At 64.9% G+C, this 57,671-nt stretch carries 47 protein-coding genes (1 of these 47 running past the window's edge); 22 read left to right on the top strand and 25 right to left on the bottom strand.

All coding sequences use genetic code 11. The annotated features are described in order from the left end of the window. A partial coding sequence (locus tag M2427_RS28400; protein ID WP_280710183.1) for a DUF1522 domain-containing protein occupies positions 1-683 on the bottom strand: 683 nt, incomplete at its 3' end. Between the two features lie 320 nt (positions 684-1,003). Between M2427_RS28400 and flbT the strand changes: the two genes are divergently transcribed. Further along, positions 1,004-1,444: a flagellar biosynthesis repressor FlbT gene (gene flbT / locus M2427_RS28405; RefSeq protein ID WP_280710184.1), complete on the top strand. Its 441-nt coding sequence runs from the start codon at positions 1,004-1,006 to the stop codon at positions 1,442-1,444. A gap of 73 nt (positions 1,445-1,517) precedes the next feature. Here the strand turns inward: flbT and M2427_RS28410 are convergent, their stop codons facing one another. From M2427_RS28410 to M2427_RS28450, 9 genes are all read right to left on the bottom strand, one after another. Beyond that, a complete protein-coding gene (locus tag M2427_RS28410; RefSeq protein ID WP_280710185.1) occupies positions 1,518-3,014 on the bottom strand; it encodes an aspartate aminotransferase family protein in 1,497 nt (498 codons plus the stop codon). Beyond that, positions 3,011-4,258 carry a hypothetical protein gene (locus M2427_RS28415; protein WP_280710186.1) on the bottom strand — a complete coding sequence of 416 codons (1,248 nt, stop codon included), beginning with the start codon at positions 4,256-4,258 and terminating at the stop codon, positions 3,011-3,013. Before M2427_RS28415 ends, M2427_RS28410 begins: the two co-directional genes overlap by 4 nt. Before the next feature lie 16 nt (positions 4,259-4,274). Next, complete coding sequence (locus tag M2427_RS28420; protein WP_280710187.1) at positions 4,275-5,879, bottom strand: hypothetical protein; 1,605 nt, start codon at positions 5,877-5,879, stop codon at positions 4,275-4,277. A gap of 10 nt (positions 5,880-5,889) precedes the next feature. After that, positions 5,890-6,675 (bottom strand): hypothetical protein, encoded by a 786-nt coding sequence (locus M2427_RS28425; protein ID WP_280710188.1) that lies wholly within the window; start codon positions 6,673-6,675, stop codon positions 5,890-5,892. Positions 6,676-6,745: 70 nt separating this feature from the next. Then, positions 6,746-9,139 carry a flagellar hook associated protein gene (locus tag M2427_RS28430; RefSeq protein WP_280710189.1) on the bottom strand — a complete coding sequence of 798 codons (2,394 nt, stop codon included), beginning with the start codon at positions 9,137-9,139 and terminating at the stop codon, positions 6,746-6,748. Positions 9,140-9,157: 18 nt separating this feature from the next. Continuing rightward, positions 9,158-11,038 carry a flagellar hook-associated protein FlgK gene (gene flgK, locus M2427_RS28435; RefSeq protein ID WP_280710190.1) on the bottom strand — a complete coding sequence of 627 codons (1,881 nt, stop codon included), beginning with the start codon at positions 11,036-11,038 and terminating at the stop codon, positions 9,158-9,160. 35 nt (positions 11,039-11,073) lie between these two features. Further along, on the bottom strand, positions 11,074-13,335 hold the full coding sequence (locus tag M2427_RS28440) for a flagellar hook-basal body complex protein (protein ID WP_280710191.1): 2,262 nt from the start codon (positions 13,333-13,335) through the stop codon (positions 11,074-11,076). Between the two features lie 178 nt (positions 13,336-13,513). Then, the gene (msrB, locus tag M2427_RS28445) at positions 13,514-14,026 is read right to left on the bottom strand and encodes a peptide-methionine (R)-S-oxide reductase MsrB (protein ID WP_280710192.1); all 513 of its coding nucleotides are present in this window, start codon (positions 14,024-14,026) and stop codon (positions 13,514-13,516) included. A gap of 86 nt (positions 14,027-14,112) precedes the next feature. Further along, positions 14,113-15,573 (bottom strand): FAD-binding oxidoreductase, encoded by a 1,461-nt coding sequence (locus M2427_RS28450; protein WP_280710193.1) that lies wholly within the window; start codon positions 15,571-15,573, stop codon positions 14,113-14,115. Between the two features lie 197 nt (positions 15,574-15,770). On the opposite strand from M2427_RS28450, the gene M2427_RS28455 reads away from it, so the two are divergent. From M2427_RS28455 to M2427_RS28465, 3 genes are all read left to right on the top strand, one after another. Beyond that, a complete protein-coding gene (locus M2427_RS28455; protein WP_280710194.1) occupies positions 15,771-16,307 on the top strand; it encodes a histidine phosphatase family protein in 537 nt (178 codons plus the stop codon). Positions 16,308-16,357: 50 nt separating this feature from the next. Then, a complete protein-coding gene (locus M2427_RS28460) occupies positions 16,358-16,783 on the top strand; it encodes a universal stress protein (RefSeq protein ID WP_280710195.1) in 426 nt (141 codons plus the stop codon). 81 nt (positions 16,784-16,864) lie between these two features. Next, positions 16,865-17,260 carry a hypothetical protein gene (locus M2427_RS28465; protein WP_280710293.1) on the top strand — a complete coding sequence of 132 codons (396 nt, stop codon included), beginning with the start codon at positions 16,865-16,867 and terminating at the stop codon, positions 17,258-17,260. Between the two features lie 849 nt (positions 17,261-18,109). On the opposite strand, the gene M2427_RS28470 is transcribed toward M2427_RS28465, so the two are convergent. After that, complete coding sequence (locus tag M2427_RS28470; RefSeq protein WP_280710196.1) at positions 18,110-18,346, bottom strand: DUF1127 domain-containing protein; 237 nt, start codon at positions 18,344-18,346, stop codon at positions 18,110-18,112. 186 nt (positions 18,347-18,532) lie between these two features. On the opposite strand from M2427_RS28470, the gene M2427_RS28475 reads away from it, so the two are divergent. Further along, positions 18,533-19,876: a PLP-dependent aminotransferase family protein gene (locus M2427_RS28475; RefSeq protein WP_280710197.1), complete on the top strand. Its 1,344-nt coding sequence runs from the start codon at positions 18,533-18,535 to the stop codon at positions 19,874-19,876. Positions 19,877-19,938: 62 nt separating this feature from the next. Here M2427_RS28475 and M2427_RS28480 read toward each other — a convergent pair whose 3' ends face one another. Both M2427_RS28480 and M2427_RS28485 read right to left on the bottom strand, forming a co-directional pair. Beyond that, a complete protein-coding gene (locus tag M2427_RS28480) occupies positions 19,939-20,538 on the bottom strand; it encodes a YdcF family protein (RefSeq protein WP_280710199.1) in 600 nt (199 codons plus the stop codon). 66 nt (positions 20,539-20,604) lie between these two features. Next, positions 20,605-21,192: a hypothetical protein gene (locus M2427_RS28485; protein ID WP_280710294.1), complete on the bottom strand. Its 588-nt coding sequence runs from the start codon at positions 21,190-21,192 to the stop codon at positions 20,605-20,607. A 79-nt stretch (positions 21,193-21,271) separates the two neighbouring features. Here M2427_RS28485 and M2427_RS28490 point away from each other — a divergent pair, with 79 nt between their 5' ends. Then, positions 21,272-21,706: a hypothetical protein gene (locus M2427_RS28490; RefSeq protein ID WP_280710200.1), complete on the top strand. Its 435-nt coding sequence runs from the start codon at positions 21,272-21,274 to the stop codon at positions 21,704-21,706. A 4-nt stretch (positions 21,707-21,710) separates the two neighbouring features. Here M2427_RS28490 and M2427_RS28495 read toward each other — a convergent pair whose 3' ends face one another. After that, a complete protein-coding gene (locus M2427_RS28495; RefSeq protein ID WP_280710201.1) occupies positions 21,711-24,110 on the bottom strand; it encodes an EAL domain-containing protein in 2,400 nt (799 codons plus the stop codon). A 286-nt stretch (positions 24,111-24,396) separates the two neighbouring features. Continuing rightward, complete coding sequence (locus M2427_RS28500) at positions 24,397-24,903, bottom strand: ferritin-like domain-containing protein (protein ID WP_280710202.1); 507 nt, start codon at positions 24,901-24,903, stop codon at positions 24,397-24,399. Positions 24,904-25,320: 417 nt separating this feature from the next. Here M2427_RS28500 and M2427_RS28505 point away from each other — a divergent pair, with 417 nt between their 5' ends. The 11 genes from M2427_RS28505 (at position 25,321) to M2427_RS28555 (ending at position 40,085) form a co-directional block, all read left to right on the top strand. Beyond that, complete coding sequence (locus M2427_RS28505; protein ID WP_280710203.1) at positions 25,321-26,403, top strand: YbhN family protein; 1,083 nt, start codon at positions 25,321-25,323, stop codon at positions 26,401-26,403. A 112-nt stretch (positions 26,404-26,515) separates the two neighbouring features. Beyond that, positions 26,516-28,468 carry a hypothetical protein gene (locus tag M2427_RS28510; protein ID WP_280710204.1) on the top strand — a complete coding sequence of 651 codons (1,953 nt, stop codon included), beginning with the start codon at positions 26,516-26,518 and terminating at the stop codon, positions 28,466-28,468. Positions 28,469-28,640: 172 nt separating this feature from the next. Then, positions 28,641-30,188, top strand: a complete 1,548-nt coding sequence (locus M2427_RS28515; RefSeq protein WP_280710205.1) for a DUF1800 domain-containing protein — start codon at positions 28,641-28,643, stop codon at positions 30,186-30,188. Between the two features lie 15 nt (positions 30,189-30,203). Further along, positions 30,204-31,397, top strand: coding sequence for a DUF1501 domain-containing protein (locus tag M2427_RS28520; protein WP_280710206.1), 1,194 nt, complete (start codon positions 30,204-30,206; stop codon positions 31,395-31,397). A gap of 282 nt (positions 31,398-31,679) precedes the next feature. Beyond that, a complete protein-coding gene (locus M2427_RS28525; RefSeq protein WP_280710207.1) occupies positions 31,680-33,029 on the top strand; it encodes an MFS transporter in 1,350 nt (449 codons plus the stop codon). 127 nt (positions 33,030-33,156) lie between these two features. After that, positions 33,157-34,062, top strand: coding sequence for a LysR substrate-binding domain-containing protein (locus tag M2427_RS28530; protein WP_280710208.1), 906 nt, complete (start codon positions 33,157-33,159; stop codon positions 34,060-34,062). Between the two features lie 126 nt (positions 34,063-34,188). After that, the gene (gene kdgD / locus M2427_RS28535; RefSeq protein WP_280710209.1) at positions 34,189-35,133 is read left to right on the top strand and encodes a 5-dehydro-4-deoxyglucarate dehydratase; all 945 of its coding nucleotides are present in this window, start codon (positions 34,189-34,191) and stop codon (positions 35,131-35,133) included. A gap of 26 nt (positions 35,134-35,159) precedes the next feature. After that, a complete protein-coding gene (gene gudD, locus M2427_RS28540; protein ID WP_280710210.1) occupies positions 35,160-36,518 on the top strand; it encodes a glucarate dehydratase in 1,359 nt (452 codons plus the stop codon). A gap of 21 nt (positions 36,519-36,539) precedes the next feature. Next, positions 36,540-37,988, top strand: coding sequence for an aldehyde dehydrogenase family protein (locus tag M2427_RS28545; protein WP_280710211.1), 1,449 nt, complete (start codon positions 36,540-36,542; stop codon positions 37,986-37,988). A 117-nt stretch (positions 37,989-38,105) separates the two neighbouring features. Next, positions 38,106-39,647 (top strand): galactarate dehydratase, encoded by a 1,542-nt coding sequence (garD, locus tag M2427_RS28550; protein ID WP_280710212.1) that lies wholly within the window; start codon positions 38,106-38,108, stop codon positions 39,645-39,647. Between the two features lie 168 nt (positions 39,648-39,815). Beyond that, positions 39,816-40,085: a hypothetical protein gene (locus M2427_RS28555; RefSeq protein ID WP_280710213.1), complete on the top strand. Its 270-nt coding sequence runs from the start codon at positions 39,816-39,818 to the stop codon at positions 40,083-40,085. A 53-nt stretch (positions 40,086-40,138) separates the two neighbouring features. On the opposite strand, the gene M2427_RS28560 is transcribed toward M2427_RS28555, so the two are convergent. From M2427_RS28560 to M2427_RS28570, 3 genes are all read right to left on the bottom strand, one after another. Then, entirely contained in the window at positions 40,139-40,495 is a 357-nt protein-coding gene (locus M2427_RS28560) for a hypothetical protein (protein ID WP_212238231.1), read from the bottom strand. Between the two features lie 249 nt (positions 40,496-40,744). Then, on the bottom strand, positions 40,745-41,365 hold the full coding sequence (locus M2427_RS28565) for a DUF2147 domain-containing protein (RefSeq protein WP_280710214.1): 621 nt from the start codon (positions 41,363-41,365) through the stop codon (positions 40,745-40,747). Positions 41,366-41,472: 107 nt separating this feature from the next. Next, positions 41,473-42,501, bottom strand: a complete 1,029-nt coding sequence (locus tag M2427_RS28570; protein ID WP_280710215.1) for an NAD(P)/FAD-dependent oxidoreductase — start codon at positions 42,499-42,501, stop codon at positions 41,473-41,475. Between the two features lie 182 nt (positions 42,502-42,683). Here M2427_RS28570 and M2427_RS28575 point away from each other — a divergent pair, with 182 nt between their 5' ends. Beyond that, positions 42,684-43,151 carry a thioesterase family protein gene (locus tag M2427_RS28575; RefSeq protein WP_280710216.1) on the top strand — a complete coding sequence of 156 codons (468 nt, stop codon included), beginning with the start codon at positions 42,684-42,686 and terminating at the stop codon, positions 43,149-43,151. A 10-nt stretch (positions 43,152-43,161) separates the two neighbouring features. Here the strand turns inward: M2427_RS28575 and M2427_RS28580 are convergent, their stop codons facing one another. Together M2427_RS28580 and M2427_RS28585 are read right to left on the bottom strand one after the other, a co-directional pair. Further along, entirely contained in the window at positions 43,162-43,482 is a 321-nt protein-coding gene (locus tag M2427_RS28580; RefSeq protein WP_011088626.1) for a 2Fe-2S iron-sulfur cluster-binding protein, read from the bottom strand. A 164-nt stretch (positions 43,483-43,646) separates the two neighbouring features. Then, entirely contained in the window at positions 43,647-44,021 is a 375-nt protein-coding gene (locus M2427_RS28585) for an Hpt domain-containing protein (RefSeq protein ID WP_280710217.1), read from the bottom strand. Positions 44,022-44,413: 392 nt separating this feature from the next. Between M2427_RS28585 and M2427_RS28590 the strand changes: the two genes are divergently transcribed. Next, positions 44,414-50,131 carry an apolipoprotein A1/A4/E family protein gene (locus M2427_RS28590; protein WP_280710218.1) on the top strand — a complete coding sequence of 1,906 codons (5,718 nt, stop codon included), beginning with the start codon at positions 44,414-44,416 and terminating at the stop codon, positions 50,129-50,131. 92 nt (positions 50,132-50,223) lie between these two features. After that, entirely contained in the window at positions 50,224-50,730 is a 507-nt protein-coding gene (locus M2427_RS28595) for a hypothetical protein (protein WP_280710219.1), read from the top strand. Positions 50,731-50,929: 199 nt separating this feature from the next. Here the strand turns inward: M2427_RS28595 and M2427_RS28600 are convergent, their stop codons facing one another. The 3 genes from M2427_RS28600 to M2427_RS28610 are packed head-to-tail and all read right to left on the bottom strand — an operon-like array spanning position 50,930 to position 53,746. Then, positions 50,930-51,811: an MlaD family protein gene (locus tag M2427_RS28600; RefSeq protein ID WP_280710220.1), complete on the bottom strand. Its 882-nt coding sequence runs from the start codon at positions 51,809-51,811 to the stop codon at positions 50,930-50,932. A gap of 16 nt (positions 51,812-51,827) precedes the next feature. After that, complete coding sequence (locus M2427_RS28605; protein ID WP_280710221.1) at positions 51,828-52,610, bottom strand: ABC transporter ATP-binding protein; 783 nt, start codon at positions 52,608-52,610, stop codon at positions 51,828-51,830. Between the two features lie 2 nt (positions 52,611-52,612). After that, entirely contained in the window at positions 52,613-53,746 is a 1,134-nt protein-coding gene (locus tag M2427_RS28610; RefSeq protein WP_280710222.1) for an ABC transporter permease, read from the bottom strand. Between the two features lie 134 nt (positions 53,747-53,880). On the opposite strand from M2427_RS28610, the gene dgcA reads away from it, so the two are divergent. After that, the gene (gene dgcA / locus M2427_RS28615; RefSeq protein ID WP_280710223.1) at positions 53,881-54,876 is read left to right on the top strand and encodes an N-acetyl-D-Glu racemase DgcA; all 996 of its coding nucleotides are present in this window, start codon (positions 53,881-53,883) and stop codon (positions 54,874-54,876) included. Here dgcA and M2427_RS28620 read toward each other — a convergent pair. Further along, complete coding sequence (locus M2427_RS28620) at positions 54,846-56,042, bottom strand: MFS transporter (RefSeq protein WP_280710224.1); 1,197 nt, start codon at positions 56,040-56,042, stop codon at positions 54,846-54,848. The genes dgcA and M2427_RS28620 overlap by 31 nt on opposite strands. Positions 56,043-56,117: 75 nt before the next feature. Between M2427_RS28620 and M2427_RS28625 the strand changes: the two genes are divergently transcribed. Then, entirely contained in the window at positions 56,118-57,494 is a 1,377-nt protein-coding gene (locus tag M2427_RS28625; RefSeq protein ID WP_280710225.1) for a hypothetical protein, read from the top strand. A gap of 22 nt (positions 57,495-57,516) precedes the next feature. Here M2427_RS28625 and M2427_RS28630 read toward each other — a convergent pair whose 3' ends face one another. Then, positions 57,517-57,671, bottom strand: partial view of an RbsD/FucU domain-containing protein gene (locus M2427_RS28630; protein WP_280710226.1) — the final stretch only. The gene runs 289 nt beyond the window's last position; the window shows 155 of its 444 coding nt (coding positions 290-444); its start codon lies beyond the right edge, outside the window — the gene reads right to left on this strand; the stop codon is at positions 57,517-57,519.

Raw genomic sequence — 57,671 nt, forward strand, 5'->3', positions numbered from 1 at the left:
CCCGAGCCAGTCGGAACCGCGGTCGACGCCGGAGCGGCACCAGCACGGAAGGTGATGGTCTTGCCGTTCACCGTCAGCGTGTCGCCGTCGGCGGGAGCGGTGGCCAGCGCGCTGGTGGTCGTCGTGCCCAGCAGGGTGATCGCACCCGTCAAGGCCGTCGAGCCGTCGGCTGCGTACACCGTGCCGGTGCCAGCGACCGAGCCCTGGGTCGCGCCGAGGGTCGCGGAGCCGCCCGCAGCCGTGGTGCCGCCAGCCGTGCCGTTATACAGCACGCCGCTCAGCGCGGTCGCGCTGGCGAAGGAGGTGGTGCCACGCAGGTCGGCCGCCGTCGCACCGGAGATCGTGGTGGAGACGTTGGACTTGGTGGAGTAACCGACGGTGGTCTGCAGCGCCTGGTTGGCGATCGACTTCGCGCTGTCGACGAGCTTCTGCAGCGAGGTGATGCCGGTGTTGGCAGCCTGCAGCACCTGCACGCCGTTGCCGATGTTGTCCAGGAGGTTGTTGATGTCGCTGGCGCGGTTGTCGAGCGACTGGGCGGTGAAGAAGTTGGTCGGATTGTCCAGAGCCGAGTTCACGCTCTTGCCCGTCGACAGACGGTTCTGCGTGGTGGCGAGAAGATCAGCGGTGGACTGGAGGGAGAGCAGGTTCTGACGAACCGAGGATGAGAGAACGATACCGGACATTGGGTGTTACCTTTCTGGTAAACGACGCTACTGTTACGCATCCTGGGATCTTGATTGACCCAGCGACCGGCGGACGGTGGCCCCGAGAATCTAACGAAGCATGAAATGAAATCGGCGCTTTCGCTGAGTCGCGGCGTGATTCGGTTGATCCAGGCAGCGGCGACGTCGCATCATCAGGCAAATTCAGCATTGAAATAATTGAGCTTTTCCGCGACGAAGGTCCGGATTCAGAACTCGTTAACTAATGTTGAGGGAGTATTGCGCCCTGATCCGCCACAACACGCGCTTCGGTTACGAAAGCGTTGATGGAGAACAGGCAAATGGCCCTCAAGGTCGAACTCAGGCCGCACGAACGCATCATCGTCGGTAATTGCGTCATCACCAACACCGACCAGCGCGCCCGCCTCCTGATCGACGGCGAGAACGTGCCGATCCTGCGCGAGCGCGACATTCTCACGCCCGAGACCGCCGATACGCCTGCCAAGCTCGTCTATCTGGCGGTCCAGCTGATGTACATCTCGCCGGATCCGCAGAGCCAGCACGGCACCTACTTCAACCTGGTGCGCGACATCATTACCGCCGTGCCCAGCGCCTGGCCGATCATCGAGAGCATCAACAACAACATCATGAGCGGCGATCTCTACCGGGCGCTCAAGGACGCCCGCAAGCTGATCGCCTACGAAGACAAGCTGCGTGAGCAGTTCGAGTCCAGTCATCCCAAAACCGAGGCAGGCGAGAACGACGTGAGCACGGCCGCCTGACCGGCTCACCCCCGCCCGAACGACAACGGCCCCGGAGATGATCCGGGGCCGTTGTCGTTTCAGCCGATGACGATCATGGCGCCGCGAGCGGCGGCGCCTCGACCTCGATCAGCCCGCCGGTCCGCTGCATCCCGAACCTGATCACGGCCGCCACCAGCGCGTCGACATCGGTCTCCGCGGTGCGATGGTTGACGATCGCCGCGCGGATCGCGAACCTGCCGTCCAGCGTCGTGCTCGACGGTGCGGCAATGCCGGACTCCTGGACATCGGCGACAATCTCACGATTGACCGCGTCCTCAGCGCGGTAACGGAAGCAGACGATGTTGAGATTGACGGGTGCGAGCAATTCGAGCCTGGGCTCGGCGAGCACGCGCGTCTCCAGATATCTTGCCAGCGCGCAGCTTCGCGCGATCATCGCACCCAGCCGGTCGGTGCCGAACGTCTTCAGCGTGAACCATGTCTTCAGCGCGCGGAAGCCGCGCGACAGATCAGGACCGAGATCGCAAGGCCAGACAGCGCCGGCCGCAAGGCCCCTCGCCTCCCGGCTCAAATAGGCAGCCGGCTGCGCAAAGGCCTGCCGATGCCGCTCGCCGTCGCGCACCAGCAGGAAGCCGGCGTCATAAGGCACCTGCCCCCATTTGTGGAAGTCGAGCGCGATCGAGTCCGCACGCTCGATGCCCTCGAGCAGCGGCGCCAGCTCGGGCGAAAGGATCGCAAGCGCACCGAAGGCGCCGTCGACGTGAAACCAGATCCCCTCCTCGCGGCACAAATCCGCGACCGCCTTCAGGTCGTCGATCGCACCGATGTCGACGGTGCCAGCAGACGCGGTGACCAGGAACGGCTTGAAGCCGACCTCGCGATCGGCAGCGATCTGCGCGCGCAATGCGACGACATCGATGCGATGATCGGCATCGACATTGACCTTGCGCAGTGCATCGGTGCCGAACCCGGCGATGTCCATCGCGCGGGAAATGCAGCCATGCGCTGCTCTTGAGGCATAAGCCGTCAGCAGCGCGCCGTCATTGCCGATGCCATGCTGCCGCGCCAGCGCACCGAGCGCGCTCGTGCGCGCCACCAGCACCGCCATCAAATTGGCCATCGACGTGCCGGTGACGAAGATGCCGCTTGCGCCTTGCGGAAAGCCGAACAGGCCGCGCATCCATTCGACGATCTGGCGCTCGACCTCGATCGGCATGTGATCGCGTCCACCGAGATTGGCATTGAGCCCGGCCGCGAGCATCTCTGCGACCATGCCGACCGCGGTGCCGCCGCCGTGCACCCAGCCCATGAAGCCGGGATGAACGTTGCCGGTCGCATAAGGCGCCACGTGCTCGGAGAATTCGCGATAGACATCTGCGAGATCGGTTGCCGCGCGCGGCAGGTCGCCTCTAACGGCCGCGCGAACCTCGTCGGGGATCGGCTGCCAGACCGGACGCGCGCGGACATTGGCGATGCCGTCGATCGCCTCATCCAGCATGCGATGGGCGAGCGTGCGAAACTCGCTCCAATCCTGCGGATCGAGCGATCCGTTCGTGACGGACGTCTGCGTATTGCGGATGATCTCGTTCATGCAGCGCTCCCGATGCCTGCCTTTGATGTCGTCTTGGCATGCCGCGACAGCATCGCCGTGAATGCGGCAAAGATCTTGCGCATCTGCGGCGGCTTGTATGGAAACACGGCCGGAGAATCCATGTTGTGCACGACGGCGGTGTTGTCGGCCTCGAACACCAGAAGCTCGCCATCCTGATTCTCGGCGCAATCCACGATGAAATAATCGAGGCCGACGCGCCGGCTCATTTCGTCGAGAGCATTCTTGTGGCGCGCTGCGAAGGCGTTGTCGAAGTCCTGCATGAAGATGGCTTCTTCAGCGCGCTTCTCTTCACTGAACGCCATGTAGGCGTTGAGATACCAGATGTCCCAGCGGTCGGCGATCGCCATGTGGCAAGCAAAGGGCTTGCCGTCGACCATGGTAAGCCGGATCTTGCGATAGAGGCCGTCGGGGCTCGCATAGTTGACGAAACGCGCGACGAAGAACTCCTGCTCCTGCCGCTCGGCAAGATAAGCCGCAAGCGCGGCGGCATCGTCGACCTTCGCAAGCCCGACGCCGGCATGCGTGCCGCGCGGGCGCACGATCATCGGAAAGCGCAGCTCGCCGGCAATCTCCGTGCAAGCGATCCGCCCTTCCGCGAGAGCCGTCAACTGCGCGCGCGTCGCGTTCGCGGTCACGGGAATGTCGAGACCGCGGATGCCAGCCAGCAGCCGATACAGCTTGTCGCGATCGAGGTTGCCGATCAGCTCGGGACGATTGAGCAGCGGCCGCGGCCAGTGCGGTGCGGCCTTTTCGATCAGCGCGAGCACGTCGCGGCACTCGTCTGAATCGGATGCGACCACGATAGCGACATCGTGTTCGGGAAGCGCATCCGGCAAACCGGTTGTCTTGGTCACGTAGAGCGTCAGCAGCTCGATGTCGGAGCCTTCAAGCAAAAATTCGATCGGCGTGTTGCCGCCCATGTCGATGTCGGCTGCCAGCGCAAGCACGCGCAGGCCCGGCTTCGGCGCCGCCGTGGGCGTACGAAACAGCTGATGGAAGGACAGCACCTCGGACTGGATCACGAGCCCGGCTTCCTTCTCGCCCATCAGCTGGGCGATCAGCGACAGATCGAGCCCCTCGCCCGCCTGCGCCGTTCCCTCGGCGATCCGCGCCAGCAGATGCTCGCGCAAGGGATGCAGATCGACGCCCTCGAAGGCCTGGCGCGTCAAATGCGCAAAGCCGATGCGGTCGGCATAGTTGGGCGCGGCAAGCGGATGCAACATCTCACACCTATAAGGGCTACGCCGGCACTGCGGCGGTACGATCAAGCAGCAGATCGATCTTCACGAGCACGCGGGCGGTGCGATCGACAATGTGCTGCACGTTGCGTTGCGCCTGCGCGCCGTCGGGCGACCAGGCGTCGGTGACGAGCCTTGCACCCACGCATAGCCGCAGCGCAGCCTGCGGTGCGCCCTCGGGCTGCTCCAGTCGCACCGGCTGGCCGACGAGACAGCGCTGGGCCGCAACCTGCCGGTTCTCCGCGCTGCCGCTGTTGTCGTCGGTCGTGTCGCGCGCGAGCGCGCGATGAAGGGCGCTCGTCTCGGCGATGGATACCGGCTTGCCGTTGCGCACAAGCGTGAACGGAAAGATCGTGCGTTGGGCGAATTCCTCGTCGCCCACTTCCGGGGTGCCGACGGCCGCCGGGACGGCGCGCACCGACGACGACGATGCGATCATGGCGTCGATACCGGATGCAAGCTCGGCAAACGCCTTGGCGCGGAACGCACCAGGCACTGCATAGTAGCTGCCGATCTCGGCGAGTGCCGCTTCCCAGCGCAGCCACTGGCCGAAATTCGGGCGACGTTCGAAGCGCGAGCGCAGCGCTGTCCAAGCCATCGGCCAGTCGCAGCGGCCGGCATAGTCGAACACGACCGGCGCGATTCCCTCGATCTGGTCAAGCAACCGGGAAAACCCCTTCGGCACCAGCAACGCTCCGCTGAAGGCAGGCCCGCCAAAGAATTTCGAACCCGTGATCAGCACCATGTAGCCGCGATCGAGATAGGAGCGCAGCCGGCGTCGGCCGAGCCTGGCCTGACAGGCATCGACGACGACCTGAACCTTGCGCGGCCAGCGCCGCGCGATCTCATCGAGACAGGCGACGCTCGGCGCGCGCCAGCCGAGCTTTGACGAATCCATGATGTGCAACAGAACGCGCCGGCCTTGCGCCAGGCTGTCCTCGATGGCACGCATGACCGCAGCATCCGCGTCGGTGCGCATCGTGAAGCCGGTCTCGGCGTCGAGCAGCGGCACGGCGATGCTGTCACCTGCAAGACCCGCGATCGGGCCGTCCTTGCGCACCGCAAGGCCACTCGCCGTCATCGTGCTGAAATGATGCCCGCGCGCGGTATGAACAGTGCCGCTGCCGGTCTGGTCGGCGCCGACCACGATCGTCACCGGCGGCGCACCGAGCACGGCATGCGCCAGGAACAAGGCATGGAGCTGCGAGTCGGTGCCCGATGGCGAGAACACCACGTCGATGCGCGGCGGCAGCTGGAGGTGCCCGCGCAACTCATCGCGCAGGTGCTCGCAACGCCGGTCGAAGGCGATCTCGACCTCGTCAAACAGCGATTTGTGGACCAGTTCCTCGCGCGCCAGCGCGGCGCGGTCGTAGGCGCGTTGCGAGATCGGCGAAGCCGTCGACGAAGCGAAATTCCAGATCTCGGGATCGGGCGACGGCCCGCAGCCATAGGCGTTGACGCGTTCTTTCGGATCCAGCGCCAGCCGGCCATCACCGCCGGAGACGAGCAGCGTGTCCAGCGGCGTGAAGAGATCGCGCAGGCGATAGCGCGAGCCGCCCCCTGACGCGTGCTCGATGTCCGACAGATGGGATGCGCCGATGCTCATCCCGACAGGCTCACGCCGCGTCGGCCGCCGCAGCGGCAGGCGCGGCTGCGAATTGCGAGGCGATATCGCCGTGGAAGACGGAGGGACCGACATGGTCGAGCGAGCTCTGGATATCGGCCCAGATCTCGCCGCCGATATCGGTCCAGCGCTTGCAGAAGGCGAAGTCCTCGGAGAGGTAAGTGCCGGTCGCCGGATCGATCATGCATTCGAACAGCGCGAACCGGTTCGGGCTCGCGACCAGCGTGTCGTGCGAATGTTCGCGGAAGAATTGCAGATTGGCGTAGTCCGGATGGCGGCACATCGCCTCCAGCGCCTGGCGGCGGATCATCAGGAAGCCGGTGCCGGCATAGCGCACGCGGGTAAAGCCGTTGACCACCACGATACGATCGGGGTCCTCGATCTCGAGCACGTAGTCGAGCGCGGCCGCTGTAACATCAGTGCGGCCGGCCTGGATCGCCCGCTTCGCCTTGTCCCAGTTCACCCGCTTGATCGGATAGCAACCGGCGACGACGTCGGCGCCGCATTCGATCAGCCGGAACACCTGCTCGGGCTTGAAGCCGATATCGGCGTCGATGAACAGGAAATGCGTCGCGTCCGGGTCGTCCAGGAACATCGCGACCAGATTGGCCCGTGCGCGCGTGATCAGCGCATCGCCGTCCCGCAACAGCACCTTCAGCCCGAGATTGGACATGCCGTGCACGGCGCGCTGGAGCGCGAAGATGGAGCTCGCGTAAATGCTCGACACCTGGCCGCCGAAGCAGGGCGTCGCCACCACCAGTTGCATCTTGTCCGACATCGACGGCTCCGTGCGCTCAAATCCTCTCCAAGAGGTAAAGAGGCATGGTTAACGGCGTCTTAATGCGCCGTCAGAGGTACTTGACCAGCGAGAGCTGCGCGAGCTTGGAGGTAGTCTGGTAAGACGCCTGCAGCGCGTTCTGGAGCGACAGGATTTCGCTCGCGACCTGGTCGGGCGAGGCCGACTCCGCCTGGTCGATGATGGTCTGGAGCTGCGCCTTGGCCTGGGTTTGGCGCGTCGACGCGCCCTTCATCGTGTTCTGGGCCATCGCGATGTCGGTCTGGATGTCCTCGATCTTCTGCTGCCCGGCCTGGGGCGTCAGCGCCTGCGTCGTGCGCAGGCTCAGCGCCGCCACCTGCGCGCCCGCATATTGCCCGGTCGGCGAGGTCGAGAACGTACCGAACACGGCGATCGCCTGCAGCTGCTTGCGGATCGCGGTCTCGTCGGCCTGGGCGCCATATTGCACCGTGACGGAATCGTCCACCCGCGCCACCGCCGTCGAGCGCGCCGAGCCCGGCCCGTCATTGCCGGTGTACCATTTCACGGTGTTGGCCGTGCCGTTCACCAGCGTCGTCGCCGAGCTTGCCGGCGAGGAGCCGACGCGCAGCGGAGCCTTTGCCGCCGTGACCGGGGAGGTCGTGAAGCCGAGCGCCGCGAACGCCGTGCTGTTCGAGCTCGTGATGTTGAGGCTCCCGGGATCGTCCGTGTTGATCGTGATCACGCCGCCATGGATGGTCGACGGCTTCGAGGTGCCGGTGATCTGATCGATTTTGCTGAGCAGAGTTGTGACGTTGTCGGTAATGTTGATCTGGTTTGGGCCGACGGCGCCCGAGGCGACAAAAGTCAGCGTCTGACCGTTCACCGTGATCGTATCGGGGTTAACGACAGGCGGACCCGCCGACCCCGCCTGGAACGCCGTCGAGAGGACCGAGGGGCCGCCCGTGGTCGCAGTGCCGCTCAGCACAGTCGAACCGGTGATCGGAGCCGTCGACGACACGCTGCCGCGCGTCACGCTGCTGAGACCAAGCGCCGTGGCCGCCGCGCCGCCGGTGACCGTCACGTCGGTGCCGGTGCCGGTCGCGATCTGGATATTGCCGCTGGCGCTCAGAGTCACGTTGGCGGAGGGGACGCCGGCGGCCGTCGCGATCGCATTCAAGATATCAGACACCTTCGCGGCGCTGCCCGAAGCCAGTCCGATCGTGGTATTGCCGCTGGCCGTCGTGACAGTGGTGACGGTAGGGTCGAAGGTGATGGTGTGGGCGCCGCTCGCGCCGGTGATGGTCAGGGTGGTACCGGTCGGAGCGTTGGCGAGCGCGTTGAGAATGGCTCCGTTGAGATGGGGTGTCGCCGAAGGATCGAGCGACGTGGTCGTCGACGCAGCCGCCAATGCGGTGTCCTGCAACGCGACCGAGCCCGTCCCGGTCGTCGAGGTATAGGAGCTCAGATTGCCGGTGGCCGCCGCATTCGCGGTGGCCGATCCCGCCGTATTGAAGAAATTGTCGCCGGCGGCCACGGCCGACGCCGCCACCAGCGAGGTGTTGGCGAGCTTCGTGATCGCGGTGTTCAGTGCGGTGTTGAGGTTCGCCGACGTGATGGCCGGGTTGGAGGGCACCGGTGGAATGACATTGGGATTACCCGGGTCGATCGCAAAACTGCCGACCGGCGTCGGCGTCGCGGTGGAGGCGGTCAGGTTGATCTGCTCGGTCGAGCCATCGGGCAGCGTGAACTGGACGCTGAGCTTGTCGCCGTTGTTCGGATTGACGCCGTTGAGATTGACCGAGAACGACACCGGCGAACCGCTCGGGCCGGTCACGGTCGCGCCGGTCAGCGTCGAGGAGACCGCGGCGATCTTGAGTCCGAACGGCGACGTCGCCGAATCCTCCTGCACCTGTATCGCGCCCGATGCCAGCGTCGACTGCACCAGCCGGCCCATGCCGTTGGCGCCGAGGTCGGCGGCCTTGCGTTCCGCCATCACGGTCTTCAGGCCGGCCTGCGTCGTGGTGCCGTTGATGATGTCGCCGGCATCCGCCACCGATTGCGTGTTGTAGGCGGTCCCGGAAAACAGATAGCGGTTTCCCGACTGCGTGTTGAGCACGCCGACCATCGAGCCGAACTGCGCGGCGGCGGTGTTCTGCGCGACGGTCTGGCCGTTGACGTTGAGATCCTGCGAGGTGCCGGCGGACCCGGTCTGCACCGTGTTGCGGATCGTCGTCAGCGACTGCAGCGCGGTGTTGGCGAGGTTGATGTTGACGTTGACGTTGGTGATCGTGTCCGTATAGGCGGCGATGTTCGAAAGCTGCGCGCGCCCGGCGATCGCAAAGCCCTCGTTGGTCCCCATGCCGGAATAGTTCTGCGACAGCTTGCCGGTCGACAGCTGCGTCGACAGGTCGGTGAGCTGCTGATTGATGTTGCGGACCTGCGCGCCGAGGACTGACGAGCCGTAATTGATGCTGCTGATCGACATGTTTCAGAGCCCTACTGATTACCTTTGAGCCTGGATCAACGTGTTCATCATGCTCTGCACCACCGACATCACGTGGGCGTTGGCGGCATAGGCATTCTGAAGCTGGATCAGGTTCGACATCTCCGAGTCCAGGTTGACGCTGGAGGTCGAGTTGAACTTGGCCTGCAGCGTCGAGACCACGACGCTCTGGCCCTGCTGGAGCTGGGTCGCCTGGCTCGAGGCGTTGGCCTGCACGCTCAGGAACTGCTGCAGATAGTTCGAGACGCTGCCGGTGAACGGCTGGCTCGCCGAGCCGAGACCGGTCTGAGGCGAATAGGAATACACGGCCGTGGTGAGCTGCGAGTAGAGATAGTCCGAGCGCGTGGTGTCGCCCGTCGGCGTCACCGGCGAGGTGCTATAGATCGACAGCCTGGTCGGGTCGGCGGTGAGCTGCGTGTTCACGGCGATACGGCCGGCAAGGCCGGTCATCTGCGAACCGGATCCCGTGATCGCACCGGTATAGAGCGCCTGGCCGCCGTCGGTGAACAGCGGCAGTTGCGGACCGCCCGAGGTCAGTGACGAGACCGTCTTCGTGCTCGAGGCTGAATTGACCTTGGCGAGGCCGCTGTTGTCGTCGGTGACCCGCAGCGTCGTCGCGGTCGCCGGCGACGGCGCCGCGGAGAACACCAGATGCGATCCCGATAGCGCGGTGTTGAGCGCGGAGGCGATCGCACCCATGCCGCCGGCGAAATTGACGCCGATCTGCATCGGATTGGCGTTGGTGGCGTTCTGCAGCGGCAGCGCGGTCGGATCGGTCACGTTCACCAGCGTGACCTGGCGCTGCGTGTTGGTGCTGTCGGTATAGGTGATGTTGGCGGTGTTGCCCGGCTGCGCACCGGCGAGATCGATGTCGAATCCCGCTGGCGGACCGGAGACGGTGGTGCCGGCCGTGGTCTTGTCCGACATCGCGCTCGACATCGTCGCGGCGAGCTGGTCGACCTGGTTCTGCGCCTGCACCAGCGTCTGGTCGCGCAGCTTCAGGTCGGCCGCGATCTGTCCGGAGGAGACGACGTTGTTGCCGGCAACGTCGATGGACGAGCCGTTCGGCAGCTTGATGGCGAGCGCGCCAACCCCGGACTTGGTCGGATCGATGTTGTAGAGCGAGGTCGCGCCCAGCGCCCCGGCAGACGTGAAGGAAAATTGCGAGGCAAGCCCCGCGCCGACCAGTTGGATGCCTGTCGTGGTGTAGATGTTGGACTGGTTCGATCCGTCGGTGGTGACACGGACGTCGACATATTTCGACAGGCTGTTGATGGCCTGGTCGCGCTGATCCATCAGGGTCGCCGCGGACGGATCGGTCGGCGCCAGGCCTTGCAGCTTGATGTTGATGTCGGCAATCTGGTTCAGCGCCGCGTTGGCGGCTTGCGACGAGGTGCTGAGATCCTGCTCGACGTTCGAGCGCAGCGACTGGATGCCCTTGGTGGTGACGTTGAGCTGCGTCGCCAGCGACTGCGCGGCGCTGAGCGCGACGTTCTGCGCCGACGACGAGCCCGCGTTGGTCGACAGCGCCTGGAGCGACGAGGTGAAAGTGTTCAGCGCGGTTTCGAGCGTGCCGCTGTTGCCGGGCGTGCCGTAGACACTCTGAAGCTGCTTCAGAATGTTGGCCATCTGATCAGCGTAGCCGCTGCCGCCGGTCTCGGTGCGCAGCTGGTTCTGCACATAGGTGTCGATGTCGCGGCTGACGCCGGTCGTCTTCGCCGTCGAGCCGAAATCACCGGTGGTGACTTCGATCTGGTTCGGCGTCTGGGCGACGTAACCCGGCGTCTGCGAGTTTGCGACGTTCGAGGAGACGATCGAGAGCGCGGCCTGGTTGGCACGCAGTCCGCTCATCGCACTGGCAAGGGCTGAACTCAAACCCATGTTGACTTGCCGCCTTTGGTTACGTTACGCGCCAATCAGCGCAACACGTTCAGAAGATCCTGGACCATCGAATTCGCCGTCGTGATCACCTTGGTGTTGGCCGAATAGGCCTGCTGGGTCACGATCAGCTTGGTGAACTCGTCGGCGATGTCGGTGTTGGAGCCTTCCAGCGACGAGCCGCTGATGGAGCCCGAGGCGCCATCGATCGCCGGACCCGACTGGTCGGTCGCGGCGTAGGCGCCGCCGTCGAGCGCCTTGAGGTAGTTGGTGCCGTTGAAGTGCGACAACGACACCTCGGCGAGGTCGAGGTTCTGGCCGTTGGAGAAGGTGCCGACCACGAGGCCGTTGTTGTTGACGGCGACCGAGCGGAGCTGCCCCGCGGCGTAGCCGTTCTGCGTGATGGTGTTGATGGTCACCGCGCCGCTGGTCGAGGCATATTGCGTCAACCCGCCCGAGGAGATGTTGAAGGAGACCGAGCCGAGCGACTGACCACCGACGGCGACGTTGTTGATGGTGATGCCCGAACCACTCGGCGAGGTCAGCGAGCCGTCGGCAGCGAAGGTGAAGGCCTGCCCGGTGTTGACCCAGCCGACCGTCGTGCCGGTCGCATTGGGGTCGGTCTGGTAGAACAGGTTCCAGCTGTCGGCATGACCGGCACCCAGCGACGCACTGTCGGTCTTGGCCCAGCGCAATTGCAGGTTCACCGGCGTGCCGGCCGCATTGTATGCGGTCACCGCGCCGCCGCTGATCGATTCCTTGGTGAAGGTCGCGATGTCGTTGCCGATCACGCCGCCGGTGCCGGCGGTGCCGCCGCCGTTGCGGTTCTTGGTGATGGTCGAGGTGAAGCCGAGCGCGGCGAAGGCTGCGCTGTTGGAGCTCGACACCGACAGGTTCGAAACGGTGCCGGTGTTCAGCGTGATCACGCCACCGGTGCTGACCGATGATCCCGACGCACCGGAGAGGCTATCGATCTTGCCGAGCAGGGTCGTAATGTTGTCGGTGACGTTGATCTGGTTCGGGCCGGACGCACCAGCCGCCATGAAGGTCAGCAGCTGGCCATCGACCGTGATGGTGTCACCGGCGGTGAAGCCCGAGGAGAGCACCTCGGCGCTGCCGGCGGTCGCGGAGCCGCTCAGCACCGTGGCGCCGGTGATCGCCGGCGAGGACAGCACGTTGCCGCCGCGCGTCACGCTGCTGATGCCGAGCGCGGTCGCCGCGGTGCCGCTGGTGACCGCGACGTCGGTCGTAGTGCCGCTCGAGATCACGATGTTGCCGCTCGCATTCAGCGTTGCCGTGACGCCGGCGCCGCCGGCGTTCTGAATCGCGGTCAGGATGTCCTGAACCGTGGCGGGGGTCCCGCTGCCGAGACCGATGGTGGAGTTGGCGCCGAGCGTCACGGTGTTGCCGGCGTTGAAGGTGATGGTATGGGCACCGCCCGCGCCGGTGATGGTGAGCGTCTGGCCACTCAGTGCCGTGAGAATGCTGGAAGCCAGATGCGTGCCGGCGACGTTGTCGAGCGAAGTGCTGGTCGAGGCCACGGCGGACGAATTGTTCTGCAGCGCAACCGATCCCGTCCCGGTCGTCGACGAATAGGCCGAGCGGAGGTTGCCGGTGGCGGCGGCGCCGGACACCGTCGCGTTGGTATAGGGCGCCGGCGGCGTGCCGACCGGCAGCGGGTTGGCGGCGAAGTCAGACGGGTTGAGACCGCCCGCCGCCAGCAGCGTGCCGGTCGCCGCGGTCGAGCTCGCCGCCGTGTTCGGCACGCTCGGCAGGTTCGCGGCGTACTGGATCGAGGTGGTCGCCTGCGCCGGGATGAAGTTGTTCTGGAATTTCAGGACGGTGGCGACATTGCCGGTCGGATTGCCGGTCTTGGGGTCGACCGTGGTGCCCATCAGATAATAGCCGGCGCCGTTGACCAGGTTGCCGTTGGCGTTGAGCTGGAAGTCGCCACGGCGGGTGTAGTAGGTGACGCCGCTGAACACCGGCACGTTATCGACGACGCCGGTCGCCTTCTGGATCGAGAAGAAGCCGTCGCCGGTGATCGCCATGTTGGTGGCGACGGTGGAGGATGAGATCGTGCCCTGGGTGGTGATCGTGGCCTTGGCGCTGGCCGTCACGCCGCCCGCGACCTGCTTGCTCGGCACCGAGGCGTCAGGAATGAGATCGACGAAGCTGGTCCCGATGCCCTTGTAACCGGTGGTGGACGAGTTCGCGATGTTGCCCGAGATGTTCTGAAGCGCGTAGGACTGCGCCTGCAGGCCACCCACCGAGGTGTTCATTGCATCGAAGATACCCATAACTTTGTCTCCAAATCCGATCTCGGCGGCCGGCAGACCAATGGCCGCAGTCGGAGGAGACGTCGCAAGGCCTATGCCAAAGCGGGTATTCTCAGGAAATCAAGGGCTTAAATAGAAATGCCCCGGTCGGACGACCGGGGCATAATTGCCGGACCGGCAACAATTGCCGGGACCAAACCTACGTCGCCGACGGCGCCGCGGGATGGAAGACCAGCCCGAAACCGTCGATGCAGTAGCGCAATCCGGTCGGCTTCGGACCGTCGTCGAAGACGTGGCCGAGATGGCCGCCGCAGCGCCGGCAATGCACCTCGGTGCGCACCATGCCGAAGGTGCGGTCCTCGGTCTTGCCGACATTGCCCTCGATCGGCTGGTAAAAGCTCGGCCAGCCCGTGCCGCTCTCGAACTTGGTCTCGGACGCAAACAGCGGCAGGTCGCAGCCGGCGCAGGCGAAGGTGCCCTTGCGGTGCTCGTTCAGCAGCGGGCTGGAGCCCGGGCGCTCGGTGCCCTCCTTGCGCAGGATCTCATATTGCTGCGGCGTCAATTGCGCACGCCACTCGGCGTCGGTCTTTTCGATCTCGAACTTTTGCGCGGCCTTCTCTCCGGCCGCGGCCGGCGTTGCCCGCAGCCAGCGGAAGGCCGAAAGGCCGAACAGGCCGGCGACAGTGGTCAACAGGATGCGGCGGTCAAACATCTCATTCTCCGTGCGCGGGAAGTCCACGCCCTGAGATACGGGCTATAACGGCCAATGTTACACTTCCAGGCGGGATTTTTCTCAACTTATTGCGAGACGCTGTGGTCGTCGGAGACCGGTTCCGGGCTCGCAGCGGCCGCGGGTTGCGGAGCCGGCGCCACGCGCGGCCGAACTCCGGGCGGGGGACGGCGCGGACCGGTGCCGGCAGCCCGGTTGGCTTCAGCCAGCCGCGCCTCGCGTTCCCTGTCCTTCACCCGTGCCCGCTCGCGGTAACGGGCAAGCGCCCCCGCGGCAGCGGAACTTGCCCTGCCCCACATGCCGACCAATTGGCCCGCGACGCGCCCCGTGGTGCCGCCGGCCCAGACCAGCTCGAACGGCGAGAACAGCTTCCAGCGCTCGTCGCCCCACAAAATGCTGCGCGCGATCAGCTGCCCGGCCATGGCCGAGGTGTTCATGCCCTGGCGGCCGAAACCGCTCGCCACCCAGAGGCCTTTGCGCAGCTGGCCGATCTGCGGCATGCCGTGAACGGTCTGACCGGTGGCGCCGCCGAACGTCTCTGATATCTCGACGTTGCCGAGCTCAGGGAAAATCGACCGGATCCGCCGTCTCACGCTCCCTGCAAAGCGCTGCGGGCGCGCGGACCAGGTGGTCTCCGGGCTCTCCCACATCAGGCGATCACCATCGACGACGCGGAAATGATCGACGCCGTCGGAATCCATCACCGATCCCTTGAAGCCGATGACCTCGTGCACGCGCTCGCCGAGCGGCGCGGTTATTCCCGCGTAACGCCAGACCGGCAGCAGCGTCTCCGACAGCCGGCGCAAAGGCGCGCCGAGATGAATATTTCCCGCGAGGACAATATGGGTGGCGCGCAGCCGCGCCGACGGCGTGACGATGCGCTTGCGGATACCGGAATGATCGATGCTGACGACAGGCGTATCCTCGAAGATGCGGGCGCCGGCGCGCCGTGCCAGCGCCGCAAGGCCGTGCACATATTTACGTCCGTCGACCTGGAACGCCCTGGGGTAATAGACGCCGTGAAAGTAGTGATCGGTCTTGAGCACCTCGCGGACGCGATCGACCTGCCAGCCCTCGACCTCGGTGTCGAAATCCTCGTTCAGCATCTGCAGCCGGCTGATCAGCCGATCGCCGGCGTCAACGTTGGAGACCTCGAGCACGCCTTCGGTGAGGCCGATATCAGGCATATTCCCTTCGCTGGCGTTGGCGCGGACGAACTCAGCGCCCTCCTTCGAGAGCGTCCATAATTCGCTGGCATCCTCGAAGCCGATGCGCTCGATCAGTTCGGTCAGCGGCAGCGCAAAACCAGGCATCACGGTGCCGAGCTGGTTGCCGGAAGCGTTCCAGCCGATATGGCGGCCCTCGAGCACCGCGACGCTGGCCCCTAACCGGGCCGCCTCCAGCGCAATGGAAAGGCCGGCAAGCCCTGCCCCGATCACGCAAATGTCGGCGTCGAGATCGAACGACAGCCGGGCACGCTCGCGAAAGCCGGCTTCTTCCTGGGCTAAGCTTGTGAAAGTCTCGCTCATAGCGTTTTCTTAGAGCATGATCCGGAAAAGTGTGCAGCGGTTTTCCGAAAAGATCATGCTCAAGACAAAGAATTTTAAGGCGCGATGAGGATTTATCCTAATCTCATTGCGCTTTAGAGGACTGTACGGGCGCTTGTCACCTTGTCCTCAATGGACGCCTGTAGATTATTCTGGACGTGGAACGATTCGAGAATGCCATGCGCCGTTTGATGCTGCTGCGCCACGCCAAGACCGAGACCGACGCGCCGAGCGGCCGTGATCAGGACCGCCGGCTCGACGACCGCGGCCGGAAGGATGCTGCCGAGATGGGCGACTGGATCGCCACCCATCCGCCCGCCCCCGAGATGGTGCTGGTGTCGCACGCTGTCCGCGCCCGGCAGACCTGGGACATCGCCTGGGAGGCCATGAAGGACCGTGTCGCGGCGCCTGAGGTCGAGATCCTGCCGGAACTCTACGGCGCCGATCCCGCGCAGATCCTGGAAACCGTTCGCACTGCAACCGTCCCGGCCAATCCCAGGCAATTGCTTCTGGTCGGGCACAATCCCGGCATGCACGAGGCCGGCCTGATGCTGATGGGCAAGGGTGATCCGGCCGGCGCCAAGGCGCTTTCCGACAATCTGCCCACAGCAGGGCTTGCGATCCTCGACTTTGACGTCAAGGATTGGGGTGACGTGGCCTACCGCCGCGGCAGACTGGTGCTGTTCGTCAGCCCCAAATTGCTTCGACAGGGATGATCGCGCGACGTGCCGGCAAAACGTCCTGACTGGAAGATTTGGAGGCGCAGATGTTCAAGTCCATCCTCGTGCCCATCGACCTCGCCGACACCGATCTGGCCAAGCCTGCGATCGAGACCGCGACGACGCTGTCACAGAACTGGAGTGGATCTGTCCGGCTGCTCAACGTGCTGCCGATGACCCCGGTGATGCTGGCCGAATACGTGCCGGCCGATTTCGACGAACAGCAGCGCCAGACCTCGGAAGAGGCGCTCGCCATCGTCGCCCGCGAATCCGGCATCGACGCCGCCCACATCTCCAGCGTGGTGCGCCAAGGCGGCATCTATCACGAGATCCTGGAGGAAGCCGCGCAGATGAAGGCCGATTTGATCGTGATGACCTCGCACCGGCCCGCGATGCGCACCTATTTCCTCGGCTCCAATGCCGGGCACGTGGTGCGCTACGCCAAATGCTCGGTGCTGGTGGTGAGGCATTAAATTCGGAGCAATGTCGTGAAGCATTGGTGGCGGAGATGGACCTACGAGGTCCCGCTGGGGATCAGTGATGCGTTGTGGGAGGTGCTGGTCGTGCAACTGGCGGCGTTGCTGGACAGGCTGACGGTGCGGAAGGTCATCGCCTTCATTCCCGTCGTCATCCTCATTCTCGCCTACTATCACAGCATCCCGATCCCGCCCGAACTGATGCTGATCGGCGATTTCCTCGCCTATATCGACATCTTCTCGGTGCTGTTTTTGATCGGTGTGCTGAGCCGCATCACAACGATCATATTCGTCGTCAAACAGGCGGCGGCACGGATCGCGATGCTATCGGGCAGTGCCATTGCACTGATGCAACGGCTCGATATCAGGCATCGGCGCCAACGTAGCTCGCCGACGAGGCTGCGCCAAAAGCCCGACCGGTCCGATGACGATCGAGCTTATGGCAGCGCGTGGGGCGAGCTCGCGTTGGCTTGATCTCGTAACTCACCACTTCTGTCGCCGCGGAAATAGACAGTGGTGGATTACGCCTTCGGCTAATCCACCCTACGAAGGGGCTACGAGATCTTGCGTTGCCCGACGGGCAAAACACGCCACCCATCGGTCAATCCGGCGGCTCGAAAATATTCCGCTTTACCGAAATTCGGAAACGGCGTATGTGTTTCGGCAACCCGGCCCAAGGAAGAGGGGCGTATCGCGATCGTCACGAACGCGGGCCGGACGGCGGTGGACGCAGGCCACATCGGCGCGATCAGGTTTTGCAGGGCGGGCGACCGTGAGCGAGATCACCGCGCAAACGACCGGTGTGATCTGCGTACGGCAAAATCGTGTGGTCCTGGCGCCCGGAGTCTGTGCGTCAAGTCTTGTGGTGATGCGTGTGGCCCAACCGGGTGTTCGCATCAGGCATCTGCGAGACGACGGGGGCAATAGTGCATCGCTCCCCGGGGAGATCACGACATAAGCCGTCAAACCACTGCGCAGGGAAGGCCGGATGTTTCGGCTACACCTGTATGCCGCTGTGCAGCCTCTTGTAGCGCAATCTTCGCACAGTGGACCGCGGGTGCCAGCCGGGCACCCGGTCTTCCCTGCACCCTCTTTCATTTGAGGGTGAGGCGACGGAGCAAAGCTCGGGCGATATGAGCCGCGAGGATGATTATCTATGTCTGACGTTGAAAAATGGTGTCGTGCCCCGGACGCTGCGCAGCACGAAGTGATGCGCTGCAGAGCCGGGGCCCATGCATCAGCGGACTCTGCGGCTTCCTGGGTCCCGGCTCTGCGCAGCAGCGTAAGAACGCTGCAGCGCGTCCGGGATACAGAAGAGGAAGCTCACAGATACCGCGTCAGCTCGGCCTTGAACTGGCCGTAGACGGCGTCTTCGATCTGGCTGCGATTGATCCCGATGTCGCGCAGCGCGCGTTCGTCGAGTTCGTTCAGCGTCTTGACGGCGGAGCGGCGCTCCAGGCGGTCGAGCAGCCCATAAGCAACGGCTGCGAGCGTGGCAAAAAATCCGCTCGACGAGGATGGGCGTAAGCTCCGCCCGGCAGTTTGCGAGATCATGGTCATGTTTCTTCTCCGGCCTTTGGTCCTGCGCGGCGAAGCGGATGCCGTTGGCGCAAACGCTGGAAGCGCCTGCACCTCATGTGCCGTCGGATTGCTCTCGCTTTCCTCGGCTCAATCGCGGACCTTGATGGAACTTAAATGCTCCAGTACATTGCTCGGAGCAAGGAAAACATTGCTCTCGGTGCAATAATGTCCAAGTTCGAGTACGTGAAGCTTGCGGATGCCATTGCCGCAGATATCTCTAACGGCACGTTAAGAGCCGGCGACCGCCTGCCGCCGCAGCGCAATTTTGCCTACGATCGCGGCATTGCCGTTTCGACAGCCAGCCGGGTTTATACGGAGCTGCTGCGTCGCGGCCTCGTGGTCGGCGAGGTCGGCCGCGGCACCTTCATCTCCGGCGACATCAGGCGCGAGGTCGAGACCATCGCCGAGCCGCGCGATGCGCGCATCGATTTCGAGGTCAATTATCCGCTGCTGCCGCAGCAATGGGCGATGATCGCCAAGAGCCTCGCCGGGCTCGAACGCGCCGACGCGCTCGAAGCCGCACTGCGCTCCTCCACCAGCACCGGCACCAAGAGCGCGCGCAATGCGGCCGCCACTTATCTCGCGCGCAAGGATTTTACGCCGCAGGCCGAGCAGATCCTGTTCACCGCCAACGGCAAGCAATCGCTCGCGGCCGCGCTTGCAGCGCTCGTTCCGACCGGCGGCCGTTGCGGCGTCGAGGCGCTGACCTATCCGTACGTCAAGAGCATCGCCGCGCGGCTCGGCATCACGCTGGTGCCGATCCCGATGGACGAATTCGGCGCGCGGCCCGACGCGATCCAGAAGGCGCATCGCGAAGCGCATCTGTCGGCGCTGTATCTGCAGCCCATCATTCAGAACCCGCTCGGCGTCACCATGAACGCGACACGCCGCGCCGATATCGTGCGCGTCGCCGAGAAGCTCGATCTCACCATCATCGAGGACGCCGTCTACGGCTTCCTCGCCGATGACACGCCGCTGGCCGCATTGGGGCCGGACCGCTGCATCGTGCTCGACAGCCTGTCCAAGAAGGTCGCACCGGGCCTTGCGCTCGGCATCCTCGTCTCGCCGCCGCATTTGCGCGAAAGCGTGATGAGTGCGGTACGCACCGGCGGCTGGATCGCGTCCGGCCACGCGCTCGCATCCGGACAGCGATTGATGGCTGACGGCACCGTCGCCGAGCTGACGCGGCTCAAGCGCATCGATGCCGCGCGGCGCCAGCAGACCGCGGCGCGGCTGCTCGCCGGCCACCAGCTCTCGGCTGACCCGCGCTCCTATCATCTCTGGCTGACGCTGCCGCCGCACTGGCGCTCGCAGACATTCGTCGCCGCGGCGGCCCGGCGCGGGATCGCGCTGACGCCGTCATCGACCTTCGCGGTCGCGCATGGCCACGCGCCCAATGCGGTGCGACTGGCCCTCGCCCCGCCCTCGTTCGAGCAACTCGATTCCGGCCTGCGCACGCTCGTGTCGCTGCTCGGCACCAAGGAAGAGGATTTTGACTCGACGGAATAAGCGTTTCGAGCGAAGTGGATCCCGGTTCGCGTGAAGAAAACGCGTCAAAACAAAATCGCCTTTCAGGGCTCCGGCCAATCGGCAATAAATCCCTTCGCCTTGTACGGCTCGATCTTGTCCCATTCGTGCAGGACCCGACGGCGAAACTCGGCGTCGGTGTGCCAGAGCGCCCGCGGCGTCGCAAAGGTGTCGACGGTGAAGAGCAGCTTGGTCACATCAGGCCAGTGCCGGTGCAATGTCATCGGATAGCGCCGCGCGGTCCAGGTATTGCCGAGACAGATCACGCTGCGGACGTTGTGCAGTCCCAGAGCCGCATCGATGATGGGCAGCGAGAAGATGACGTTCTCGCCGGTGTTCATCGCGCGATGTTCCTCGAGGATCCGATCCGCCGGAATGCCCGCCGTGACCATCGCCGCCTTGATGATCATGCACTCGGATTGCTCCGACCCCGGCGTCACGCCGCCGCTGACAATCGACCAGCGGAAATAGCCGTCGCGCCACAGCCGCGCGGCGGTCTCGACGCGGAGCGCAACATCCTCGCGGGTGCCGAACAGAAACAGCAGATCGGCCGGCCGAAGCGGCGTGTCGATCAGATGGGTGCGATTGATCTCGGCGATCTCGTCCGCCGTCGGCAGCCGCGTGCTGCGATCCAAGACAGTCATCGCGGCACGATGCGGGACCGGCGCGCGGCGGCGAAGTCAATTTTGATTGCGGCCGATTGCAAGCCGCTAGGGCAGCAAGCCCGCTGGCAGCTGATCGAAGCTGTAGGCGCGGGGCTGGTTGCGTCGGACGAAACCGCCGACCTGCCAGACGAACAGCGCGGCAAAGCCGAGGATGAACAGCACGCCGGCGAATTCGCCTGTTATCAGCGCGCGGATCAACAGCCCGGCCATCGCCACGGCCAGCAGCGCCAGGAACGCAAGCACCGCTGTATAGGTGTTGCGGCCGAGGCCGGCGGTCAGCGCGGCCCGGCTGCCGGCCTTAGCCATCCGCGCGTGCAGCTCGACGATGAAGGCGCGAAAGCCGTTGTCCTGCGGCGCCATCAGCGCCGCGGTCTGCCAGCTCGTCGACAAAATCGAGATGCGGCCGCCCTTGATGCGGCTGATATCGGCACGAAAGCGGTGCTGCTGCATCGAGACCGGGCGGAACGACAGCCTGACGGCACTGATCTCGTCGTAGCGCCAGACGCCCGAGCGGCCAGCGATGTGCCAGGACAATCCTTCGTCGGTCAGCTCGAAGCGATGTGCCGAACCGATCAGCGACGCCTTGTAGGCGTAGCTCGTGACTGGCGGGTCCTGCGCCTCCGAAACCTGCATATCGATCATCAATCCCGGCTGCGCAATTCCGCTCCCGATCCGCTTGCGCGATCGCCCCCGCCCATCCTACAAGCGAGATATGGCTGAGACGATCTATTTTCCGCGCCGCCTGATTCTCGGGGCCGCCGCGATCGCGGGCGTGCTGCCTGCGATCGCGGTGCACATGCTGGGCACGCGTTACGGGCTCGACCTCGGCGGCCTCTGGCGCTCCGACACGCATGAGCTCATGCCGACCGGTGCTGCGATCGCCTGGTGGCTGATCGCGACCGTCGGATTCTCCGGCGGCTATTTCACGGCCTCGCTGATGCAGAGTGCCGTCTCCGGCCAGATCCCGCAACGGATGCGCCAATTCCTGATCGCCGTCGGCGTGCTGCTGCTCGCGGGCGCTGGACAGGCGGCCTCGGCGCCGAGCCCGATCCCGACCATTTCAGGCGTGCTCGCAGGCCTCGCGGCACTGTGTCTCGGCGCCGTGATGGCATTTTGCGGCGCGCATTTCGCGCTGCGCCGCAGCTAGTCCCTCACGCGGACGCGCGCAGCCGCGGGCCTTCCAGCATCAACGCAACGTCGGCGGCAGGCCGTGGCTTGCTGAACAGATAGCCTTGCGCCTGGGTGCAGCCCTCGCGCCTCAGCAGATCGAGCTGCGCGTCGTTCTCGACACCCTCCGCAGTGGTGACGATGCCGAGGCTGCGGCCAAGGCCCGTCACGGCGCGGATGATCGCCACCGAATCCTCGCGCGTCGCAAGCTCGGAAACGAAGGAGCGATCGATCTTGATCTTGTCGAAGGGGAAGCTGCGCAGATAGCTCAGCGAGGAATAGCCGGTGCCGAAATCGTCGAGCGAGATGCGCACGCCCATGGCGCGCAGCTCATGCAGCGTGGTCAGCGTCGTCTCGCTGTTCTGAAGCAGCACGGATTCGGTGATCTCGAGCTCGAGGCGGCTCGCCGCGAGCCCCGATCTCTCCAATGCCTCGCTCACGGATACGATCAGGTTCGGATTCTTGAACTGCACCGGCGACAAATTCACGGCGACGCCGATACCATCCGGCCAGGTCGCGGCATCCGCGCAGGCACGGTTCAGCACGAGCTCGCCGAGCTGGATGATGAGGCCGGTCTCCTCGGCAAGCGGAATGAAGCTGATGGGAGAGATCAGGCCGCGCTCCGGATGATTCCAGCGCAGCAGCGCCTCGAAGGCGACAACCCGATTGCTGGCGACGTCGCGGATCGGCTGGTAGTAAGGCTGGAACTCGTCGCGTTGCAGCGCCGCGCGCATATCCATCTCCAGGAGGCGCCGGGCCTGCGCGCGCGCATCCATGCCGGTCTCGAAAAAGCGATAGGTGCCGCGGCCGTCGGCCTTGGCGCGATACAGCGCGAGGTCGGCGTTTTTCAGCAGCGCGTCGGGATTGCTGCCGTCCTGCGGCGACAGCGAAATGCCGATCGAGACGCCGATCACGATCTGGTGGTCGTCGATTTCGTAGGGCGCAGAGATCACCTCGACGAGGCGTCGGGCGAGCGCTCGCGCGGCGGCTTCCTCGGAGCGGCCGATCTGGACCACGGCGAACTCGTCGCCCCCGAGACGGGCTACGGTGTCGTGCTCGCCGACCGTCGCTTTCAGCCTTTGGCCGACTTGCTTCAGGAGCGCATCGCCGATGGGATGGCCGAGCGAGTCGTTGATGTCCTTGAAGTGATCGAGGTCGAGACAGAGCACCGCGAGCTGGTCGTTCGCAGCCGCCCGGCGCAGCCCCTGCTCGAGCTGCTCGTGGAACAGCACGCGGTTCGGCAGATTGGTCAGCGCGTCATGGCGCGCCATGTGCGAGATCTTGGCCTGCGCCTCCAGCCATTCGGTGATGTCCTCGAAGGTGGCGACCCAGCCGCCGCCCTGCATCGGCTGGTTGACGACGCGGATCGAGCGCTCGAACCGGCGAACGACATCCGTCGTTGTACGTCCCACCCGGGCATCCTCGACGAGGCGCGCGAAGAATTGTTCGGCATCACCGTTCCACTGGCCCTTCGCCGCCTCCTCGCGGAGAATGTCGAGCAGCACGCGGCCGGAGAGCTGCATGTCGGAGCGGCGGAGCATCGTCGCGTAACGCTCGTTGAACAGGATGATCTTGCCTTCGGCATCGAACATGCACAGTCCCTGCGACATGTTCTCGAGCGCAGTGTCGAGCACGATCTGCTGGCGCCCGATCTCGCCCTTGGCGCGACGGTCGAGCACGGCGGCCGCGAGCGCGATAGCGATGACGGCAATGGCTGCGCTGGCGGTCAGGATGGACAACGACGCCGGCGGGATCGAAAGCCCGCTGATCGCAAGCGTCGGATCGGGCGTCAGGACCAATGCGCCCATCGCGGTGAAATGATGCGAGACGATGGCAATTGTGAGCAGGATCGTTGCGCCCAACGCGCTGGACAGGCTATCGTTTCGCCCCGCGACAAACAGGGCAAACGATCCAAAGACCACGCCGAGCAAGATCGACACCGCGACAGTTCCGGTGGTCCAGCCGACATGGGCGGGAATCTCGAACGCCATCATGCCGGTGTAATGCATCGCGGCGACGCCAGTGCCTACGACGGCGCCACCGAGGGCGACCAGACTTCCGCGCTTGGCCGAGACCGAGATGCCGAGGCCGATGAAGGTGACCGCAATCGCAAAGATCAGCGAGAGGATCGTCACGGGGATGTTGTAGGCGCCACCGGCGCCGGGCCCGTAGGCCTGCATCGCGATGAAATGGGTTGCCCAGATGCCGCAACCGGTCACGACGGCATCGAGCGTTATCCATACGAGGCGAGCACCGCCATTCGCCGCTCGCGCCCGATGAAACAGACTGATTGCCGCCGCGCTCGCGAGCAGACACACCGCCCCGGCGAGTGCGACCAGTCGCCCATCATGCTGGTCCGTCAGACAAAACAAAACTTGATACATTGCCGGCCCCTGTTCCATCGGGCACTAGAACCGGCAGAGATGGATAGTCGGTAACCGGCTATGCGCCGGCTCCCGGAATGGTGAACAGAGAATGTGTGTGGCTACTCACATTGCTCGGGCCCTTGCACCGAAACCGACCATCGAACGCCACCAGCGAACCGAACAGCGCGACACCAAGGACGCTGCCGGTCTGCCGCGTCGCGTTAAGGACCCCCGCGGCGATGCCGGAACGTATGTGCGAGCGCCGCGCGGATGGCCGCGCGGCGCTCGTTCGACTGCGCCTGACCTAGCTTGCAGCTCGCATATTCACCTTGCTCTCGGCCAGCGACGTCAGCTTTTTGTCCGTCGCCTTCTCTTCCTCGAGCGTCTTGGCGAGCACGGCGGCGCAGTCGCTGCGGCCAAGCTGTTTGGCCCAGGCGATCAGGCTGCCGTAGCGGACGATCTCGTAATGTTCGGCGGCCTGCGCCGCGTTGATCAGAGCTGCGTCGAGCACCGCCTTGTCGGCGACCTCACCCGCGGTCTCGTCGGCCTCTTCGATGATACCGTCGATGGCCGGGCAATCGACGGCCTTCACCGTGGCACCGTGCATCTTGAACACTTCCTCGAGCCGCGCGACGTGCTGCCTGGTTTCTTCGAGGTGCGTCAAAAAGCCCTGTTTCAGCTGCGGATCGGTGGCCTTGTCCGCCATTTTCGGCAGGGCCTTGGTGAGCTGCTGCTCGGCGTAATAGATGTCCTGCAGTTGATGCACGAACAGGTCGTTCATGGTCTTGATGTCTTTTGTGAACAGTCCCATCGTTCCGATCCTCGTTGGTTTCGGGAACACGACGGCACCGGCTTGGACGAAAAGCCGCTTGTTTTGCCGTGTTCGGTTGCTGATGGGGCGCTAACCTGTGCCTCGCGCCGTCGTTCCAAAGAAACCCCGGGCGCGTTTGCGCCGGAACAATGCTTGCGGGCGCTGGATTTGGGACCATGTGAATATAATCGACACTTCGCCTTCGACTCACATGCTTAACGCGCGCCCCATGTGAACCACATATGACAAAAACAGCCGGTCCGGTGTAGTACGCGTCCTTGTCAAGGGCTGCACAAGTCGCCGTTTTTGCCTTAAATGAGCTACATCATGCCCAGCGATCGATGCCCCTTCGGGCACTGATCGCAACCGACTGGCCGATACCTGGCCAAGCCGGTCTTGCCCCCGCCGGGAGGATGAATGCACGGACTGCTGCCCGCGCTGAAGCGCGGCTTCAAGAGATGGATCGGCTGGCGACGGCTCGGGATTGCCGCGAGCGTGATGATCATCGCCTTCGCGGTCACTCATTTGGTGCGCACTCTCAAGGGCATCGATACCGGGGTCGTCTTGACCACGTTGACCGAAATCCCCCGCGGCCACATCGGGCTCGCGGCGCTGTGCGTGTTTCTAGCCTTCTGCACGCTGACCTTTTACGACTTTTTTGCACTGCGAACGATCGGCAAGAAGCACGTTCCCTACCGCATCGCAGCGCTGTCCAGCTTCACGTCCTACTCGATCGGCCACAACATCGGCGCGACCGTGTTTACCGGCGGTGCGATCCGCTTCCGGATTTATTCGGATTATGGGCTGAACGCGATCGACGTCGCCAAGATCTGTTTCCTCTCGGGCCTGACCTTCTGGCTCGGTAACATCTTCGTGCTGTCGATCGGCATGGCCATCCATCCGGACGCGGCCTCCTACATGGATCAGCTGCCATCGTCGATCAACCGGCTGATCGCCTTCGGCGGGCTCGCCTCGATCGCTGCCTATCTGGTCTGGCTCGGCATGGGCGAGAAGCGCCGCGAACTCGGCCAGAAGGGCTGGAAAGTGGTGCTGCCGTCGGCGCCGCTGACGCTGGTCCAGATCCTGATCGGCGTGGTCGATCTCGGCTTCTGCGCCTTCGCGATGTATCTGCTGATACCAGCCGATCCACCGATCGACTTCCTGTCGCTCGCGGTGGTGTTCATCCTGGCAACATTGCTCGGCTTTGCCAGCCATGCCCCCGGCTCGATCGGCGTGTTCGACGCCGCGATGCTGGTGGCGCTGCCGGAATTCGGCCGTGAGCAGTTGCTCGCGACCTTGCTGGTCTTCCGCATCCTCTATTTCGTGATCCCGTTTGGTCTCGCCATCTCCATCATGGGCACCCGCGAGCTCTGGATGAATGTGGTCCGGCCCTGGCAGGAGCGGCGGCGGCTGGCGGAAGCTTGCGCGCAGGCCAACCTGCCCAAGGAAGTGACGCCGATGGAACGTGAGCGGTTGGTGCGCCAGGTCAGTAAACGGTAAGATCCGCCAACGGCTACCTCGGGAGCCCGCAAAAGCAGCAGACAGAAGGTTGCGAGCCGGGGAGCAATGCTCTCTTATTTCCGCCTCAACTTTGCCGTTGAAGACGCGGGTCATGATTCCAGTTTCCCTACGCACTTTGCTCGTTGCCGCCCTGCTGCTGGCCGGGTCCCTCACCGCCTTGCCGATTCAGCGCGCCGCCGCACAGGATTCCGGCGCCATGCAGATCAATTGGGAGGTCCGCAACCGCTTCCGCCTGTTCCGCGAGGAGCGGGACTTCCTGCTGCACGTCGAGAATGCGCGTAACCGCAGCATCCTCGCCGCCGAGCAGTCCCTGGAGCTCCAGAGCGAGGGCCGCGGCTGGGCCCGCAACATGGTCAACCGGCTCTGCATCGACCTGCAGGGTCGGGTCAACCAGCCCTGCACCCGCGACAACGTCAAGGAGAACTACCTCACCCCGGTCGATCATCCCATCACCGTGCGCCTGACCGGCACGGTGCCGGTCGGCGCCACCTGCGCCTGGTCGTTCGACGATGGCGACGGACCGCAAACCACCACCTTCGACTGCGCCGAACCGATCAATCTGCGGGTCCGCTACGGCAAGCAGACGGTCGCAACCGTCGATGTCTCCTCCGGCTCCGATCCGAGCCAGCGCCTGCAGACCGAGATCCAGGTCCGCGACATCTTCATCGCCGGCCTTGGCGACAGCATCGCCTCCGGCGAAGGCAATCCGGACCGGCCGCTGGCACTCTCCGACGAGGGTTTTTGCTTCCGCTCCTATCTCGGCACGGGCGGCGGACAATATTACCGGCCGAGCCGCGCCGGCTTCAAGGGCGGCCGCGCCTGCGAGGCGCCGGATACGCTCGCCAACTGGCAGCACTACGGCGCGCTCTGGTTCAACTCGCCGTGCCACCGCTCGCTCTACAGCTATCAGGCTCGCACCGCGCTCGCGCTCGCGGTGCGCTATACCCACGTCGCCGTCACCTATCTGCCCCTCGCCTGCACCGGCGCCAGTATCAGCGACGGGCTGCTCGGCTCCCAGCGCGCCCGCGAATGTCCGCCCGGCAAGAGCGGCGTCTGCAACACCAGCGTGAATGCGCAGGTTGCCGAGCTGCGCGAGGCGCTCACCGCGGCGAAGAAACGCCAGCCGGATCGCAATCTCGATCTCGTGCTGCTCTCGATCGGCGCCAACGACGTCTATTTCTCCGGCCTCGTCGCCGACGTCATTGTCGACACCGCAACCGAGCGTGCACTGTTCCGCCGTTCCGGCGTGATGGCGAGCGTCGACGATTCCCGTGATGCGCTCCAGCGCGAGTTGCCGCAGAATTTCGTCAAGCTGCGCGAGGCGCTGAAGCCGCTGGTCGGCGGCGATCTCTCGCACGTGGTCTACGTCTCCTACGCCAATCCGGCGCTCGCCGACGGTGGAGTACCCTGTCGTGGCGGCCGCGGCGGTTTCGACATCCATCCGGCCTTCAACGCCGATCCGCAGCGGCTCGCCCGCGTCTCGACCTTCGTCGACACCGAGTTCCTGCCGCAACTGAAGGGACTGGCGACCTGCACGCAGGGCGCGCTGTGCCGTGATCCCGAGGCCGACCGCATGACCTTTGTCGATACCCACCAGACCGCGTTCGCCGATCACGGCTTCTGCGCGCACGCCGGCACTGATCCCGAATTCGACCGCGCCTGCTTTGCCGAAAACGGCCAGAGCTTCAATCCGGACATCGTCAGCGCGGCGAGCCAGCCGATGCTATGCGGCCGCGGCGCCTCCGAATATCGCGCCTACCTGCCGCGTGCGCGCTGGATCCGCGATGCCAATGACAGCTACTTCGCGGCGATGACCTATCCGCAAGGATTGCCCGCGGCGAGCCAGCCGAACGACATCCACGACGCGACCTGGGGTGTGCTCTCGGCCGTCTATGGTGGCGCCGTGCATCCAAGCGCTGAAGGCCATGCCGCGATGGCGGATGCCACCCTGCCCGCTGCAAGCACCGTGCTGGGGCTGGATGCGGTGCCGCCCGGCGTCACGCGCGGTCTTCTGGCTCCGCTCTTGCCTGGCACGCAGCAATAGTCGGATTGCGGACGATACGGGAACCGTTCGGTTACCGATCGCTCAAAATTGATGGCGCTGCCGTCAATTGAGTGCATGCCATTCAGGGCAGGTTCAGCCGACCTGCGGCATGATGCCGCCCATGTCATGAGATGCGGGCGTCTCGTGACATCCGAACCCGTCGGGACCGATCGTGGACAGCACCAGCGCATATCGTCGAACGCGACTCTCCGGCCTTGCAGCGCTCGTGGCGCTCGCCACAGGCCTGACCTCGAATGTCTCCCGCGCCGACGATCTCAATCCGCACGACCTCGCTTTGCTCGATCGATTGACCTTTGGGGCGAGCACTGCGAGTGCCACGCACATGCATAGCATGGGCGCCGAACGCTGGCTTCAGGAACAACTGCATCCGGCCGGCAATCCGGCCCTGCCCGATGCGGCGAAAGCCCAGATCGAGGCGATGCCCGACGTCCACAGCTTTCCGTTTGATATTGCGGTCGCCTTCGAGCAGCAATCCAAGAGTGCCAATCAGGTTGCCGATCCCGAGCAGAAGAAAGCCGCGCAGCAGGTCTTTCAGCAGGCGATGAACGATCGCGCCAAGCAGGCCGCGGCGCGCACCATCCTGCGCGCGCTCTACGCGCCCGATCAGTTGCGCGAGCGCATGGTCTGGTTCTGGTTCAACCATTTCAACGTCCACCAGTACAAATCGAATCTGCGCGTGCTGGTCGGCGACTACACCGACCACGCCATTCGTCCCAATTCGCTTGGCAAGTTTCGCGACCTGCTCGCCGCGACCGTTCGCCATCCGGCGATGTTGCGTTACCTCGACAATGCCGACAACGCGGCGGGCCATCTGAACGAGAACTATGCCCGCGAGATCATGGAGCTGCACACCATGGGCGTCGGCTCCGGCTACACCCAGGCCGACGTCGAGGGGCTCGCGAAGATCCTCACCGGGGTTGGTATCGACACCAAGCCGGAAGATCCAAAGCTCAAGCCGGAACTACAGTCCCAGCTCGTGCGCGAAGGCGCCTTCGAATTCAACCCGGCTCGTCACGATTACAGCGACAAGACGTTCCTTGGCCACACCATCAAGGGGCGCGGTCTCGCCGAGGTCGACGAGGCCATCGACATCCTGGTCCACCATCCGGCGACCGCAACTCATGTGTCGCGCAAGATCGCGACCTACTTCGTCTCGGATAATCCGCCCGAAGCGCTGATCGCGCGGATGGCGCAGACCTTCAAAACCACCGACGGCGACATCGCCGCCATGCTCGCCACGATGATCCATTCACCAGAGTTCGAAGCCGCGCTGAAACCCGGCACGCGCTTCAAGGATCCCGTGCAATATGTGCTGTCGGCGGTTCGTCTGGCCTATGACGACCGGGTGATCCTGAACACCGCGCCGATCCAGGGCTGGATCAATCGCCTCGGCGAAGGCCTGTTCAACCACGAGACGCCTGATGGCTATGCGCTGACCTCGGCGTCATGGAGTGGCCCCGGTCAGATGATGGTTCGCTTCGAGATCGCGCGCCAGATCGGATCGGGCTCATCCGGCCTGTTCAAGTCAGATGGACCGAACCCGGTGGAGCAGCCTGCGTTCCCGCTGCTGCAGAACGCACTCTACTTCAACGGCCTTCGCAAGACCCTCGGCCCGGCGACGCTGGCATCGCTCGACAGAGCAGTGTCGCCGCAGGACTGGAACACGCTGTTCCTGTCGTCACCGGAATTCATGCACTAAGCACCGGAAATCGCCATGAACCGTCGCGAGCTGATCAAGACCTTCGCCGCACTCGCTCCGCTCACGGTCGCCGGCCGCGTCTGGGCCGCGCCCGCGACCGATGCCCGCATGCTCGTGGTGTTCCTGCGCGGCGCCTATGACGCTGCGAATGTTGTCGTACCGGTGTCGAGCGATTTCTACCGTGCCTCGCGGCCGACGCTTGCCATCGCCAAGCCCGATGTCGGCAATCCCAACGCGGCGCTCGCGCTCGATTCCGATTGGGGCCTGCATCCGGCCTTGCGCGACAGCATCTATCCGCTCTGGGCCAAGCGCGAGATCGCCTTCATTCCCTTCGCCGGCACCAGCGACGACCTGACACGGAGCCATTTCGAGACCCAGGACACGATCGAGCTCGGCCAATCCGCAGGCGGTTCGCGCGACTATCGTTCCGGCTTCATGAGCCGGCTCGCCACCGAGCTGACGCGCGTCAAGCCGATCGCGTTCACCGACCAGTTGCCGCTGATCTTCCGCGGCAAAACGCAGGTGCCGAACACTGGCATCAACAACGTCGGCAAACCTGGCGTCGACGATCGTCAGGCCGATCTGATCAAGAAGATGTACGCCCAGTCCAACCTCGCCTCTTCGGTGTCGGAAGGTTTTCGCGTACGCGACGACGTCTATCGTTCCGTCTCCGAGGAGATGAACGCCGCCAACCGGGGCGCCGTCTCGCCGCGCGGCTTCGAATTATCGGCGCGGCGCATCGGTCGGTTGATGCGCGAGCAATTCAACCTCGGCTTCGTCGACGTCGGCGGCTGGGACACCCATGTCAACCAGGGCGCCGCCAACGGCTATCTCGCCGATCGGCTCGGTGAGCTCGGGCGTGCGCTGATCGGCTTCTCCGAGGAAGTCGGGTCGGCGGCGTGGCGCGACACGGTGGTGGTCGTGATCTCCGAATTCGGCCGCACCTTCCGCGAGAACGGCGACCGCGGTACCGATCATGGCCATGGCAGCGTCTATTGGGTGCTCGGCGGCGGCATCAACGGCGGCCGCATTCTCGGCGAGCAGGTCAAGGTCGAGCAGCCGCATCTGTTCCAGAACCGCGACTATCCCGTGCTGACCGACTACCGCGCGCTGTTTGCCGATCTGTTCGGCCACGTCTTCGGCCTCGGCAACGAGAGCATCCAGCGCATCTTCACCGGCGTGCACCCGACGAACCTGGCACTGGTCTAGCGCATGATCCGGAAAAGTGTGAAGCGGTTTTCCGAAAAGATCATGCCCAAACAAAGAGCCAAAGCGCGATGACGATTCAACCCAATCTCATCGCGCTTTAGCTCGCTCTGCCGCGAAACGTCCCGTTCGCCCGGCGCGATATTTACGATCGCGTTCCCTGACCTGCCGTTCCATCAATTCAAAAACGGCATCAATCGATACCCCCTTCAACTTGGACACTTTCCCGCGCGCGCCTCTAGGAGTCGAGGTGAGGAAACAATTCAAGTTCTAAGGAGGCGCCTGATGAGCGCAGTGGTGTCCGCAACGGACGCGAAGAGGTCCCGCGTCAGGCTCTTCATCGTGACCATGCTGTTCCTGGTCACCACGGTCAATTACGCCGACCGCGCCACGCTCTCGATCGCCGGCCCCGCCCTCTCCAAGGAACTCCATCTCGATCCCGTCGCCATGGGCTGGATCTTCTCGGCGTTCGGCTGGTCCTATGTGGTCGCGCAGGTGCCGGGCGGCTGGCTGCTCGACCGTTACGGCTCGCGCCTCGTCTATGCCTTCAGCATCATCGTCTGGTCGCTGTTCACGATGATGCAGGGCTGGGTCGGCTTCCTCAGCGCCGGTGCGGCCATCGTCGCGCTGTTCGCGCTTCGCTTGCTGGTCGGCGTCGCGGAAGCGCCGTCGTTCCCCGCCAACGCGCGCATCGTCGCGGCCTGGTTTCCCGGCAACGAGCGCGGCACCGCATCGGCCTTCTTCAATTCGGGGCAGTATTTCGCGACCGTGATCTTCGCGCCGCTGATGGCCTGGATCGCCCATGATTTCGGCTGGCGCTACGTATTCTCAGTGATGGGCGGGCTCGGAATCATCATGGGCCTCGTCTGGATCAAGACGGTCTACAGCCCGAAGGAGCATCCTTCGATCAACGAGGCCGAGTTCGATTATATCAAGGAGGGCGGTGCGCTGGTCGATCTCGACGCGCCCAAGGACAGCCTGAGGTCCGATCAGGCCGATTCCGGCCCGCAACGGGACCATATCCGCCAGCTGCTCTCCAACCGCATGATGCTCGGCGTCTATCTCGGCCAGTACTGCATCAACACGCTGACCTATTTCTTCCTGACCTGGTTCCCCGTGTACCTCGTCAAGGAGCGCGGCCTGTCGATCCTGCAAGCCGGTTTCGTTGCGACGCTGCCAGCGCTGTGCGGCTTCATCGGCGGCGTGCTTGGCGGCATCATTTCCGACGCCATCCTGCGCGCGACCGGTTCGCTGACCATGGCGCGCAAGATCCCGATCGTCGGCGGCATGCTGCTGTCGATGTCGATCATCGGCTGCAACTACGTCGATGGCCAGGCGCTGGTGGTCGGCTTCATGGCGCTCGCCTTCTTCGGCAAGGGCATCGGCGCGCTCGGCTGGGCTGTTGTCTCCGATACCTCGCCCAAGGAAGCTGGCGGCGTCTCCGGCGGCCTGTTCAACGCCTTCGGCAACCTCTCCTCGATCACCACACCGATCGTGATCGGCTACATCGTCGCCTGGACCGGCTCCTTCAACGGTGCCCTGGTTTTCGTCGGCATCAACGCGATGGTCGCCGCGTTCGCCTACCTCGTGGTGGTCGGCAAGATCGAGCGGGTGGTGCTCAAACGTTCCTCCTGAGCGCTCCGGGTGATCGGAGTGGGACAGGCAACTCAACGGCGGCCCTAAGAAGCCGCCGTCTTTGTTTTGGAGGTGATCGATGCTAGAAGTGCCGGAGAAACGCCTTATCCATCTAAGGCATGTATCGATGTTCGACCTCAACCAGCTCCGCTGTTTCGTCACGGTGGCGGAGGAGTTGCATTTCGGCCGCGCCGCCACGCGGCTGAACATGACCCAGCCGCCGCTGTCCCGGCAGATCCAGGTGCTGGAGCACATCATCGACGCGCCGCTGCTGGAGCGCACCAGCCGCTCGGTGCGGCTGACCCCGGCCGGTCGCAGCTTCCTGCCCGAGGCCCGCCGCATCCTGAAGCTTGCGGAAAGCGCCTCGCAGGTCGCCCGCCGCATCGCGCTCGGCAAGACCGGCTCGCTGAAGATCGGCTTCACCGCTGCGGCCGCCTACGGCTTCCTCCCTGAGCTGGTCGCGGCCTGCCGCGCCAAGCTGCCGGAGGTGGACTTTTCGCTGAAGGAGATGGTCTCCGGCGACCAGTTCGAGGCGCTGACCTCGGGCCAGATCGATGCCGGCCTGCTGCGGCCGCCGATCGCGCGGCCCGAGCTGACCAGCCGCCGCGTCGTCGCCGAGCCCCTGCTCGCCGCGATCCCGAAGAAGCACCCGCTGGCGAATGCCGAGAACATCACCATCAAGGACTTCGACGACCAGCCCTTCGTGATGTATTCGCCCTACGAGAGCCGATACTTTCACGACCTGCTGGTGGCGCTGTTCACCCGCGCGGACATTCTGCCGCGCTATGTCCAGCACTTGAGTCAGATCCACTCGATCCTCGCGATGGTCCGCGCCGGCCTTGGGCTTGCCATCGTGCCGGCGGCTGCCGCCGGCTTGAAGATCTCCGATGTCCGCCTGCGGCCCCTGAAGCTGCGCAACCGCGTTCCGGTCGAGCTCTTCATGGTGTGGCGCCGCGACGACGAGAATCCGCTGCTGTCCGCGCTGGTCAGAATCGCCGGCGAATTGTCCTCGGCGGAGGTGATGGAAGATTGATGCTCAATCCGCATCGGTCGATATAGGCTTTGGCTTGGACGCGCATCGAACCGTCTCTTAAACAACGGCGCATGGACGCGCGGCTTCTTGCGTCCTCCACAACATCAGAAACAGGGAGCAGCGCCCGTGAGCAAGATGACCCCGCAGGAAATGGCCCAGAAGATCGGTTCGGGCCTCCTGTCCTTCCCCGTCACGCCGTTCAAGGCGGACTATTCCTTCGACGAAGCGACCTACCGCGCCAACATGGATTGGCTGTGCGGCTACGATGTCGCGGGCCTGTTCGCCGCCGGTGGCACCGGCGAGTTCTTCTCGCTGACCCCGACCGAAGTCCCTGAAGTGGTCAAGGTCGCCGTCGAGGAGACCAATGGCCGCGTGCCCGTGCTTGCCGGCACCGGCTATGGCACCGCCATCGCCCGCGAGATCGCCATCGGCGCCGAGAAGGCCGGTGCTGACGGCCTGTTGCTGCTGCCGCCCTATCTCACCCATTCCGAGCAGGACGGCCTTGCCGCCCACGTCGAGGCCGTCTGTGCCTCCGTGAAGATCGGCGTCATCGTCTATAACAGGGACAACGCCATCCTTCAGCCCGACACGCTTGCCCGCCTCGCCGAGCGCTGCCCGAACCTGGTCGGCTACAAGGACGGCATCGGCGACATCGAGCTGATGACCCGCGTCTACACCAAGCTCGGCGACCGCCTGACCTATGTCGGCGGCCTGCCGACCGCCGAGACCTTCGCGCTGCCCTATCTCGACATGGGTGTGACGACCTACTCCTCGGCCGTATTCAACTTCGTGCCTGAGTTCGCCACCAATTTCTACGCCGCCGTGCGCAAGCGCGACCATGCCACGATCCACGCCGGCCTGAAGGATTTCATCCTGCCGCTGATCGCGATCCGCAATCGCAAGAAAGGCTATGCAGTCTCGATCATCAAGGCCGGCATGAAGGTGATCGGCCGCGATTCCGGCCCGGTCCGCCCGCCGCTGACCGATCTCGCCGAGCAGGAGATTGCGGAACTGACCGCGCTGGTGAAGATGCTGCCCGCCGCACGATCGTCGCAACAGGCTGCAGAATAACAAAAGACAACAGGGAGGAGTGTGCGATGGCCCGGACGGATATCTCCAGCGCGCCAGTCGCTGGCGCACCGGTCGTCAGTGCGATGCAGGTGATCCCCGTTGCGGGCCGCGACAGCATGCTCCTCAATCTGAGCGGCGCACATGCGCCGTTCTTCACCCGCAACATCGTCATCCTCACCGACAATGCCGGTCACACCGGCGTCGGCGAGGTGCCGGGCGGGCAAAAGATCTGGCAGACGCTCCAGGACGCCCGCGATCTCGTGATCGGCAAAACCGTCGGCGCGATGAACAACATCCTCGCCGATATCAGAACCACCTTCGCCGACCGCGACGCCGGCGGCCGCGGCAAGCAGACCTTTGACCTGCGCGTGATGATCCACGCGGTCACGGCCATCGAATCCGCCCTGCTCGACCTGCTCGGCCAGCACCTCGATCTGCCGGTCGCAGCCCTGCTCGGGGAAGGCCAGCAACGCAAGAGCGTCGAGACGCTCGGCTATCTCTTCTTTGTCGGCGATATCAGCAAGAGTAAGCTGGACTACGTCAAGGGTGAGACCGGCAAGCCCGACTGGTTCAACCTCCGCCACCAGGAAGCAATGACGCCGGAGACGGTGGTGCGGCTGGCGGAAGCCACGCAAGACCATTATGGCTTCGCCGATTTCAAGCTGAAGGGCGGCGTGCTCCGCGGCGAGCAGGAGATCGAGGCGGTTACGGCTATTGCCAGGCGCTTTCCCAATGCGCGCGTCACACTGGATCCGAACGGCGCCTGGTCGCTCGATGAGGCCATCAGCCTCTGCAAGAACATGCACGGTATCCTCGCCTATGCCGAGGACCCCTGCGGCGCCGAGGCTGGCTTCTCCGGCCGCGAGATCATGGCCGAGTTCCGCCGCGCAACTAGCCTGCCGACCGCGACCAACATGATTGCGACCGACTGGCGCCAGTTGAGCCACGCGCTGCGCCTCGGCGCGGTGGACATTCCGCTCGCCGACCCCCACTTCTGGACCATGCAGGGATCGGTTCGCGTGGCCCAGACCTGCCGTGACAACGGCCTGACCTGGGGCTCTCATTCCAACAACCACTTTGACATCTCGCTCGCGATGTTTACCCATGTCGGCGCGGCCGCTCCCGGCAAGGTCACCGCGATCGATACGCACTGGATCTGGCAGGATGGCCAGGCGCTGACCAAGGAGCCGCTGCTGATCCGTGGCGGCAAGATCGCGGTCCCGGATCGTCCGGGCCTCGGTATCGAGATCGACCGTGCGGCCATTGAGGCCGCGCATGAGCTCTACAAGAAGCATGGACTGGGTGCCCGCGATGACGCTATGGCCATGCAGGATTTGATCCCGGGCTGGACCTTTGACGACAAGCGTCCCTGCCTCGTGCGCTAAAACACTCTGGAGGAAAAAGAGATGACTGCGATCCTTAAGAACTTCATCGGCGGTGAATGGGTCGACGGCTCCGGCGTCACCAAGAACATCAACCCCTCCAACACCAACGATCTCGTCGGCGAATACGCCAAGGCCGACAAGGCGCAGACCGAGAAGGCGATCGCCGCCGCGAAGGCCGCCTTCCCCTCCTGGGCGCAGTCGACGCCGCAGGTGCGTTTTGACGCCCTCAACAAGATCTCCCTCGAAATCCTCGCCCGCAAGGAAGAGCTCGGCCGCCTGCTCGCCCGCGAGGAAGGCAAGACGCTCCCCGAGGGCATTGGCGAGGTCGCCCGCGCCGGCCAGATCTTTGCGTTCTTCGCCGGCGAAGCGCTGCGCCTGATCGGCGAGAAGGGCGCCTCGGTGCGTCCGGGCCTCGACGTCGAGATCACGCGTGAGCCGGTTGGCGTCGTCGGCATGATCACGCCGTGGAATTTCCCGATCGCGATACCCGCCTGGAAGATCGCGCCTGCGCTCTGCTACGGCAACACCGTGGTGTTCAAGCCTGCCGAACTGGTGCCCGGCTCGGGCCACGCGCTCGCCGAAATCATCACCCGCTCCGGCATTCCGGCAGGCGTGTTCAACCTCGTGGTCGGCTCCGGCTCGGTGGTCGGCCAGACCCTCCTCGATCACCCCGATGTCGCGGCGATCTCCTTCACCGGCTCGGTGCAAACCGGCCGCAAGATCGCGCAGGCCTGCGTGCTCTCGAACCCCATGAAGAAATTCCAGCTCGAGATGGGTGGCAAGAACCCGCTGGTCGTGCTCGACGACGCCGATCTCAAGACCGCGGTCGAGGTCGCCGTCAACGGCGCCTATTTCTCGACCGGCCAGCGCTGCACGGCGTCTTCCCGCCTGATCGTCACCGAAGGCATCCACGACCGCTTCGTCGCGGCCGTGGCCGAACGTCTCAACAGTCTGTCGGTGGACGACGCGCTCAAGGCCGGTGTCCATATCGGCCCCGTGGTCGACCAGAGCCAGCTCGACCAGGATCTGCGCTACATCAAGATCGGCCAGGACGAAGGCGCCAAGCTCGCCTTCGGCGGCGAGTTGCTCAAGCGCGAGAACCCCGGCCACTACCTCCAGCCGGCGCTGTTCACCGAAGCCAACAACAACATGCGCATCGCGCGCGAGGAGATTTTTGGCCCGGTCGCCGCGGTCATCCGCGCCAAGAACTACGAGGAGGCGCTGGCGATCTCGAACGACACCGAGTTCGGCCTCGCTTCCGGCATCTGCACATCAAGCCTGAAATACGCCTCGCACTACAAGCGCAACAGCGAGTCCGGCATGGTCATGGTCAATCTGCCGACCGCCGGCGTCGACTATCACGTGCCGTTCGGCGGCCGGAAGGGCTCGAGCTACGGCGCCCGCGAGCAGGGCTCCTATGCACGCGAGTTCTACACAACGGTGAAGACGGCTTATACCTATCCGGGTTGATATGCCCTCGATCGTAGGGTGGGTTAGCGCAGCGTAACCCACCAATGTCTCTGTCCGCGGAAGCAGAAGAGGTGGGTTACGCTGCGCTAACCCACCCTACAAATTCCGGAGTCCTCGATGGACCAGGACGTCGCAGCGAAAGAGCAGCCCCGCTACATCAAGCTCAACGAGCGCGACAATGTCGCGATCGTGGTCAATGATTTCGGGCTTCCTGCCGGCTCTCGCTTTGCCTGCGGACTGTCGCTGCGCGCCTTCGTGCCGCAGGGGCACAAGACGGCGCTGGTCGACATCGCGCAAGATCAGCCGATCATCCGCTACGGCGAGGTGATCGGCTACGCGCTTGCGCCGATCCTCGCCGGCGAGTGGGTCGACGAAGCGCGCATCCGCATGCCGGAGGCCCCTGCCCTCGACAGACTGGAAATCTCGACCGCGGTGCCCGCACCGCTGCCGCCGCTCGAAGGTTTCACCTTCGAAGGCTATCGCAATCCCGACGGCTCGGTCGGCACGAAGAATATTTTGGGCATCTCCTCCTCCGTGCAATGCGTCAAGGGCACGATGGAATATGCGGTGAAGCGCATCCGCGCCGAGCTGCTGCCGAAATATCCTAATGTCGATGACGTCGTGCCGCTGACCCACGCCTATGGCTGCGGCGTCGCCATCAACGCGCCGGATGCGATCGTCCCGATCCGCACGCTGCAGAACCTCGCGCTCAACCCGAATTTCGGCGGCGAGATCCTGGTCATTAGCCTGGGATGCGAAAAGCTCGCGCCCGAGCGGCTGGTGCCCGAGGGCGTCAGCGACGCGATCGTGCGCATGCAGGATGAAGCCTTCGACGGCTTTGGCGCCATTGTCGACGCGATCATGACCCAGGCCGAAGCCCGCCTGAAGATCCTCAACAAGCGCACCCGCGAGACCTGCCCCGCGGCCGACCTTGTGATCGGCCTGCAATGCGGCGGCAGCGATGCGTTCTCCGGCGTCACCGCCAACCCCGCCCTCGGCTTCGCTGCGGACCTCTTGGTGCGCGCCGGCGCCACCGTGATGTTCTCGGAAGTCACCGAAGTGCGCGACGCCATTCAGCTCCTCACCCGCCGCGCCATCAACGAGGACGTCGGCCGCGCGCTGGTGCGCGAAATGGCCTGGTACGATTCTTATCTGGCCCGCGGCGGCGCCGATCGCAGCGCCAACACCACGCCCGGTAACAAGAAGGGCGGCCTCGCCAACATCGTCGAGAAGTCGCTCGGCTCGATCGTCAAATCCGGCTCATCGGCCATCACCGGCGTGCTCTCGCCAGGCCAGAAGGCGACGCAGAAGGGCATGCTGTTTGCGGCCACGCCGGCGAGCGATTTCATCTGCGGCACGCTCCAGCTTGCCTCCGGCATGACCTTGCAGGTGTTCACCACCGGCCGCGGCACGCCCTACGGCCTTGCGGCTGCGCCCGTCATCAAGGTCGCGACCCGCACCGAGCTCGCGCGCCGCTGGAAGGATCTGATCGATTTCGATGCGGGCGGTATCGCCACCGGCACCAAGACCATCGAGGAAACCGGCTGGGACCTGTTCCGCCTGATCCTCGACGTCGCTTCCGGCCGCATCAAGCCGTGGTCGGATCGCTGGGGCATCCACAATGACCTCACGCTGTTCAATCCGGCGCCGGTGACGTGAAACTGTCCTGAAACAAAGGCGCGAAAAGCTTCAGCCTGGCTTCATCGCGGTCGCGCCACGCAGCCAAATATCGGCACCGTCGGAAGACGAATGTTCGCACACAAGCGAACCTGTTGCGGCACTGCCGCGACCAAACCTCCGATTGATATCTTCAACGGAGATTTTGAAATGCGTATTTTCACGATGGTTGCCGTGACCGGCGCGATGATTGCGACCACAGCCAGCGCATTTGCCGGCGAGCTGCCCTCTTACGAAGTGAAATCGTTTCCGATCTCGACAGCACAAGTCCAAGTGCTCGGCGGCGCCGGCATCGAGGAACGATCGGCCGCGCCCTCGATGATCGTCGCCGGCATGCCCGCCTCTCCTGCGCAGATGTCGGTGCTGTCACCGCGCGCGAAGCGGCTCGCCAGCGCGAGCTCGGACAACGAAGCACGCTAGGCGTCATCCGCGATTCGCAGCGCTCGCATCCCGTGCGGGCGCTGCAAGCATTCTCACGTCATGCTGCCCGGCATGAAGCAGCGCACGCGCGGGTGGCCGTCGATATAGTGCTTCCACACCATGGTGCGGCCGATCTTGTTCGGCTCGGTGATCACGGCGCCGTCAGGCACGACGACCCATTCCTCGTCGAGATGCACGCGGTAGTGTCCCTTGTCGGACTCCCAATCGACATCGGCGACGACATAACCGTCGGCGTCCGAGCAGCACTGCCCATACTCGCTGCGCAGACTCTCGAACCAGGGCTTGAGCGGTGAGTTGGCATAGCGCCCATCATCGCGCGCCAGTGCCGATGTCGCCAGCAGCGTCATCAGCCCCAGCAACGTCGCTGCACACGGTCTTGCAAGTTTCATGGCGTTGTCTTTCGGATCGACATCAGCGCCGTGAGGGACAGACAAGGCCGTTCACGCCCTCAACAGGCGTGGAATCGGCAAATCGCTCCCCAGCGGCTTTGCCGATAGCTATGCAAATCCGGCGCCAGTGCGCATTCCGGGGAATTACTGGCGCAGCCACGGCGGGCATTCGTCTTTCGACGAATGCGCCTTTGCGGGGGAATGACAACGACGTGTGTGGAAGCAGCCGCGACGGCTCGCGCAGCGAGGCTATTTCTTGGCTGCCGGCGCCATCATTGTCGCGCCGGCCTTCTTGGCCGCGGGCGCTGCCTTCGGCGCGGTCGCGGCGGCCTGTGCGGGGAGATATTTGGCAATGATCGCGGGATCGACCTCAGCCAAGCTGGTGTCAGGCAGGCGCTGCCAGGTCTCGTCCTTGCCGAACAGGGAAATGCCGAGGAAGCCCCGCATGGTCAGCACCTGACCGTCCGGGCTCACGGTCATCTTGGCCTTCCAGATGTTGCCGTCGCGCGGATTGACCACGTTGCCGCCCTCATACTTCAACCCGTCGCGCTTCATGTCGCGGATGAAGGACAGTCCGAGCACCGGCTGGTTCTTGCGATCGTCCGTGCATTTCGCGCAGGTCTCGTTCGGATCGTCACCGGGGCGCGGAAAGGTCTTGGCGATGACGCCTTCGAAGATACCGTTGTGGTCGATGAAGAGGAACCAACCCACCGACCTGCCGTCTTCGACCTTCTGCCAGAGGCCCGCAGCGGTCGGCTGTTGTGCGGCAGCAGGCGCCTGCGCCGCCGCCGGCTTCGCCGCGCCAACCGACAGCACGACCGCGAGCGTCAGGAGCGAGAGCAGCCGAAAGCTGGAAAAGAGATTCCGCATTATGATCACCTTGCTGAGCCGCCACTGCAATGGCCGCAGACTACGGCGATTTCGCGAACGGTTCCAGCATCAGAAACATGGGGCATCGCCGCGCCGCTCCTTCGCGGTCAGTTGACACCAAGTTTCTTTTGCAAGCTGGACGACGACGTCGTGTACTGGAACACGAGCCGCTTCTCCGGATACACGTAGCGGTGGGCTTTTTGCGACATCAGTGCGCCCTCGTGGAAGCCGCACAGGATGAGCTTGATCTTGCCGGGATAGGTGTTGATGTCGCCGATGGCGAAGATGCCGGGAACGTTGGTCTCGAACGCCGACGTCTCGACCGGCACCAGATTGTTCTCCAGTGCGATGCCCCAGTTCGCGACCGGACCGAGCTTCATGGTCAGGCCGAAGAACGGCAGCATGGTGTCGCAGGCAATCTCGCTGACATTGTTGTCGTTGCCCTTGACGGTGGCGCCGGTCAGCTTGCCTTCGGCGCCGGACAGCGCCGTGACCTGGCCGAGCCGCAGATCCATCTTGCCGTCGGCGACCAGCGCGCGCATCTGCTCGACGCTGTGGGGCGCAGCACGGAAATCGTCGCGACGGTGCAGCAGCGTGATGCGCCTGGCCAGCGGATGCAGGTTGAGCGTCCAGTCGAGCGCGGAATCGCCGCCGCCGACGATCAGCACGTTCTTGTCGCGGAATGTTTCCATCTTGCGCACGGCGTAGTGCACCGAGGTGCCTTCATAGGCCTCGATGCCCGGCACCGGCGGACGCTTCGGCTGGAACGAGCCGCCGCCGGCTGCGATCACCAGCACCTTGCATTCGAACACCTTGCCGACGTCGGTTGTGCAGCGGAATGCGGGATCGCCGATCTTCTCCACCGTCTCCACCATCTCGCCGAGATGGAAGGTCGGGTGAAACGGCTTGATCTGCTCCATCAGCGCGTCGGTGAGGCCCTGCCCCGACACCTGCGGAATGCCGGGAATGTCGTAGATCGGCTTTTCCGGATAGAGCTCGGCGCATTGGCCGCCGACCTTGTCGAGGATGTCGACGAAATGCGTCTTCATGTCGAGAAGGCCAAGCTCGAAGGCGGCGAACAGACCGCAAGGGCCGGCGCCAATAATCAGCACATCGGTTTTGATCACGTCGCTCATGTCGTCTCTTTATCGGTCGTTATCGGTTGGACGGCGCCCTGCGGGCAGAGGTGACCCTGCCTGTCTAGCCAACGGGGATGGATCAGGGAAGGCATAAAAGCAGGAGCGCCCCGCAGGCACAACCACTTGCCGGGTCAAAATAACTGGGCTGTAACGAGGATGGATTTGACGGAGATCAATCGGTGAACGCACCAAGCCGCCTCGACACGACACCGCGCCTGGAGGACTTTCCCTTTCGCCTCAGCGACATTGTGCGCTTCGGCGATCTCGACCCGAACCAGCACGTGAACAACGCAGTCTACGCCACCTATTTCGAGACCGGCCGCGTCACGCTGATGAAGCTTCCCCAGTACGGGCTGACGCCGCCGGGTTTCGCCTGGATCATGGTGCGGCTCGACATGCATTTCCGCGCCGAGCTGCACTGGCCGAATACGATCGAGCTCGGCCTTGGCGTCGTGAAGCTCGGACGCACGTCCGTGACCTTCGAGCAGGTGGTGTGTTCAAACGGCACGTGCATCGCCTCGGCAACGTCGGTCGGCGTTCTGCTCGACGAAGCGACGCGTCGGCCCGCGCCGCTGACTGCGGAGGTGATCGAGAAATTCAAACCCTGGCACAAGCGCGGCATCGAGGTCGCGCCGCCGAGCAAGTAAGGCCGAAAGATCAGGCCTGGCGTTCCGGCGTCGACACCACGAGCCCGTCGAGCTCGTCGGAGACCTTGATCTGGCAGGACAGGCGCGAGTTCGGGCGCACGTCGAAACCGAAGTCGAGCATGTCCTCTTCCATGGGAGTCGGGCTGCCGACCTTCTCACGCCAGGCTTCGTCGACATAGACATGGCAGGTCGCGCAAGCGCAGGCGCCGCCACACTCGGCCTCGATGCCGGGAATGCTGTTGCGGATGGCGGCTTCCATCACGGTCGCGCCGTTCTCGATTTCCACCGTGCGGGTTTCGCCCTTGTGGTCGACAAAGTGAATTTTGGCCATGTGTTCTCGTGCTGCCGCGATCTGGGGAAAAAGGAGGGTCCGGGTTGTCCTATAACGGGTCGCTCCGGGCCGCGCCATAGCGTTTTCAAGCGAACTGGATAGCGGCTCGCGGGCAGAAAACGCGTCAAATCAAGAGCTCAAGGCCCCGACTCCGGGGCGCTGGCTTAGTGCTTGAGGATCGTCGCAATCGCCGCGCGCACCTCGGCGACGGCCTGCTTCAGGGCCGCAAAGGCTCGGGGCGGGTTGTTGCCGGTCCGGACGGCCGTCTCGAGGCAGGCTGCCGCATCGGCAACAGCGAAGGCGCCGATCCCGCGGGCCGAGCCCTTGAGCTTGTGGGCAAGCGCGCCGGTCTCGGCCGGCAGCGCCGTCATCGCCGCGAGCAGCCGCACGGCCTGCTCGGCGAACATCGCAAGGACTTCCTGCTCCAGCTCGGCATCGCCGAGTGTCATGCGCGAGAGGTGGTCGAGGTCGAGCGGGCTGTCGATGGGCGCAAGCGGGGGCGAGGGCATCCAGTCCATCCGTTGCAGTTCAGGCGTCATGACGCAGGCCCCGGCATCGCGCGATGGTCCGCCGGTCCGGCGGTTCGCCCCACCGAAGCATGGAAATGGTTAACGAAGTGTTTGGGCCGTTTGACGCAAATCCGCCGGTTTATTGACGAAAAGTTGCCGCAATCGGCCGGCTTCGGTGGAGAATTCCATTGAAGGTTAAGGCGTTACGCCGCGATCCTGTTAACGATGATTAAGATTGTCTTAATCGCGGGCATTTCATTCGCGACGCTCTGCCAATAGGATGTTGCGGAAATTGGCGGACAAGCCGTCCGGGTGGGGATGGCTCGGTGATCCGCGCAAGCGGCATGATCCGGTCTGTGAGCTTGCGCAGCGCGCAGGGCTCGCGGGGGGACGCGTAAAAGTAACGAGGGCTCGGACTGAACATGGCCAATACTCCCAAAAAGGTCAAAGACCCCACAGAAGTTGCGCTTTCTGCGATCCAGGAAGCCCTCAACATCAGCGACACGGCTGCCGATACCAGCCGCAACGCATCGATGCGCAACGAAGCGGCGCCTTCGGTCGCCCCGCCGGCGCCTCCCGTGTTCGACGAACCGGCCTTCGAGCCGCGGCCTGCCGCCAACGAGCGCGCCACCGTGTTCGACACGATCGAGGAACCGCGCTCATCGCGCCGTGCCGCCAATGACGACCGCGAGACCATCGGCCAGCTGCTGCAGTCGCTGCAGACCAGCCGCCCTTCCCGCAACATCTATACCGGCGCGACCATCTTCACGGTGATCTGGCTCGTCGCCTGCGCCGCGCTGACGGTCGGCTTCCTGCCCTCGATCCGGGCCGCCATGGGCGAGAGCGGCGGCGTGCTGGCGATCGCCGGCCTGGTCACGATGTTCTTCGCGCCGATCATGCTGTTCTATTTCCTCGCCAGCCTCGTGTGGCGCGGCCAGCAGATGAGCCAGGTCGCGCAGGCGATGGCGCAGGTCGCGATCCGCTTCTCGGAGCCGGAAGGCTCGGCCTCGGATTCCATGGTCACCGTCGGCCAGGCCATCCGCCGCGAGGTCGCTGCGATGGGCGACGGCATCGAGCGCGCGATTGCGCGCGCCGGTGAGCTCGAAACGCTGGTCGCCAACGAGGTCGCGGCGCTCGAGCGTGCCTATTCCGACAACGAAGTGCGCATCCGCGCCCTGCTCCAGGACATCGCGCATCAGCGCGACAACCTGGTCGGCCAGGCCGAGCAGGTCCGCAGCGCCATCTCCGGCGTGCAGATCGACCTCCGCCATGACATCGCGCTGATCTCGGACGCGATTGCCTCGCGCGTCGATGAAGTCGCCAAGTCCATCACCGGCGCGCTCGAAGAGCGCGGCGCCCACATCACCGGCGCGCTGAGCCATGCCGGCGACAACATGATCCTGGCGCTCGGCGAGCGCGGCGGCGACCTGCTCGACCGCCTCGAGGAAGCGAGCGCGGAGACCACGCGCGCCGTGCTCGACGCCAGCGAACGGCTGACCACCAGCCTCAACTTCAAGACCGGCCACGTCCACGACGAATTCGTCGACCTCGCCGACCGCGTCCATGAGATGCTGAACGAGCGCATCGACCGCATCACCGGCGAGTTCGAGCAGCGTTCCGCCGCGATCGTCGACGGCATCTCCGAGCGCACCGAGCAGGTGCACGACAGCCTCAAGAATTCGTCGGACTCGCTGCTGCTCGAGCTCGAGCTGCGCTCCAACGACCTCTCCGCCAAGATCGACGACGCCGGCAATCGCCTCGCCGGCCAGATCATGACGTCCGGCGACAAGGCGAGCGAGGCGCTCGACGCCACGGTCAACACCCTCGTCGCCAAGGTCGTCAGCCAGACCGAGACCGCGCACGATTCGCTGTCGCTGCAGATGAGCGCGTTCGACGAGCTGGTGAAGAACCAGGGCTCCGAGCTGGTCGAGAAGTTCGCCCGCGATTCCGGCACGCTGGGTGCCCTGATCACGCGCCACATCTCCGAGTTCGACCGCACCGTGAAGACCTTCGGCGGCGAGATCGTCGAGCGCATGGGCCAGCGCACCCAGGACATCCATGAGTCGCTCAAGACCTATGTCGACAATTTCGACACCCGCTTCACCTCCAACGGCGGCGCGATCACGGCCGTTCTCGACCAGCGGCTGGTGCAGTTCGAGACCACGATCGGCGAGCGCGTTTCCAACTTCGACGCCTCGCTGAACAGCAAGATCGCCAACCTCGACGGCACGATCGAAGGCCACATCAAGACCTTCGACGAGCAGCTCGGCGGCCGCGTCGGTGCGCTCGAGCAGTCGTTCGACACCCGTGCGAAGTCCGTCACCGAGACCATCGACGGACGTCTCAACACGCTCTCCACGACGCTGACCGAAGGTGCGACGCAAGCGATCCAGTCGATCGAAACGCGCCTGACCCACCTCACCGGCACGCTCACCGGAGGCGCGACGCAGGCGCTCGAATCCATCGACAGCCGCCTGACCTATCTCAGCACCGCCGTGACCAACGGCGCCTCGCAGGCCGTGCAGTCGATCGACACCCGCCTCACCCTCTTGACCTCGACGCTCACGGACGGCACGGCGCAGGCGATCGAGGCCATCGATCGTCGTATCACCGGCGTCAGCGACCTCATCGACGGCCGCAGCATGCACCTGACCGATACGGTCACCGCGCGCTTCCAGGACATCCGCGAGGCCATCGAGACCAAGGTCGGTTCGGTTGCCAACGACATCGACGTCCGCGTCGCGCAGTTCGAGGACCTGCTCGGCTCGCGTGTCGAGGCCGTTGCCGGCCGCATCGAGAGCAGCGGCCGCCAGGCCAGCGAGGACATGATGTCCCGCGCCGAGATGATCTCGACCGCGATCCGCTCGCATGTCGAGGACGCCGAGCGTTCGCTCACCAACCTCGTGGTCAACACCAGCGAGACGATCCAGACCGGTGCGCGCACGGCGCAGCAGTCGCTGATGACGGTCTCCTCGGACGTCAACGCCCAGCTCAAGATGACCTCCGCCGAGGTCGAGCGCTCGCTGACCGCGGTCGGCACCGGTGCTGCGAACTCGATCCTGACCAGCGCCCGCGAAGCGCAGTCAAGCCTGGTCGCGGCCTCGGGCGATGCCTCCAACCAGATCAAGGGCCTCGCGGCCGATGTCGAGCGCACGCTGTCCGCGGCTGGCTCGGCCACCGCCGCCTCGATCCTGGCCGGCGCCCGCGAGGTGCAGACCACGCTCGTCACTGCCTCTTCGGACGCGGCCAACCACGTCAAGACGCTCACCGCCGACGTGCAGCGCTCGCTGTCGATGGCCGGCACCTCGACGGCGGAATCGATCACCGCCGGCGCGCGCGATGCCCAGGGCACGCTGATCGCCGCCTCGACCGAGACGGCCAATCAGATCAAGGCGCTGTCTTCCGACGTGCAGCGCTCACTCTCGATGGCGGGCACCGCGACGGCCGAGACCATCATGACGGGCGCGCGCGAGGCCCAGAGCACGCTCGTCGCCGGATCTGCGGATGCGGCAAACCAGGTCAAGGCTCTAACAGCGGATGTGCAGCGCTCGCTCTCGATGGCTGGCACCTCGACGGCGGAGAGCATTTTGGCCGGCGCGCGCGAAGCCCAGAGCACGCTGGTCACCGCGTCCTCGGAGGCGGCGAGCCAGGTCAAGTCGCTCGCGGCCGAAGTGCACCGCTCGCTCTCGCAGGTCGGCCAGACCACCGCCGAGACGATCACGGCCAGCGCCCGCGACGCCCAGAGCACGCTTCTTGCTGTCTCCGCAGAGCAAACCGGCCAGGTCCGTTCGCTCGCGGCCGAGATGCAGCGCGCGCTGGCGACCGCCGGCGGCGCCACCATCGAGGCGCTCACCAGCGGCGTGCGCGAGGCCCAGGGCACGCTCATCACCGCTTCGACCGATGCGGCGAGCCAGATCAAGTCGCTGACGACGGACATCGAGCGCACGCTGACCGCGGTCGGCGCCGACACCGCTTCGACCATCCTCAACAGCGCCCGTGAGGCCCAGACCTCGCTGACCTCGACCTCGGCGGATGCCGCCAGCCAGATCCGCACGATCTCGACCGAGATCGAGCGCGCGCTGAGCACGGCCACGTCGAACGCGACCAACGACATCCAGACCAGCGCGCTCAACGCCCAGAACGCGCTGATCTCCGCCTCCAACGAGGCGAGCTCGCGGGTCAAGTCGAGCTCGGCCGACGTCGAGCGTTCGGTGCTCGCCGCCAGCTCGAGCTTCGGCCAGGCCATGACCGGCAAGACCGACGAGATCGTCACCTATGTGCAGCAGCAGGCCGACCGCCTCTCGAACATGATCGACGCCAAGCGCGGCTCGCTCGTGGACGCGATCGGCTCGAAGACCAGCCAGCTCACGCTCGACATCGACCGCGTCACCTCGGACGCGCTGAAGTCGATCGAGACGCGCGGCCAGGCCTTCTCCCAGACCATGATGGGCAACGGCAACGAAGTCGCCCGCACCATCAACGCGGCGAGCGAGATCGCGACCGGCGCGGTCGGCAAGTCGCTCAAGGACCTCGAAGCCGCCTCGCGCGCGGCGATCGACCAGTCGCGCCAAGTCTCGATCGCGGCCGTCACCGAGATGCAGGAGACCAGCAAGATCCTGCGTACCGACACGGTCGCCCTGTTCGAGCGCCTGCGCGAAGGCAACATCCTCCTCCAGGAGGTGCTGACCGGTGCGCACGACAACCTCAACTCGCTCGAGCGGGCGCTGGTGACGCGTGTCGCCGACTTCGTCTCGGCGATGAACGACGTCACCTTGCGCAACGGCGCTGCGACGCAGAACCTGGAAGACCAGCTCAACGTCTTCAACAGCAAGACCACGCGCGCACTCCAGGATCTCGGCGAGCTGTCGACCCAGTTCGACGCGCACGGCAAGGCACTCGTCGATGCCGCACAGGTCGTCGAGCAGAGCAACAGGAACACCACCGCCTCGCTTGCCGAACGCAAGGCGGCGCTGGAATCGCTCGTCACCACCATCGACCTGCGCACCGCCGATCTCGACCAGCGCCTGTCGCGCTTCACCGGGCTGCTCGATGAGTCGCTCGCTGCGGCCGAGGAGCGTGCCCGCGATATCGCCCGCGTGGTCGCCGAGACCGCCGGCGCAGGCTCGGCCGCGATCACCCGCCAGTTCGAGGCGGTGCGGTCGGCGTCCGAAGAGGAGCACCGCCAGACCATCGAGGCCATGCACGACATCTACCGCCAGACCACGGACGAGGCGGATGCGATGTTCAAGCAGTCGGCCGAGAAGTTCGGCAACCTCGTGTCCAGCATGAAGCAGATGGCGTTCGAGATGCACAACGAGCTCGAAGCCACCCGCAACGAGCTGCGTCGCGGCGTGCTCGAGATGCCGCAGGAGGCCGCCGAGAGCACGGCGCAGATGCGCAAGGTGATCGTCGACCAGATCGAGGCCCTCGCCGAGCTCAACCGCATCGTGGCGCAGCACGGCCGTGGCCTCGACGTCACCACCACGGGCCGCGCCTCCGTCGCCGTCCAGCGCCAGGAAGAGCCGGTGATGGCAAGCGTGGGCGCCCGGGCGACCGAGACCCGCATGCGCGACACCGGCAGCGCCTCGACGCTGCCGCCGCCGGACCTCGGCATGCCCGCCTCCTCGCGTCGCACGGAGGCACCGCCGGTTGCCCCCGGCGGCAACGACCAGGGCCGCGACGGCTGGCTGTCGGATCTCCTGAGCCGCACGGACGCCAACCAGGCGGCTCCGAGCGGACGTGAGGCCCCGCGCGGCCGCCAGGCCGCACCCGCTCCGCAGCCCCAGGCCCCGCAGAGCAGCGGTAATCCGCTGGAATCGCTGTCGCTCGACATCGGCCGGCTGATGGACCGCAACCTCGCCTCCGAGATGTGGGACCGCTACCAGCGCGGCGAGAACAAGGCCTTCACCAAGCGCCTGTACACGCCCGCCGGCCAGAAGGCTTTTGACGAGGTCGCCCGCAAATATCGGGCCGACCGCAACTTCAAGGGCACGGTCGACCGCTACGTCAGCGAGTTCGAACGCCTGCTCGACGAAGTCGCCCGCGACGGCCGCGGCCCGCAGGAGCTGCGCAGCCACCTGACCTCGGAGACGGGTCTGGTCTACACGCTGCTCGCACATGCCGCGGGGCGGTTGGGGTAAAGCGGCTAAGCTTGCGTGAACAATCAAACGCGAACGGAGGCCTCACGGCCTCCGTTTTTCGTTGTAGCATGGCGGGCAAACAGGAACTGCCGATGGTATTCATTCTCTCGGGTGACGGGCGCGACGACGAACATCCGGCAGCAGAACATGCGTTCGAGCGATACGAATCCTATCTCGCCGAAAACCGAGCGGTGTTCCCGCCTCACGCCTACGAGCTCGCAACCTCCGACTGGTTCTACCATACGAGGGACCACCGCTGCCCACACGATGCCTGGCTGGAGTCGCTACAAATATCGGAAAGGCCCGGCGCTCAGCCTCGTCAGCGATCCTGCTCAATCGCGCTGCGCCTGCTTGGCGCCTACCACGACGGGCACATCGAGATCACGTATCCGACCGTGTACGCCTACTCGCTCCAGGAGCTATCGCCGGATGCGCCGTCGCACGGCGATTGGCGCTACGACGAGTTTCGTATCTCGGATCGTGGTCACTTGATTCACGAGATCGAGTGGGCTTACCGCGCTCAGTGCAAGGCGTTCGTATGGGTCATTGAAGCCGATGACATCGAGTTCCGGTGGGTACCGAAACAGGAGCGCGCCTGAGAGCAACGTTCGACGCCACGGGCCCGTTTTGTTTTGGGTTTTGATTGCGCCAGTATTTCGTTGCTCATTGGGGAATTGCGGCGTCTCCACAAACTCCGTCTTTGCGAGGAGCACTTGCGACGAAGCAATCCAGACTACCTCTGCGGAGACGGTCTGGATTGCTTCGCTTCGCTCGCAATGACGAGGAGAGAGATCGTCCCTACTGCCGCTTGCGCTCGTTCGCGGGCGCCGGCTTCGGCGGCTCGGCCGGCGGCGGCGCAGCCGCTGGCGCGCTGTTGCTGGCGCCGAACAGCACGCGGGTCGGGTTGCGGTCGAAATTGTTCACGGCGCGGCTGATGTCGCCGAGCGTGCGGCGTCCGTCGGTGATCAGCGCGCCGGAGCGCTTGTCGAAATCCTCGGCGAGCTCGCGGATCGATTTCACCGTCAGAAACAGCTCGCCACCGTCCTTGCCGCCGGCGAGCGTGTTGAGGCCGAGCATGAGGTTGTCGGCCTTGAGCATCACGCCATCGACCTTGGCCATCACGCCGTCGATCTTCTCGGAGTTGCGCGCCAGCGAAGTCGTGAAGGTCTCCAGGTTCTTCAGCGAGTTCTTCACCGACTCCTGATTGTCGGCGACGATCTTGTTGATGTTCTGCAGCGTGCCGCGGATCGCCTCGGTGACGTCCTGGAGCTTGTTCGGATCGGCCGTCAGCGTCGGGATGCCGTCCTCGTCGAGCGGCGGCGGAGGAGCTGCCTCCTCGCCGCCCTTGAGCGAGATTGCGGCAACGCCGGTCAGGCCCTGGAATTCGAGACCGACCAGGGTGTCCTTGCGCAGCGGCGTGTTGTTCTCGATCATGGCGAGTGCGACAACCCGCCGCGGATTGTCGAGCTTCACCGAGACCACCTCGCCGACCCGGATACCGTTGAAGTTGACGCTGCCGCCGTTGCGCAGGCCCGCCGCCGGGCCCTCGAACACGACGCGGAAGGGGCTGCGCTGCTTGGTGGTGTGCAGCGACTGGAACCACAGCACGAAGCCGATCGCAGCCGCGATCACCGCCAGCGTGAAGGATCCGATCAATACGTAATTGGCCCGCGTTTCCATCAGGTGCTCCGGCTACTCAACTCACCACCGCGCGGGCGCGCTTGCCATGGAAATATTGCCTCAGCCAGGGATGCTGCGAGGCCTGCATGTCGGCGATCGACCCTGCCGCAATGATCTTACCGTTCCCTAAAACGGCGATGCGGTCGCAAGCTGTGTAAAGGCTGTCGAGATCGTGGGTTACCATGAAAACGGTCAGCCCCAAAGTCCGCTGCAGCGTCCTGACCAGATCGTCGAAGTCGCCGGCGCCGATCGGATCGAGGCCGGAGGTCGGCTCGTCCAGGAAGACCAGGTCAGGATCGAGCGACAATGCGCGGGCCAGCGCGACGCGCTTGATCATGCCGCCCGACAGTTCCGAGGGGAAACGCTCGGCCACCTCCGGCTTAAGGCCGACCATGGCGAGCTTGGCCATGGTGATCTCGTCCATCAGCCGCTGCGACACGCGAAGATATTCGCGCATCGGAAACTGGATATTCTGCCGCACCGTGAGCGAGGAGAACAGCGCGCCCTGCTGGAACAGCACGCCCCAGCGCCGTTCGACATTGCGGCGCTGCGAGGTGTTGGAGGAATCGAGGTCGACGCCGAACACTTCGATCGAGCCCGCAACCTTTGGCACAAGGCCGATGATGGTGCGCGTCAGCACCGACTTGCCGGCGCCCGAAGGACCGACAAAGCCCAGAATCTCGCCGCGCTTGACGTCGAGGTTGAGGCCGTCGAGCACGCGCGTCGCGCCGAACTGCACGGTGATGTCGCGGACGCGGATGATGGGGTTTTGAATCGCGTTTGGAGTGTCTTGCGCCATCGTCACATCCCGATCGAGGCGAAGAAGATGGCGAACACGCCGTCCATCACGATGACGAAGAAGATGCCCTTCACCACCGACGCCGTGGTGTGCTGTCCGAGCGACTCGGCGCTGCCCTGCACCGCGAGGCCCTCGACGCAGGCGACAATGCCGATCACCGCGGCCATCACCGGTGCCTTGACGATGCCGACGATGAAATGATCGATCGAGATGGCGTCGCGCAGCCGCAACAGAAACGCTTCGGGATCGACGCCGCCATAGAGCCAGGCGACGAGACCGCCGCCATAGAGCGCGGCCATCGCGCCGAGGAAGGCGAGGATCGGCAGCGCCAGCACCAGCGCCAGCATGCGCGGCAGCACCAGCACCTCGATCGGATCAAAGCCCATGGTGCGCAGCGCGTCGATCTCTTCGCGCATCTTCATGGAGCCGAGCTCGGCGGTGTAGGCACTGCCCGAGCGGCCCGCCACCATGATCGCCACCAGCAGCACGCCGATCTCGCGCAGGACCAGCACGCCGAGCATGTCGACGACGAAGATGTCGGCGCCGAAGCGGCGGAAATGGAAAATGCCCTGCTGGGCGATGATGCAGCCGATCAGGAAGGTGATCAGCACGATGATCGGCACCGCGCGCCAGCAGACCTGCTCCATGTGATGCACGGTCGAGGTCAGGCGGAACGAGCGCGGATGGATCAGCACATGCCCGCCCGCGGCGAGCACCGCGCCAAGCATGTCGATCAGGCCGGCAAAGGTGCCGCCGACGCCGGCCACCGCGCGGCCGATCTGCTCCAGCATGCCGCTGATGGTGATCGTGCTGCTGTCGATGACGGGCGTCGCCCTGACCCGGCGCACCTCGTCCACGAGGCTCGAATAATTGGCGGAGAGCCCCGCAATCTGCGCCTCGACCGTTCCCTTGGTCAGGCTGCGACGCAGCCGCTCGATCAGCCAGGCCCCAAAGGTGTCGAGCTTGGCGACCTCGGAGACGTCGATGAAGATGTTCTGGGGGCTGCCGGCAAGCTTCTCGGCGTCGGCCACCATCCGTTCCAGGGCCGGCGCGAAGCTCGCGGTCCAGGTTCCGGTGGCGCAGAGGGCCAGCGCGTTGCCTTTGGCAATCCGTTCCAGCTTCGGATCGCCGCTCAAGGTGTCCGCTCCCGTTCGAGGGCGGAGGAAATCAGAGTGTTGCGCACGCGCCCTTACCCGGAAAAGGTACCCCCAACTGGTTAATATTAGTTGTTAGAGGTAACCAGCAGGTTCAGATTTCGCCAGAGTTCAAAATGACTTCCAGCAAAGTTCCCGGTCTTTTCGCCCGAATCGAGCGGTTTCCGATCGCCGGCAGTTTCACCATCAGCCGGGGCGCCAAGACGGAAGCGGTGACCGTTGTGGCCGAAGTGAGCCAAAATGGCCTGACCGGCCGCGGCGAATGCGTCCCCTATCCCCGCTATGGCGAGACGCCCGAGGCGACGCTGGCCGCGATCCTGGCCATGCAGGACGCGGTCCGGGGCGGCCTCGACCGCCAAGCCCTCCAGGCCGCCATGAAGCCCGGCGCAGCCCGCAACGCGCTGGATTGCGCTCTGATCGACCTCGAGGCCAAGGCGGCCGGCCGGCGGGCCTGGAACCTGCTGGACCGCCCGGAGCCGGGCGTGCGCACCACCGCCTACACGATCTCGCTCGGCACGCCGGAGGCGATGGCGGCGGCGACGGCAAAGGCGGCGCACCGGCCCCTGCTCAAGATCAAGCTTGGCGGCGAAGGCGATCCCGAGCGGATCGCTTCTGTCCGCAAGGCCGCCCCCGAATCGGAGCTGGTGGTCGACGCCAACGAGGCGTGGACGCTGGCCAATCTGGAAGCCAACCTTGCCGCCTGCGCCGCCGTCGGCGTCACGCTGGTCGAGCAACCCTTGCCCGCAGGTCGGGACGACGCACTGGCAATGATCAAGCGGCCGGTCGCGGTCTGCGCCGACGAGAGCGTGCACACGCGCAAGACCCTCGCCTCGCTCCGCGACCGCTACGACGCCGTCAACATCAAGCTCGACAAGACCGGCGGCCTCACCGAGGCGCTCGCCATGGCCGATGCCGCGCAGGCGCTCGGCTTCGAGATCATGATCGGCTGCATGGTGGCGACCTCGCTGTCGATGGCCCCTGCCATGCTGGTGACGCCGCAGGCGCGCTTCGTCGATCTCGATGGTCCCTTGCTGCTCGCGCGCGATCGCGATCACGGGCTTCGCTATGACGAGAGCCTGGTCTACCCGCCGGATGCCGCGCTCTGGGGCTGAGCGATCAGACGATGCCGCGCCGACCAGATCAGCAGCGCGCCGGCCGCGGCCATCGCCGCCATGACGTAGTACAAGCCCTCGCCATAGCGCGCGTAGATCGCGCCTGAGACGATCGACGTGGCCGCGCTCAACAGCCCGCCAATCGCCGCGTAATATCCCTGTCCCCGCGCCATTTGACGCGGCGGTACGTGACGCACCATGAGATTCATCACACCAACCTGGGTCAGGCCGAAGCTCAGGCCGTGTCCGAGCTGCGTGATCGCGAGCACGGCGATCGGCGGCTCATGCGCGGTGATCGACCAGCGCATCGCGGCACTGATGCCTCCGATCACCACCAGCACCACGGGATGCAGCGAAAAGCGCGGCGACACAGCGAAGACGACGATCTCGGCGCAAACGCCGAGTGTCCACAGTCCCGCGATCGTCAATCCGCCAAGACCGTGGTTCTGCCAATTGATCGAGGCGAAGGTGTAATAGGCGACGTGGCTGGACTGGATCAGCGCCGACGAGCAGATGATGGCGAGGAAGCCCAGGTCGCGCAGCAGAGGTTTGCCGGCCTCCGCCATTCTTGATGTTCGCGGCCCCTCCTGCAGCGGCTGCAGCAAAAGCCCTGACAAGGCCGAGATCGTCGCCATCGCGACGATGATCCAGATCAGCTGGCGCGCTGCGATCAATTCGATCAGCAGCCCGCAAGCGAGCGCGCCGAGGATGAACGCGACCGATCCCCAGAGCCGCACGGGCCCGTAATCGAATCGATACCGGGCCACGCCGCGCAAGGCATAGGCATCGGTGAGCGGTGTCAGCGGAGTCCAGCAGCAACAGGTGACGACATAGAGCACGAGCACCGGCAAGGGCTGCTGCTGGGTGCCCACAAGCACAAAGCAGAGTGCGGTGGCCGACGCCGTCAGGATCATCGCGCCGCGCAATGCGTGGCGCCGTTCAGCCAGGCTGGTCACGAAAGGCAGCGTCGTGAAGCGCGTGACGGCCGGGACGGCGCTGATGATTCCAATCCAGCCCGGCTCGATACCGATGGCCTTCAACCACACCGTGAAGAACGGCAGATGGGTGCCCAGGACACCGTAGGACATGCCGTAGAACATTGCGAGACTCACGGCGAATCGCCGCTTGACCGCTGCTGGTGTGGGGATTTGTGATTCGAGTGGCATCAAACCAATTGCGATTCGGTCGATATCGTGGTGATCGTTACAGTAACGCGCGGTGATTTGCGCGACGAGATTGTCATGGCCAACGAAGCATTCGCCCTCTCGCCCATGTCTGCCCGCGCGGCCGAGCCGAACGAGCAGGATTACGACGCGATCCGCGAAGCCTTCATGGAGACCGCGCGCGGCCGCTGGTTCCTCGGCGAATACGCCAAGCGCAACCGCAATGCCGACACGCGCATGGTGCTCGACGCGGTCGCAAAAATCGAAGAAACCCTTGCGGCACAGCGACAACCTGTCGTCGTGGACCGCCTGCCCGAAGCGCTGGTCGCGATCCGCCGCGCGGTCGAGGACGCGGAAAGCGCGGCCGCGAAGGCGTTTGATCCAGCCGCGATCAAAGCGAGCCTCGCAGCTATTCCGCGCGGCGTGCGCATCATCAAGGAAATCTCATGGCGCTGGCGCGAGATCGGCGCCGACGGGCGAATCTGCGACCTGATTGATTCGCAGCTCGCCTCCATCGAGGCGGCCTGCGCGCAAGTTTCGACCATCGACCCGCGCGGCGACCTCAAGGCCGCCTTCGACCTGCTCAAGGACCGGGTCGAAGAGACCGACGTCGACGGTGTCGCAGCGCCGCAAGCCGCCGTGCGGCCTTCTCCGGCACCCACGCCGGAAGCGCCGCCCGTGGCGGAAGCCGCAGTCGCCGAAGCGTCCACCGCGATGGCGAGCGAAGCACCCGTGGCTTTTACGGAGATGCCGCAAGAAATCGAGCAGGAGATCGCGCCCGAAATCGCTGCCGACATCAGCGGCATCGCCGAGGACGCGACGATGGACGTCGCGATCGCGCTCGAGATCACCGAAATCCCAGCCGCCGTCGAAGAGAGCTTTGCCCCGATTGAGGACAGCCTCGCCGATCCCGCGGCCGCCGCCGAGATCACCGACGAGTTCTCGCTCGATGCCGCGGCGGAGGCCGAGGACGAAGCCATACTCGAGGCCATCGCCATGGAGATGGCCGCGCCCGATCCGGAATTCGACGAGATCGTCGATCCCGCGGAGATGGAAGCAGCCATTCCGGAACGGTTGCCGGAACCGAGGCCGGAACCGATGGTCACGGAGCCCGTCGCGGTGGAAGCACCGGTCACGCCACATGAAGAGTTAGTCGTCGAGGAGCCGGTTACTGAAGCCCCGATCGCGATGGAATCGCTCGCACGCCTCACCGACGCCATTGCGGAAGCCGCCGCCGAAGTGATGGAGCAGCCCGCTCCCGCGATGGCGGCCGCAATGTCATTCGACGCGGCACCGACCGCGACGATTCCGATGCCGTCGCCGCTGCCCGAGCCTTCGCTTGGGGCCACCATCCTCGCCAGCGGCATCGTGCAAAGGCCGCGCACTGCGGCCAACGACGCGCTGGCCCCGATTCGCCGCATGACCCAGGCCGAGAAGATCGCGTTCTTCTCGTAAGGCGGGCGCGGCTTCCCCTGAATCAGAAGATCACGCCCTTGCGGATCAGGAAGCAGCCATAGCCTCTGGCGTCGCCGACCTGCACGACACCGAAGCCCCCGGCCGCGGCGCGATAGAAGTCCGGCCGCGACAGCTTGCCGGGCGTGACCGGGCGGCCCACTGCGCCAGCGATCTCCG

The organism is Bradyrhizobium sp. BR13661, assembly GCF_029892425.1.
Taxonomy (GTDB): Bacteria; Pseudomonadota; Alphaproteobacteria; order Rhizobiales; family Xanthobacteraceae; genus Bradyrhizobium.

What these genes read in the sequence shown, in the direction of transcription:
- M2427_RS28470 (WP_280710196.1), bottom strand. Translation starts at nt 18,346, where the DNA reads ATGACCATGATCTCGCAAACTGCCGGGCGGAGCTTACGCCCATCCTCG.
- M2427_RS28530 (WP_280710208.1), top strand. Translation starts at nt 33,157, where the DNA reads ATGTTCGACCTCAACCAGCTCCGCTGTTTCGTCACGGTGGCGGAGGAG.
- M2427_RS28415 (WP_280710186.1), bottom strand. Translation starts at nt 4,258, where the DNA reads ATGTTGCATCCGCTTGCCGCGCCCAACTATGCCGACCGCATCGGCTTT.
- M2427_RS28590 (WP_280710218.1), top strand. Translation starts at nt 44,414, where the DNA reads ATGGCCAATACTCCCAAAAAGGTCAAAGACCCCACAGAAGTTGCGCTT.
- M2427_RS28525 (WP_280710207.1), top strand. Translation starts at nt 31,680, where the DNA reads ATGAGCGCAGTGGTGTCCGCAACGGACGCGAAGAGGTCCCGCGTCAGG.
- M2427_RS28605 (WP_280710221.1), bottom strand. Translation starts at nt 52,610, where the DNA reads ATGGCGCAAGACACTCCAAACGCGATTCAAAACCCCATCATCCGCGTC.
- M2427_RS28595 (WP_280710219.1), top strand. Translation starts at nt 50,224, where the DNA reads ATGGTATTCATTCTCTCGGGTGACGGGCGCGACGACGAACATCCGGCA.
- M2427_RS28410 (WP_280710185.1), bottom strand. Translation starts at nt 3,014, where the DNA reads ATGAACGAGATCATCCGCAATACGCAGACGTCCGTCACGAACGGATCG.
- M2427_RS28600 (WP_280710220.1), bottom strand. Translation starts at nt 51,811, where the DNA reads ATGGAAACGCGGGCCAATTACGTATTGATCGGATCCTTCACGCTGGCG.
- M2427_RS28625 (WP_280710225.1), top strand. Translation starts at nt 56,118, where the DNA reads ATGGCCAACGAAGCATTCGCCCTCTCGCCCATGTCTGCCCGCGCGGCC.
- flbT (WP_280710184.1), top strand. Translation starts at nt 1,004, where the DNA reads ATGGCCCTCAAGGTCGAACTCAGGCCGCACGAACGCATCATCGTCGGT.
- M2427_RS28495 (WP_280710201.1), bottom strand. Translation starts at nt 24,110, where the DNA reads ATGTATCAAGTTTTGTTTTGTCTGACGGACCAGCATGATGGGCGACTG.
- msrB (WP_280710192.1), bottom strand. Translation starts at nt 14,026, where the DNA reads ATGTTTGACCGCCGCATCCTGTTGACCACTGTCGCCGGCCTGTTCGGC.
- M2427_RS28430 (WP_280710189.1), bottom strand. Translation starts at nt 9,139, where the DNA reads ATGTCGATCAGCAGCATCAATTACGGCTCGTCAGTCCTCGGCGCGCAG.
- M2427_RS28455 (WP_280710194.1), top strand. Translation starts at nt 15,771, where the DNA reads ATGCGCCGTTTGATGCTGCTGCGCCACGCCAAGACCGAGACCGACGCG.
- M2427_RS28580 (WP_011088626.1), bottom strand. Translation starts at nt 43,482, where the DNA reads ATGGCCAAAATTCACTTTGTCGACCACAAGGGCGAAACCCGCACGGTG.
- M2427_RS28450 (WP_280710193.1), bottom strand. Translation starts at nt 15,573, where the DNA reads ATGAGCGAGACTTTCACAAGCTTAGCCCAGGAAGAAGCCGGCTTTCGC.
- M2427_RS28620 (WP_280710224.1), bottom strand. Translation starts at nt 56,042, where the DNA reads ATGCCACTCGAATCACAAATCCCCACACCAGCAGCGGTCAAGCGGCGA.
- M2427_RS28565 (WP_280710214.1), bottom strand. Translation starts at nt 41,365, where the DNA reads ATGCGGAATCTCTTTTCCAGCTTTCGGCTGCTCTCGCTCCTGACGCTC.
- garD (WP_280710212.1), top strand. Translation starts at nt 38,106, where the DNA reads ATGGACCAGGACGTCGCAGCGAAAGAGCAGCCCCGCTACATCAAGCTC.
- M2427_RS28510 (WP_280710204.1), top strand. Translation starts at nt 26,516, where the DNA reads ATGATTCCAGTTTCCCTACGCACTTTGCTCGTTGCCGCCCTGCTGCTG.
- M2427_RS28475 (WP_280710197.1), top strand. Translation starts at nt 18,533, where the DNA reads ATGTCCAAGTTCGAGTACGTGAAGCTTGCGGATGCCATTGCCGCAGAT.
- M2427_RS28555 (WP_280710213.1), top strand. Translation starts at nt 39,816, where the DNA reads ATGCGTATTTTCACGATGGTTGCCGTGACCGGCGCGATGATTGCGACC.
- flgK (WP_280710190.1), bottom strand. Translation starts at nt 11,038, where the DNA reads ATGGGTTTGAGTTCAGCCCTTGCCAGTGCGATGAGCGGACTGCGTGCC.
- M2427_RS28490 (WP_280710200.1), top strand. Translation starts at nt 21,272, where the DNA reads ATGGCTGAGACGATCTATTTTCCGCGCCGCCTGATTCTCGGGGCCGCC.
- M2427_RS28570 (WP_280710215.1), bottom strand. Translation starts at nt 42,501, where the DNA reads ATGAGCGACGTGATCAAAACCGATGTGCTGATTATTGGCGCCGGCCCT.
- M2427_RS28425 (WP_280710188.1), bottom strand. Translation starts at nt 6,675, where the DNA reads ATGTCGGACAAGATGCAACTGGTGGTGGCGACGCCCTGCTTCGGCGGC.
- M2427_RS28420 (WP_280710187.1), bottom strand. Translation starts at nt 5,879, where the DNA reads ATGAGCATCGGCGCATCCCATCTGTCGGACATCGAGCACGCGTCAGGG.
- M2427_RS28485 (WP_280710294.1), bottom strand. Translation starts at nt 21,192, where the DNA reads ATGCAGGTTTCGGAGGCGCAGGACCCGCCAGTCACGAGCTACGCCTAC.
- M2427_RS28560 (WP_212238231.1), bottom strand. Translation starts at nt 40,495, where the DNA reads ATGAAACTTGCAAGACCGTGTGCAGCGACGTTGCTGGGGCTGATGACG.
- M2427_RS28545 (WP_280710211.1), top strand. Translation starts at nt 36,540, where the DNA reads ATGACTGCGATCCTTAAGAACTTCATCGGCGGTGAATGGGTCGACGGC.
- M2427_RS28520 (WP_280710206.1), top strand. Translation starts at nt 30,204, where the DNA reads ATGAACCGTCGCGAGCTGATCAAGACCTTCGCCGCACTCGCTCCGCTC.
- M2427_RS28440 (WP_280710191.1), bottom strand. Translation starts at nt 13,335, where the DNA reads ATGGGTATCTTCGATGCAATGAACACCTCGGTGGGTGGCCTGCAGGCG.
- M2427_RS28500 (WP_280710202.1), bottom strand. Translation starts at nt 24,903, where the DNA reads ATGGGACTGTTCACAAAAGACATCAAGACCATGAACGACCTGTTCGTG.
- gudD (WP_280710210.1), top strand. Translation starts at nt 35,160, where the DNA reads ATGGCCCGGACGGATATCTCCAGCGCGCCAGTCGCTGGCGCACCGGTC.
- M2427_RS28505 (WP_280710203.1), top strand. Translation starts at nt 25,321, where the DNA reads ATGCACGGACTGCTGCCCGCGCTGAAGCGCGGCTTCAAGAGATGGATC.
- dgcA (WP_280710223.1), top strand. Translation starts at nt 53,881, where the DNA reads ATGACTTCCAGCAAAGTTCCCGGTCTTTTCGCCCGAATCGAGCGGTTT.
- M2427_RS28460 (WP_280710195.1), top strand. Translation starts at nt 16,358, where the DNA reads ATGTTCAAGTCCATCCTCGTGCCCATCGACCTCGCCGACACCGATCTG.
- M2427_RS28585 (WP_280710217.1), bottom strand. Translation starts at nt 44,021, where the DNA reads ATGACGCCTGAACTGCAACGGATGGACTGGATGCCCTCGCCCCCGCTT.
- M2427_RS28480 (WP_280710199.1), bottom strand. Translation starts at nt 20,538, where the DNA reads ATGACTGTCTTGGATCGCAGCACGCGGCTGCCGACGGCGGACGAGATC.